The organism is Stenotrophomonas sp. YJH_SMC_123 (assembly GCF_059368215.1).
Window position 1 is genome coordinate 1 of sequence record NZ_JCAFRM010000008.1, and the last position, 56,131, is coordinate 56,131.

Consider the following 56,131-nt stretch of genomic DNA (forward strand, 5'->3'; position numbering starts at 1 on the left):
CCTTTCGGGACTGACTCGGGCGGCGCGTCAGCGCAGCTTGTTGAACAGCGACATCGACTGCATCTGCGAGAAGATCGTCTGCGCCGCCTGCAGCGCGGTGCTCTGCAGCTGGTACTGGCTCAGCGCATCGGCGTAATCCAGGTCGCGCATCTGCGACAGCGTGGTCTTCAGGGTCACGCCATTGGCCTCGCGCATGTCGGCGGCATTGTCCAGCGCCTTCAACTGCGCACCGCCTGCGGCACGCGAATCGATCATCCGCTCGGAAGCGCGCGCCACGTCGCGCAGTGCGCTCTGCAGCTGGTTCTGCTGCGCAGTCATCTGCGCGGTGGTACCGGTGTCGGCACCCAGCGCCGCCACCAGGTTGTCAATGGTGGAGAAGATGTCGCGGCTGCTGGCGGCCTGTACGCTGAAGCTGTCACCCGCCGCCGGTGCGCCGGTGATGCGCAGGCGCACACCGTTCACTTCCAGATCGTCGCCGGCCTTGTAGGTGCCGGTTCCGGTCACGTTGCCCGCACCATCCACCACCTCGTACTGGTTGCCAGTGGTGAAGCGCACGCTGAAGCCCTGGCCGTTCCAGCTGTCGCTGCCGTCGCGGGTGATGTTGGTGAGCACGCCGTTGCCGGTGTTGCCGGCCGCAGCGCTGCCGTCGACGAAGCCATCGCCGGTGGGAATGCGCATGAAGATCTCGCTGCCGGGCAGCGCGTCCTTCACGTAGGTATCCGGACCGACTTCGACCTGGCGCTGGGTCTGGTCGCCACGGTAGACCACTTTGCCGTTGATCTTGGCAAACGGCGGGTCGCCGTCGTTGGTGCCACCGAACACATAGCGGCCGGTGCCATCATCGGCGTTGGCCAGCGACAGCAGGCCGTCGCGGATCTGGTTGACCTCGGTGATCAGCGTCTTCTTGTCCGCCGCGCTCAGCGCCGGATTGCTGGCCTGGATGGTCAGATCGTTGACGCGTGCCATTAGGTCGTTGACCTGTGCCAGGGTGTTTTCCTGCACGCCCAGGCGGTTCTGCACGTTGCCGGCATTGAGCTTCATGCGGTCCAGTGCAGCCAGGCTGCGGTCAAGGCCGACCGCGGTGCCGGCGGCAACCGGATCGTCCTTGGCGCTGACGATCTTGCTGCCGGTGGCGATCTGCTGCTCCAGGTGGCTGAGCTTGGCCTGCTTGGCCATCATCAGCGACACCGACTGGTTGAACATCATGCTGGTGGAGATGCGGCTGCTCATCGGCGGACGGCTCCCAGGATGGTCTGGAACATGCTGTCGGCGGTCGAGATCAGCTGCGAGGCGGCCTGGTAGGCCTGCTGCAGGCGCAGCATGTCCGCCGCTTCCTCGTCCAGGTTCACGCCGGAGACTTCGTCGCGGGCTTCCTGCGCCTTGTCATTGATCACCAGCTGCGCGTCGAGCGAGTACTCGGCCGAGCGGGCGGCGGCGCCGACCTGGGTGGTCAGGCCACCCAGCGCGCCGTTCAGTGTCACCGTTCCGGCGTTGAACGCCTTCGCGCTTTCCACCTTGGCCAGCTTCGACGCGTTGCTGTTGTCCGACGAACCGGCCGGGGTCGGGGTGATGTTGAAGGTATCGCCCACCTTCGGTGCACCGTCCAGCACGAAGCTCCAGCCGTTGGCGCTGATGGTCTGGCCGGGCGTGTAGGTCTGCGGCGGCCCACCGTCGATGGTGTAGGTGGTGGCCGAGGCGAACACGATCGCCGACGGATTGCGCAGGTTGGCGTTGGTCGAATCGGTGACGGTGACACCGCTCAGCTTGCCGGTACCGGTGTTGGCGGTGGCGGCCGCGCCCTTCACCGCTGCAGCGGCGGCGATGCGCGACGGATCGGTGATTGCCACTTCCATGCTGCCGGCCACGCCCGCGGTCGGCTGCAGCAGGAAGCGGTCATTTGCAGCCGGCGTACCGCCGACGACCAGCTTGACGCCGTTGATCACCAGCGGATCGGCGGCGGTGCCGGTGCCGGTCAGCGGGATGCTGGCGCCGGTGTCGGCGCGGCTGGCCTTCCAGTTGGTGCCATCGAACTGCAGCACCACGTTCTGCGCGTCCAGCTTGCCCAGGTCGCCGTAGGTTGCGCTGAGGCTGGCGGTGCCGGTATTGCTGTTGTTGCCGGTGACGCGCGGGTTGCCGATGGTGAAGAAGTCCCCGCCCAGCTGGCCATACAGGTCCACGCCCTGGTGGTGCGCCTGGTTGAAGCTCTCGGCCAGGCCCACCGCCAGCTTGCCCAGTTCAGCCTGGGCAGGGGTCAGCACGGTGTCGCGGAATTCCAGCAGGCCACCGATCTGGCCGCCGACCGCCTTCGGGTCGAGGCGGATGGTGTTGCCCTGGGTCTCCAGCGCCAACTGCAGGCGCTCGGGCTGGTACGGGTCGGCCACGGTGGTGACCTTGGTCGCCGTGGTACCCACCACCAGCGCGTTGCCGCCGGCGGTGTAGACATTCATGATGCCGCCGTCCTGGATCACGGCCGTGCCACCGGTGTAGCCGATCAGCTGGGTGATCAGCTGGTCGCGGCGGTCGAGCAGATCGGGCGCCGCGGTGGCGACGTTGGTGCCGATGGCGCCGTTGATCTGCGCGATTTCCTGCGCCAGGCGGTTGACCTCGGTGGCACCGGCCAGCAGGCCGTTGTTGACCTCGCTGTTGAGGTTGTTCAAGTGCGTGTTGAGCTGCACGAAGCGGTTGGCCAACGCCTTGCCGCCGTCGAGCATGTTCTGGCGGTCGGCGGTGCCGGCCGCGTTGGACGACAGGCCACTGACCGAATCGAAGAAGTTCGACCAGACGCCGGCCACATTGGTGGCCGCATCGGAGAACAGCGCGTTGACCCGGTCGGCCATGCCCGAAAGCTGTTTCAGGCGCGCCAGTTCACCGCTGCTGTCGAGCAGGCGCGAGATCGCCAGCTGGTCGGCCGTGCGGCGGATGTCAGTGATCCGGGTGCCGTTGCCGACCGTGCCATAGCCGTAGTTCTGCGGGTCGGCGGTAGCGAAGTTGACCTTCTGCCGGCTGTAGCCGGGCGTATTGAGGTTGGCCACGTTGTGGCTGGTGGTCGCCAACGCACGCTGGAAGGCGAGCAGGGCACCGGTACCGGTGGAAAGTACGCTGGACATGGGGTTCCTCAACGACGGGTGATACCCAGCGCCGCGGTCGCGGTGCTGGCGAAGGTCTGGCCAAGGCGCGCGCCGGCGTCGGTCACGGCCGCTACGGCACGCTCGATGGTCGGGCCGCCGGCGATCGCGGCGATCTTGGCCGCATAGCGCGGGTCGGTGGCATAGCCGGCGCGCTGCAGGCCACGGGCGAAGCCCTGCACGTCGGTGCCGGCCTGCAGGGCCTGCTGGTAGCGCGGGCTGGTCTTCAGCAGGCGCACGTAGTCGGCGAAGCTTTCGGCCGGCGAGCTGTAGGCGCGGAAGCTGGCGGTTTCGTTGCGGCGTACGCCATCCACGTATTCGTGGGTGCCGGCTTCAACGCGCTGGCCGCTCCAGCCGGTGGCCTTGATGCCGAACAGATTGTGCGAGGTACTGCCGTCGGACTGGCGGATGTGGCGCTTGCCCCAGCCGGTTTCCAACGCGGCCTGGGCGACCAGCGCACGGGCATCCACGCCCAGTTCCCTGGCCGCGCTCTGCGCGTGCTGCCAGATGCTGGCGACGAAACCTTCCGGCGTGTGCGGCCCCAGCTGGGCCACGGCGGTGCGGGTAGCCATCGCATCGGCTTGGCTCATGGCCGTACCGCGGTTACTGGCCGTCGCCGACCACTGGTCGTTGTTGGTGGACCAGTCCTCGCCCTGCAGGTTGCCGATGTACGGATCCTCGGTGCCCAGCGAGCGGTGCAGGCTGCTGCTTTCGCGACCGGCGATCAGGTCCAGTGCCTGTTCCATCGGTGCCAGCGCGGCCTGCGCGCCGTGCTGTGCGCCGGCCGCCATCTGCTGCAGCATGCGCACGGCCTGGCTGCCATCTTCCAACGGCAGCGACGGTGCCGGCTTGTCCGGCGCGTTGAGCTGGTAGGCGCGGCTGGCCTTGGCCGGATCCACGCGGGTATCCAGCGCGGGGCCGTCGGCGGCCTGGCCGGACAGCTGGCGGCTGATCACGCCGGACAGGCCCAGCCCCTTGCCGCGGGTCATCGCCTCGGCGATCTTCTGGTCGTACATGTCGCGGAACATCTTGTTCTCGCCGGGAAACAGCGAGTCGCCGAAACTGGCATCACGCATGCTCTTGACCAGCATCTGTGCGAACTGGCCTTCCAGCTGGCGTGCGACCTTGTCGATCTTCGCCGGGTCGTTCTGCTGCGCCGGGTGCAGGTCGAATGCGGGATTGATGCGCATGTCAGATCACCTCGAGCTCGGCACTCAATGCGCCGGCCTGCTTCAGGGCTTCCAGGATCGCGATCAGGTCGCCCGGCGCCGCGCCCACGGCGTTCACCGCGTGCACGATCTCGTCCAGGGTGGTGCCGCCGCTGAACTTGAACATGCGGCTGCCGTCGTTGGTGGCGGTGATGGTCGACTGTGGGCTGGCCACGGTACGGCCACCGGACAGGGCATTGGGTTGGCTGACGTTGGTGTTCTCCTGGATCGTCACCGTCAGCGAACCATGCGAGATCGCGGCAGGGCCGACCCGCACCTGCTGGCCGATGACCACGGTGCCGGTGCGGGAATTGACCACGACCTTGGCCGGGGCGCTGCCCGGGGTCAGCTCCAGGTTCTCGATGCGGGCCAGCAGGCCGATGCGTGCGCCCGGATCGGTCGGCGCAGTCACGGCCACGGTCACGCCGTCGACCGCACGCGCGGCGCCTTCGCCGAACGCGTTGTTGAGTGCGGCGACCATGCGCGAAACGGTGGTGAAATCGTTTTTGTGCAGATTCAGCGTGATGTCGCCGCCATTGGCCAGCGGGTCGGGCAGGGCACGCTCGACCGTGGCGCCATTGGGAATGCGGCCCACGCTCGGTACGTTCACCGAAACCCGCGAACCATCCTTGCCCTGCGCACCAAAGCCGCCGACGATCAGGTTGCCCTGCGCGATCGCATAGATCTGGCCGTCGGCGCCGCGCAGCGGGGCCATCAGCAGCGAGCCGCCGCGCAGCGAGACGGCGTTGCCGATCGACGACACGGTGATGTCGATCGGCTGGCCCGGCTTGGCGAACGGCGGCAGCTCGGCATGGATCGCGACGGCCGCAACATTCTTCAGCTGCGGATTGACGTTGGCCGGTACGTTCACGCCCAGCTCGCCGAGCAGGTTCTTCAGGCTCTGGACGGTGAAGGGCGCCTGGCTGGTGCGGTCGCCGCTGCCATCCAGGCCGACCACCAGGCCGTAGCCCACCAGGGCGTTACCACGCACGCCGCCGACCTGGGCCAGGTCCTTGATGCGCTCGGCGCTGGCCGGGGCTGCCACGACCAGCAGCATCAGCGCGACGAACGACGCCACGCGGCGCTGCCAGGAAGAAGAGGGGAGGAGTTTCATGGCCATACTCAGAACGGCGTCAGGCCGGAATTGAAGAAGCGGCTCAGCCAGCCCATCGCGTTGGACTGCGCGACCGGGCCGCGGCCGCCGTAGACGATGCGGGCTTCGGCCACGCGGCTGGAAGGAATGGTGTTGTCCTGGCTGATGTCGCCCGGGCGCACGATGCCCTGCACCTGTACCAGTTCATCACCCTGGTTCAGCCGCAGGTTCTTCTGCCCCTGTACCACCAGGTTGCCATTGGGCAGGCGCTGGATCACCGTGACGGTGACACTGCCCTGCAGGCGGTTGCTCTGCGCGCTGTTGCCCTTGCCGGTGAAGTCACGCGCGCCCTTGGCCGTCGCACTGAGGATGTCCTTGCCGCCCAGGGTGACCGGCGCACCGAGGATGGACGGCGTGCCCAGGCTCAGGTTGGATTCCTTGTTGGTGGCCGTGTTGGCACTGGTCTGCGCGGTGGTGTTTTCCAGCAGGGTGATGGTCAGCAGGTCGCCGACATCGCGTGCGCGGCGGTCCGAGTACAGTTGCAGGGTCGGGCCGGCAGCGTAGATCGCACCGGCGGTCGGCGCGGCCTGCGGCGGCATGATCGGCTGGATCGGTGCCATCGCCGCGTAGGGGCGCACGTCGCCGGCGATCACGCAGCCACCGAGCAGGGCGACCACGGCGCAGGCGAGGGCAGTGCGGGTGAATCTGGAAATGGGCGACATGGCGGTTTCCCGGTTGGGCCGGTCAGAGCTTGTTGTTGAGATAGCCGAGCATCGAATCGGTGGTGGAGATTGCCTTGGCGTTCATTTCGTAGGCGCGCTGGGTTTCGATCATCGACACCAGCTCTTCGACCACATTGACGTTGCTGCCTTCCAGCGCGCCCTGCACCACGGTGCCGAGGCCGTTGAGCCCGGGATTGCCGTTCTGTGCCGGACCGGAAGCGGTGGTTTCCAGGAACAGGTTCTCGCCGCGCGCCTGCAGGCCGGCCGGATTGACGAAGTCGGTCAGGGTCAGCGCACCCACTTCCACTGACGCCGCGCCGTCGGCCATCTTCACGCTGATGGTGCCGTCGGTACCGATGGTCACCGACTGTGCGCCCTCGGGAATCTGGATGCCCGGCTGCACCGGGTAGCCGCTGTTGGTGACCAGCTCGCTGTCCTGGTTGATCTTGAACGAGCCATCACGGGTGTAGGCCGAGCTGCCGTCGGGCATCTGCACTTCGAAGAAGCCGCGGCCGTTGACCATCACGTCCAGCGCACGGCCGGTCTGCTGCTGGCCACCCTGCTCGAAATTCTTGGCGGTGGCGACTACGCGTACGCCGGTACCCAGCTGCAGGCCGGTCGGCAGCTGGGTCTGCGCCGACGAAGAGCCGCCGGGCTGGCGCACCTGCTGGTACAGCAGGTCCTCGAAGCTGGCACGGTCCTGCTTGAAGCCGGTGGTGTTGGTGTTGGCGAGGTTGTTGGAAACCACCGACATGCGCATCTGTTGCGCATCCAGTCCGGTTTTCGCGATCCACAATGCCTGGTTCATCTTCGGTGTCCTGTCTGGGTAAAGGCGGCCGCGCGATGCGGCCCCTGGTAACGGGTGTGCAAGCGGTGTGCCAGCGCCGCGCCCGGGCGGCGCCGGAATTCCGTCAGCTGCCCAGGCGCAGCAGGCTGTTGGCACTGCGCGCGTTGTCGTCGCCGTGCTTGATCACCTGCACCTGCATTTCGTACTGGCGCTGCAGCTGGATCATCTGCACCAGTGCACCGGCGGCATCGACGTTGCTGCCTTCCAGCTGGCCGCTGTGCACGGCCGTGCCCTGTGCCGGTGCGAACGGCTGCAGTGGGTCGGTGTTGCGGAACAGGCCATCCAGGCCACGCTCGAGGCGCTCGTCCGGCGCCTGTACCACCTTGATCCGGCCGATCTGCGCCATGGTCTGCGGGCCTTCGCCCTGCGGGATGATCGAGAGCGTGCCGTCGGCACCGATTTCCATCGCCTGGTAGGGCGGAATGGCGATCGGGTTGTTGTTGTCATCCAGTACCGGACGGCCGCTGGAGGTCACCAGCTGGCCGTTCGGGGTGACCGACAATGCAGCGCCGCGCGTGTACGCCTCACTGCCGTCGCTGGACTGCACGGCCAGCCAGGTGCCGGTCTGCAGGGACAGATCCAGCGGCTTGCCGGTGATGTGCTGCGAGCCGGGCGTACGGTTGAAGCCGGCGTCGACGTGCAGCGCATCCACCCGCGAGGCAAAGCCCGGGCCCTTGATCGGGAAGGCTTCGGTGTTGGCCAGCGCTTCCTTGAAGCCAGGGGTGTCCGAGTTGGCGAGGTTGTGGCTGAGCGTTCCCTGCGCCTGCAGGGAGGCGCGGGCACCGGTCATCGCCACGTAAAGAGCTTTATCCATGCGGGGAGTTCCGTGACAGGGTCAGCAGCTCATCAACGGATGTTGATGACGGTCTGGGTGATCTGGTCCTGCGTGGTGATCATCTGCGCGTTGGCCTGGAAGTTGCGCTGCGCGGTGATCATGTTGACCAGCTGCTCGGTGAGATCGACGGTGGACGCTTCCAGCGAGCCGGCCTGGATCTTGCCGAGGTTGGAGGTGTCCGGCATGCCGGTGCGCGGCGTGCCCGATTCGAAGGTCTCCACCCACAGGTTGTTGCCCTTCGATTCCAGGCCCTGCGTGTTGTTGAAGGTGGTCAGGGCGACCTGGCCCAGCGGCTTGTCGTCGCCGTTGGAATAGCGGGCGTAGACCACGCCGGATTCGGACACGGTCACTTCGTTGAGCTTGCCGGCGGCATAGCCGTCCTGCTGGGTATTGCGCAGGGCGAACTTCTCGCCGTACTGGGTGGAGCCGCTGATGTCCAGCGTCATGTTCAACTGGCCGGCACCGGTGGTCGGGGTGAAGGTGCCGAGGCTGACCTTGCCGTTGGCAGGTGCGACCAGCTTGCCGCTGTTGTCGAAGGTGACCGGGGTCGGTGCGCCGGCCGGCTGGCCATCGACGTAATTGCGCACGGTCCATTCGTTGGGGTTGGCGCCCTTGACGAAGTACGAGACCTGGATGTGGCTCACGCCCAGCGAGTCGTACACGGTGATGCCACCGCTGGAGTGGTTGTAGCTGTTCGAATCGGCCGGGTCGAAGGTCGCCACCGTCGGTTGCTTGGCGTTGGCCGGCAGGGTGAAGCCAACCTTCACTTCGCTGGTCTGCTTCGGCGGGCTGTCGGTGGTCAGCAGCTGCAGGTCGACCAGGCGGCCGGCATCGAAGTTGGTGCCATCGGCATTCGGCGCGAACACCTGCAGGCGCGCACCCTGCGGGTTGACCACGTAGCCGGCCGAGTCGGTCTGGAAGTTGCCGGCACGCGAGTACACGCGCGAACCATTCATGTTCATGGTGAAGAAGCCTTCACCGGAAATGGCCATGTCCAGGCTGCGCCCGGTCTGCTCGTTGTGGCCCTGGATGAACTGCTGGGCGACGTTGGAAACGCGCACGCCCGAGCCGGTCTGGTTCTTCGACAGGCCGTAGCTGGTCGAAGCGAACAGGTCGGCGAACTCCGCGCGCGACTGCTTGAAGCCGGTAGTGTTGACGTTGGCGACGTTGTTGGCGGTGACGCTCAGGTCGGTGTTGGCGGCGTTGATGCCGGACAGCGAGACATTGAAGCCCATGGGATGCTCCTGGTTGATGCGGAAGGTGCGGCTCAGCTGACGCGGAGCACGTAGTCGATCGGGGCCGTGCCCAGGCCCTTGAGGTTCAGGTACAGGCCGTCGGAACCAACGGTCACGCTCTCCACCGGCGCCTGTACGTAGGTGGACAGCTTGGTGCTCTTGCCGGCGGTGTCGACATGGTTGGCGACGATGGAGTACTTGCCCGGCTCCATGCGCTTGCCGTTGGCATCCTTGCCGTCCCACTGGAAGGCGGTTTCGCCGGCAGCCTTGGCTTCCACGCTCAGCGAGGTGACCTTGGCGCCGTTGGCGTCGGTGATGTCCACGGTGATGATGCCGGCCGACGGTGCAGCCACCGTGCCTTCGACATTGCCTTCCTTCTCCAGCACCAGCTTTTCCGACGGCACCAGCACCTGGTGGCCGACCAGCGCAGCGCCACGCAGCACCTGGTCGCTGGCCATCGACTCCTGGAAGCCCTTCACCGTCTTGTTCAGATCGGTGATGCCCTGCACGGTGGACATCTGCGCCATCTGCGCGACCATCTGCGTGTTGTCCATCGGCTTCAGCGGATCCTGGTGCTGCAGCTGCTCGGTCATCAGGCGCAGGAAGTCGGCCTGGTCCAGCGTGTTCTTCTTTTTCGTGGCGTTGCTGTTGGGGGCGTTCAGGCCCAGCGCGGAATAGACGTCCTGGTTGGTCTGGTTGTTGACGGCGGTGGTCATGGCGGTATCCGGTGCTGCGGGCCTCAGCGGCCCATGGTCAGGGTGGCCAGGGCCAGTTCCTTGGCGGTGGTCAACATCTCCACGCCGGCCTGGTAATTGCGCGAGGTCGAGATCAGGTTGACCATCTGCGCCACCGGATCGACATCGGGCTGGTAGATGTAGCCATCGGCGTCGGCCAGCGGGTGGCCCGGCTCGTAGCGCTTGATCGGCGCGGCCTCGCTCTGGGTGATCTCCTTCACCTTCACCGAGGTGATGTTGGGATCGTTCTTGCTGGTGACGGCCTGGAAGATCGGTTCCAGCGGCTTGTACACGGCGTCGGCGGAACCGGCGACGGTGTCGGCATTGGAGAGGTTGGAGGCGATGGTGCTCATGCGCACCGACTGCGCCTGCAGCGCGGAGCCGGCGATGTCGAAGATCGGCAGGTTGCTCATGGCTTATTGCCCCGTGATCGCGGTCAGCATGGAACGCACCTTGCTCTCGACGAAGCTGAGCGAGGCGCGGTATTCCAGTGCGGCGCGGCCATAGGCGGCACGCTCGGCATCGGGGTCGACGGTGTTGCCGTCCAGGCTGGGCTGCACGCCTTCGCGCGCGATCTGGAACGGGTTCAGGCCACTACTGATCTCGTAGTGCTGCTCATGGGTGGTGGCCATCAGGCCATTGGCATCCTGCCCCTGGGCGTGGCGCAGGGCGGCATCGAAGTCCAGGTCCTGGGCCTTGTAGCCGGGAGTGTCGGCATTGCCGAGGTTGCTGGCGATCAGCTTCATCCGCTGTTCGCGCAACGGCATGGCCTGGGCGTGGACGCCCAGGTAGTCGGTAATCAGGTTGCGCACGGTGCACTCCCACGGGAACGTTGCCCGGGAAGCTGCAAGGGGTGTGCCAAATGGAGAGGGGGTCAGATCCCCGCAGGGGCTCTGACCCCGTGGTTGACGCGTTGCGATGCGGGGTCGGAGCCCGTTCCGGGATCCGACCCCTCGGCGGGCCTTACGCCGCCAGCGCCACCTTGCGCAGGCGGTCCAGCACGAAGTCGGCCAGCTCGTGCGGCGAGTACTTGGCGACGAACGCATTGGCGCCGACGCGCTCGACCATGGCGTTGTTGAAGACGCCCGACAGTGAGGTGTGCAGCAGCACGTACAGGCCGGCCAGGCCCGGGTGGCGCCGGATTTCCGTCGTCAGCGTATAGCCATCCATGGCCGGCATCTCGATGTCCGAGATGACCATGGCATAGCGCTCGGTCGGATTTTCCCCCGAGGCGTGGACCTGCAGCAGGTGGTCCAGCGCCTGCTTGCCGTCGGAAAGCAGGGTGGCACCCACGCCCAGCTGGTCCAGCACGCTGCGGATCTGCTGGCGGGCCACGCGCGAGTCGTCCACCACCAGCACCTGCAGCTGCGGGCCGTCGGCGGGCATGGCCATTGCCGGGTCGAGTACCGCTTCTCCGCGCACCTGGGCGATATCGGCCAGCACGCTCTCAACGTCGATCACCTGGATCAGCTCGCCCTGGAAGCGGGTCACCGCGGTCAGGTAGCTCGACTCGGCGCCCAGCTCCGGTGGCGGGTGGATGTCTTCCACCGCGATGTTGACGATGCGTTCGACGCCACTGACCAGGAAGCCCTGGATCGAGCGGTTGAATTCGGTGACGACCAGGTAGCCGGGCGAGGTGTCCGCGTCCGGTTCGCGCTCGGGGTGGCCGATCGCCAGGCCCAGGTCCAGTACCGGCACCGAGCGGCCGCGCACGTCGGCCACGCCGGAGAACTGGCTGGGCAGGCCGGGCACCTGGAACAGCTCCGGGCGGCGCAGGACTTCCTGCACCTTGAAGACATTGACGCCAAAAAGCTGACGTCCGCCGAGGCGGAACAGCAGCAGCGCCAGGCGGTTGTGGCCGGCCAGTCGGGTCCGCTGGTCGATCCGGTTGAGCAGGTCATGGGACATGGCTGCTGTATCGGCGTGGTGGGGGCGGAACTTGAGGGCGCTCTGTCGTCCGCGCGCTCCACACCGCTTTTGTAGAGCGACTGTCAGTCGACTGCTCTTCGATCCGATCACGGGAAACCCCGCGCTTCGCGCGAAAGTCGACTGGCAGTCGACTCTACCCATCCGGTCGAATCCCCATCCCGGATCCGATCAACGGGACCCGGTCTCTGGCACACCCCTTGCACGCTGCTGGGCCAGATCCCATCGACAGGAGGCGCCATGCGCCGGATCACATCCCTACTGGCCCTTGCACTGGCCGCTGCTGCGCCGTGGGCGGCGGCTGCCGACTGGCAACCGGTGGCCAGCATCCGCGCGGCCGCATTGTCGACACTGCCGGCCGGCAGCGAAGGCGAGGCGCAGGTGGCCGATGCGCTGCGCCTGCCGAAATGTGGCAGCGCGTTGCAGGTGCAGCCCACCGCCAACACCACGGTGGAGGTGAGCTGTCCCGATGCGGGCGGCTGGCGCCTGTTCGTGCCGGTGAAGGTGCGGCGCAACCAGACCGTGCTGGTGCTCAACCGCGGAATCGGCACTGGAGAAACCCTCACGGCCGCCGATATCACCACTGCCCAGCGTGACGCTGCCCGGATTGCCGGCGCGGTGCTGTCCGATCCCAATGCAGCGATCGGCCGCATCGCCCGCCGTCCGTTGCAGGCCGGAGCCCTGCTGTCGAACAACGATCTGGTGGTCCAGCGTCTCATCAAGCGAGGAGACAATGTAGCCCTGGTGTCGCGTCGCGGTTCGGTCGAGGTGCGCATTGCCGGCCGTGCGATGGGTGATGCCGGTGAGAACGAGCGGGTCTCGGTCGAGAACCTGTCCTCGCGGCGGATCGTGCAGGGCACGGTCGACGCCGCAGGTGACGTAATCGTGGCGCGTTGATTTACCGCAAAATATCCCTAAAGATCACGGCCCTGCGGCCGTTATCCCTTGTGAACGGCAACTCCAGGACACCCCATGAGCCAGAAAATCGACGGCAACCTGCAGGTCCCCCAGGCACTGCGCAGCGTGACGACCCCGGCCAGCAAGCCCGGCGTCAGCACCGATGCGGCGGCGCGCCCGGTCGAGGCGGCCGACAGCCTGCGCCTGACCGGCGAGGCCACCAATCTGCAGGCCATCGAGCGTGAGCTGACCACCGCCCCGGCGATCGACGCCCAGCGCGTGGCGGCCGTGCGCGAGTCACTGCAGAACGGCACCTACAAGATCAATCCGGACGCGATCGCATCGCGCATGCTCGATCTGGACCAGCAGCTGCACGGATGACTGCGGCGATGAGCGAGCCGCTGCAGCGCCTCGCCCAGGCCCTGGACGTTGAGCGCCAGGCCCTGGTCGAGCACGACGTGCACGCCCTGATCCGGGCCACCGGCGCCAAGCTGGAAGCGCTGCGTGCGCTGGAAGGCGCGCCGCCGGTGGGCGAGGGCGAACAGCTGCAGGAACTGGCCGAGCGCAACCGCGCCAACGGCGTGCTGCTGTCGCGCCGTCGCCGCGAGGTGAACTGGGCGCTGCGCCAGCTCGGCCGTACCGAAGATGCCTCGGCCTACGATGCCAAGGGCCAGTCGCACACGGTCAGCATCGGCCGGCCACTCGCCGTCGCCTGACGCGACGGCGGTCGCACACCCCCTCCCGGTGGGCTGAAGCCCGCTGCATGACCGCGTATATTGGGCGCCTGTTCGAACGCTCCGAGTCGCCGTGTCCGCTGCCAACGCCCTGGTTACCGCCCCCCTTCCGCCGCAGCCGGTGCTGCAGGCCCTGCTTGAGCGCCTGCGCGAAGGCCTGCTGCTGTTCACTGAAGACGGGCAGGTGGCCCTGGCCAACCCGGCCGCGCAGAACCTGCTGGCCAGTGGCTCGGACGGCGGATTGCCGCCGCCGCAGCGGCTGCGCGAGCTGCTCCCCCCTGATGCACTGGAGCAGGCCCGCCAGCATGGCCACTGGAATGGCAGCCTGCCGCTGGGCGAGGGCGTGGTCATCGCCCACCTGTACCACCATGGTCCGGTCGGCGAAGGGCATTTCCTTGCGTTGTTCCGCCACATCGAAGGGCAGGAAGACTACGAGCGCGAACTGCAGCAGCGCCACGCCGAGCTGCGCCAGGCCTACCTGCGCCTCAATGGCACCCAGGAAAAGCTGCTGCAGTCGGAGAAGATGGCCTCGATCGGCCAGCTCGCCGCCGGCGTCGCGCACGAGATCAACAACCCGATCGGTTACGTGCACTCCAACCTGGGCAGCCTGCAGGAGTACCTGCGCAGCCTGTTCACCGTGATCGAAGCCTACGAGCGCGCCCTGCGCGCGCCGGACCCGAAGGCACTGATTCCGGAAATCGATGACATCCGTGACCGCCTGGACATCGACTTCATCAGCCGCGACCTGCCGCAGCTGATGGCGGAATCGCGCGAAGGCATCGAGCGCGTTACCCGCATCGTGCGCGACCTGAAGGACTTCTCGTATTCCGGTCGCGACGAATCGTGGAAGCTGGTCGACCTGCACGCGGGCCTGGAATCGACCATCAACATCATCTGGAACGAACTCAAGTACAAGGTCACCCTGGTACGCGAATTCGGCCAGTTGCCGCTGGTGGAGTGCCTGCCGTCGGAGTTGAACCAGGTCTACATGAACCTGCTGCTCAACGCTGGCCATGCCATCGCCGAGCGCGGCACGATCACCGTGCGCACTGGCGTTGATGGCGATCACGTGTGGGTTGAATTCGAAGACACCGGCGGCGGCATCTCGCCGGAACTGCGCCAGCGCATCTTCGATCCGTTCTTCACCACCAAGCCGGTCGGCAGTGGCACCGGTCTGGGCCTGTCGATCTCCTACAGCATCATCAACAAGCATCACGGCCGCATCGACCTGGACAGCACCCCGGGCGTGGGCTCGCGCTTCCGCGTGGTGCTGCCGGTGAAGCAGCCGCGCTGACCGCTTCCGAAGTGGAACCGGACACCCAGAGCAGCCGGCCAGCGGCCGGCTCTACCGGGGCCTATCGATGGTAGTGCCGGCCGCTGGCCGGCAACCTCATTGAAGCCGGGCACCCAAGGCAGCCGGCCAGCGGCCGGCTCTACCCGATCATCACCGCAGCGGCCGATCCTCGCCACCATCCCCGGTTTCCACCGGTGCCGGGCCGGCATTGCTACGGCGCTGTTCTTCGTACGTGCGGAATGCCTGGTGGATGTGCTTGCGCAGCTCGTCGTCGTTCCACGGCTTGGTCAGGAAGCGATAGATCGCGCCGCGGTTGATCGCATCGGTCACCGTGTTCAGATCGGTGTAGCCCGACAGCACCAGGCGGATCGTATCCGGATACAGCATCTTCACCCGGCCCAGGAACTCGGTGCCGCTCATGTCGCTCATGCGCTGGTCGGACAGGATCACCTGCACGTCGTTGATCGCCAGCAGATCAAAGGCGTCACGCACGTTGCCAGCGGCCAGGATGCGGTAGCCGTCGCGGCGGAACAGGCGCACCAGCGAGCGCAGCACGTTCTCCTCGTCATCCAGCAGCAGCAGCGTCCGGTCCGGGCGCGTTTCGGCGAAGGCTTCCGGGCGCAGGTAGCGGCGGCGCAGGGTCATGCCGGCGGCATCGGCCGACATCGGCTCGCCGAACAGGTAGCCCTGGAACACATCGCAGTCGTTGCGGCGCAGGAACCCCAGTTGGGCCTGCGATTCCACGCCGTTGGCAATCACGGTCATGCCCAGCTGGTGGCCCATGGCAATGATCGCGCGGGCAATGGCTGCTTCGCGATTTCCAGCCGGTGCGCTCTTGATGAAGCTGCGGTCGATCTTCAGCTTGTCCACCGGGTAGCGCACCAGCGCGCTGAGGCTGGAATCGCCGGTGCCGAAGTTGTCCAGGCTCAGGCTGATGCCTTCGTTGCGCAGGTTGGCCAGCGTTTCATGGACGAAATTGACGTTGTTGGTCAGCGCGCTCTCGTTGATCTCCAGCGTCAGCATGTGCGCCGGCACGCCCGCGGCCTGCAGCAGGGACATCACCTCGGCGAAGAAGTTCGGCCGCAGCAGCTGCAGGGTGGACACGTTCACCGCGATGGTGAAGTCATCAAAGCCCTGGTCGCGCCACAACCGCGCCTGCTTCAATGCGCCTTCCAGCACCCAGGTGCCGATCTGCACGATGATGCCCAGGCGCTCGGCGGTGCGCATGAAGCGCTCCGGCACCAGCATGCCCAGGGTCGGCGACTGCCAGCGCAGCAGCGCTTCCATGCCGACCACGTGGCCGTCGCGGGCGCTCACCAGCGGCTGGTAACGCAGCTTCAGCTCGCCATTGGGAATGGCATCGACGATCTGGCGCGCGATGATGCTCTCGCTGTGCGCGCTCGGCGGGGTATCCACGGCATGGATGCGCACGGCATTGCCGCCTTCGCGGGCGGCCTGGTACAGCGCATCTTCGGCATGGTCGAGCAGGCGCGAGGCGCTGCTGGCATGTTCCGGGCACAGGCTCACGCCCAGCTTGCCGGTCATGAACAGCGTGTATGGAAGCACCGACAGCGGCAGTTCCATCTGCTGGCGGATCTCTTCAGCGAAGTCCTCCGGCAGCGGCAGGTCCGCGGTGCGGGGCACCGCGATCAGGAACTCGTCGCTGCCATGCCGCCACAGCTTGCCACGCCCGCGCAGGTAGGACTGCAGGCGCTGCGCCACCAGTACCAGCGCCTGATCGCCCACTTCGGCACTCATGTTCTCGTTGACCGATGCGAAGTGGTCGATGTCCACGTGCATCAGCATCAGCGCGATGCCGCCGGAGGCCGCCTCGGCAACCATCGCCTGCAGCTCGGGGTTGCCGGCGCCAAGGCGGTCGGGGGCATCATCGATGCTGACCGGGGGCAGGTTGGGATTCCACATAGGCTCAGTATTCCGGTGAATCGACGGCGGCCATGCTGGTCGCCTGGTAGGGGAGGTGGACGTCGATCAGGGTGCCTTCGCCATGCGCGGATTCGATCCGCACGTGGCCACCGACGCTCTGCGCGCGCTCGCGCATCACGATCAGGCCGAGGCCACGTGGGCCGTCCGGATCGAAGCCTTCACCATCATCGCGGATCTGCAGGTGCAGGCCACGCTGGCTGACGTCGCGCAGCTGCAGCAGGACCTGGCTGGCGCGCGCATGGCGCAGCGCATTGGTCAGGCTTTCCTGTGCGATGCGGAAGCAGGCTTGTTCGATGCTGTTGTCGGGGCGGTGCGGCAGCGGCTCGATCTCGGCCAGCAGCTCCACCGGCGAAGAGCGGAACAGCACCCGCGCCTGCCAGCTCAGCGCCGCCTCCAGGCCCAGTGCATCCAGCTGCGGCGGGCGCAGCAGGGTGGAGATGTCGCGCAGCTTGGCCACGGTGGTGTCGGCCAGGCTGACGATCTGCGCCAGGTCCTCGCCACGACGCTTCGGATCGTCCTCATCCTGCGCCGCATGCGCCGACAGCTTGATCGCGGTAATGGCCTGGCCGATGTCATCGTGCAGGTCGCGCGAGATCGCGCGACGCTCGTCCTCCTGCAGCGAGAACAGCCGCCCGGCCATCGCCTGCAGCTCGCGATTGCTGGTTTCCAGCGCCCTGCGGGTGCGTTCGGAATCGCTCAGGTCGCGTACGATCAGCAGCTTGCAGTCACGACCGCCGTAGCGCACTTCGCCCACCGCCAGGCCGGCATGGAAGCTGCGGCCGTCCGCACGCTGCATGGCCACCACGCTGCTGTGGCCCGGCCCCAGGTGGGGCTGGCCGGCGCGCAGCTGGCTGCGCACCCGTGGCAGGTCGGCGGCAGCGACCAGTGCCGACAGCGGCTCGCCCAGCAGGGTGTGGCTGCCGTAGCCGAACAGGCCGGCGGCCCAGGCGTTGGCGTACAGCACGTGCTCGTCGGAGAGGATCACCACGCCGTCGGGCAGTACCCGCACCAGCTCGCGGAACTGTTCCTCGCGCTCGCGCAGCAGGCGCCGCGACTGCTCGCGCTCGGTCACGTCCTGCAGCGTCCCCAGCACGCGGCTGCGGCCGGCTTCGTCGATACCGCTGGCCGCCCGCAGGTGCACCATCAATGCACGGCCGTCCATCGACAGCAGCGGCAGCAGCACGTCCACCTGTACCGGCTCGCCGGAGCACAGTTCGGCCAGCAGCTGTTCGGTCTGGGTGGCGGTGGCCGGGTCGGCCGGCACCAGCAGCTCATCGAAGCGGTGCCAGCGCCGGGCCTCGGGCGGGCGGCGGCCGAGCAGGCGATAGACCTGGTTGGAATAGCGGCCCAGCCCGGTGGACGGGTCCAGTTCCCAGGCGCCGATGCGGGCCAGCTCATGGGCTTCCTCCACCCGGGCCAACGCCTGGTCGCGGCGCAGCTGGGCCAGATCCTCGGCGGTGCGGTCGATGGCGATCAGCAGGCGGGCGTTGTGGCCGTCGTAGCTGATGGCGTTGGAGCGCAGCTCCATCTGCCGCAGCGCGCCATCGCGCAGCTGCAGCTGAGCGCGCAGGATGCACAGCTCCTCGGGCGCCTCGCGGATCGCCTCCAGCTTGGTCTGCAGGGCCTGGTCCTGGCCCGGCGGCCACAAGGCGTCGATGGTCTGTTCCAGCAGCTCGTCGCGGTCCCAGCCGAAGGCGCTGCAGGCGGCGGGGTTGGCATCGAGGATCGCCAGCGTGTCCAGGTCGTAGACGAGGATCGGCCCGGGGTTGCCCTCGAACATCTGCCGCAGGCGCAGCTCGGAGGCCTGCTGGCGCGCATGGGTATGCAGCACGTGTTCGGCCAGCGGGCGCAGCAGCAGATAGAGCAGGCCCGCGCTGGCCAGCGCGAAGAACGAGCCCTTCAGGCCCTGCCACAGGGCCGCCTGCTGCGGATCGGGCACCAGCGCCTGCACCACGCTGTCGGTGGAGATCATCCAGGCCAGCGCCATCACCAGGTAGCTCAGCACCACCCGGCGCCGGTCACGGCTCAGCGCCTGCGCCATCCGCGGGTCGGGAACTGGGGCGTTGCCGGTCGGTTCTGCGGGCATGGACGGGGCGGGTGACAGGGGCGCCGGTCATCTTACCCCGCAGCGTGCCGTGACCACTCAATTATCCGCCGCAGGCGCCGTTAACCACTGCGTGCCCCGCTGACGGGCGTGTCATCCGGAGCAAGATCGCGTGGACCAAGGGATCATCGCCAGCCTGCTGCAGCACCCGCTTGCGTCGGCGCTGGTCATCGTCGACCGTGCCGGGCGCCCGCTGGCGGCCAATCCGGCCGCGCGCGAGCATGGCCTGCCGGCCACCGTGGCGGCCTATGCGCCGATGCTGGAAGATCTGCGCCTGATGGCCGCCGATGGTGGCATCGTTGCCTGCACGCTGCCGGGCGGCCCGCGGGGGCACTACGACGGTCACCTGCGTGCGGTGCACGACGGTGCCGGCAACCTGCTGGCGTTCACCCTGAGCATTCCCGAGCCGGTGCCGGTCGATGCGGGCGGGCGCTGGGAGCTGGCACTGGACAGCGCCGGCCACAGCCTGTGGGACTGGGACATCCCCAGTGACCGGGTGGCGCGCACGCCGGCGCTGGGCGACGAGACCGCCACTGAATTGCTGTCTCGCGTGCACGGCGAGGACATCGCCCAGGTGCGCGCCGCGCTCGACGAGCACCTGCGCGGGCACAGCGAGCAGTACAGCGCACAGTTCCGTTTCCGCCAGGCCGATGGCCAGTGGCGTTGGGTGCTCGATCGCGGCCGCGTGGTCGCTCGCACCGCCGATGGCCAGCCCCTGCGCATGGTCGGCACGCATACCGATATCGAGCAGCAGAAGCAGCTCGAATCGCTGCTGCAGGAACAGCAGCTGCACCTGAGCGAGGCCCAGCGCATCGCCAGCATGGGCAGCTGGTCGTTTGATCCCAACAGCGGGCATTTCTGGTGGTCGCCGGAACTGCGTTCGCTGCTGGCACTGGAGCAGGGCGCCGTTCCGGGCCAGCGGCGGTGGCTGAAGCAGCTGCATCCACGCTCCCGCGGCGCGCTGCGCGCGGCATGGCGGCGGTTGTGGCGCGATGGCCGCGCTGCCAACCTCGAGCTGGAGCTGACCCGCGGCCATGAGCCTTCGCAGCACCTGCGGCTATGGATGCAGCCGCTGCTGGACATGGACGGGCAACCCAAGCGCCTGCTCGGCCAGGTACAGAACATCACCGAACAGCACCAGACCGATGCGTTGATCCGCTGGCGCACCGAACTGCTGAACCGGGTCTCCGCGCTGGGCCGCATCGGCGGCTGCGAGATCGAAGTGCAGACCCGCAGCATGCAATGGACCGAGGAGTGCTACCGCATCCATGGCCTGCGCAAGGAACCGATCACCCTCGACCAGGCGCTGGCGCTGTACACGGAGGACTCGCGCAACGCGTTCGAGGCGGCGCTCGCCCGTATCGCCAACGGCGGCCTACCCGAGCAGCTGGACCTGTGCTTCTACCGCCAGTCCGGCCTGCGCGTCTGGGTGCAGGTGCTGATCGAACTGGACCGCCGTGACGGCCTGCCGCCGCGGTTCGTTGTCCTGTTCCGTGACATCACCCGCGAGCGCGAAGCCAACGAACGCATCGAACTGCTGGCCCACTACGACCTGCTGACCGGCCTGCCCAATCGCGTACTGCTCGGCGAACAGACCGCCGAAGCCATCGAGGAAGCACGCGACCGCGGTACCTCGCTGGCCATGCTGTTCATCGACCTGGACGGCTTCAAGACCATCAACGACAGCTTCGGCCACGCCACCGGCGATGCGCTGCTGAAGGCCGCAGCCACCCGCCTGCACCAGAACCTGCGCAGCAACGACCTGTTCGGCCGCTTCAGTGGCGATGAGTTCATCGTGGTGCTGCGCGACCTGGCCGAGCCGGAAGATGCCGGTCATGTCGCCCGCAAGCTGATTGCCTCGCTGGCTGAGCCGCTGCGCCGTGGCGAGACCACGTTGAAAGTCGGCGCCAGCGTCGGCATCGCGATGCTGGGCGATGCGCAGACCGATTTCGACTCACTGCTGCGCGCGGCCGACGCCGCGATGTATGCGGCCAAGGAAGCCGGGCGCAACACCTACCAGTACTACAGCCAGGACGCCCTGGCCCGCATCCAGCGCCGGCTGGACGTCGAGCATGCCCTGCATGGGGCGATCGAGCGCGACGAGTTCAGCCTGGCCTACCAGCCGCTGCTGCACGCCCACCACGGCGAGCCACCGGCGATCGAGGCACTGTTGCGCTGGCACCGCCCCGGCATCGGCTACTGCAGCCCGGCCGAGTTCATTCCCATTGCCGAAAAGTGCGGCGAGATCGTGCGCATCGGCGACTGGGTGCTGAACGAGGCCTGCCGCCAGGCGACCGCCTGGGACCGTGCCGGACTGCACTTTGATCGCATCGCGGTCAACGTGTCGGCGGTGCAGCTGCGTGATCGCGGCTTCGCCGAGCGCGTGATCGAGATCTGCCATGCCCATGGCTGGCCGCCGCAACGGCTGGAACTGGAGCTGACCGAGTCGGCGCTGATCCGTGATACCGACATCCTGCGCCATTGCTTCGACGTGCTGGAACGGCATGGCGTGCCGCTGGCGGTGGATGACTTCGGCACCGGCTTCTCCAACCTCAATTACCTCAATCGCTTCCCGGTGGGGCGCCTGAAGATCGACCGCAGTTTCGTGCAGGGCATGCTGCATGATTCGGGCACGGCCGAAGTCACCCAGGCCATCGTCCACCTGGGCCACGCGCTGGGCATGAAGGTGGTGGCCGAAGGCGTGGAAACCCACCAGGAAGAAGACATGCTGCGCCGCCAGGGCTGCGACGAGATCCAGGGCTACCTGTACTCGCGCCCGCTCAGCCCGCGTGATCTGGCGCAGTGGCTGCGCCAGCAGCGCCCGGCGCCAATGCGCACCGACGCCAGCGGCGAAGCGGTGCTGGTGCGCTGAGGGTCTGCGCTGGCGGATGCCGGCGCGGTGTGGCCTGACTCTGGTGCGCCCAGCTCTGGTGGGTGCCGACCGTTGGCCGGCACGGATGCCCTGGCGCTCGCGATCATCCACGCATGGCGTGGAACTACCTGGGAAACTCCGCCTTCAACTGCATGCGCAGGGCCTCGACGATGGCCGCATAGCGCCGCTTCTGGACCAGATAGCTGGCCAGGAACAGCGGCAGCACCAGCAGCATCGGTGCCACCATCGGGCGCATCGCCACCAGTGGCAACAGCAGCAGCGACAGGATTGCCACGAACCAGCTGCACAGGCCGATCACCCGCACCTCGTGCCGTCGCGCGTTGAGAACGATTCGTCCACGCATCACCGGGAAGTAGCGCAGGCCGAAGCTCGGTGCGAAGCTCTCGCGGAACGCCATGCTGCCATCGGGCAGCGCATGGAAGGCCAGTTGCAGCCATCTGTCCTGCGGCAGGTCACGTTCCAGGCTGCCCAGCGAAAGCCGGGCCTGCATGGCCGGTGACGCCGCGATGCGTTCGTTGAACAGGGTGATGACCCAGCTGAAATAGCCGGCCACCCAGGCCATCAGAAGGACGGCTTCGAACAGGAGCACTGCGATCAGGGCGATGGCCATCGGTCTTCCATGAACGGGACCGGGCAATCATGCCATGGGCAGCCGTGGCCGGCCCCGCGAGGGGGGCGAGTCCGTGCAGCAGGTCGTGCGTTTCTCGGGGGCGACTTGGGTCAACCTTCTTCGGCGAGATCGCTTAGGTCCAGGATCTGCGGATCAACGCTGCTGGCTACGATGCTTCTGATCAGCCCCGGGCGGCGGCGAAGCGAGTAGGCGTGAATCGCATGGATGGGACTGAATTCACACAGGGGGTAGCGTGAGTGCCCAATGATGACGGGCCTGTTGAAGTGGATGTCCTTAGGGTCATCAAGTGGCAGGGCCCACTTCCCACCGTGCACCAGCCTGACGGTCTCCCCTAGATATCGGGCGAACACGACCCTCAGAGAGTCCCGCTCGTCCTCAGACAGCGTGGCTGCCATCAAGTCATGGAGGCGTTCCAGCCTGTCGAGGCTTTCGGGGCTGCCATCCAGTTCAATGCCATGCGTTTGAGCCTGCGCGACCAGCCATTCTATCTGGCCGTCCATCAGCATAAGGAATTGCTCAAAAGCCTCGCGGGCTTCTTCCAGATTGAACGTCATGCGGAGGCCAGAGAGACAGGGGGAGTGGGCAGTGTGTCCTCGTCCCCTTCCTCAGGCTATGCAACAAATCCTAAAAGGCGACAGCCAAAGCAGAGGTGCAGATATCACGACGGCCCATCCACGCAGGACGTGGATCTACTTCAGGGCTTCGCCATCCAGGCCCAGGTCCCATGCCAGGCCCAGCAGTTCATCGTCGGCTCGGGAGGGGGTGGGGCGCGCATCGGCCAGCTGCTGCAGTTCGAGCAGTTCCTCGCGGGCCACGTCTTCCAGCCGCTGCAGCTGCTCACGCACGCTCGCGTTGCGCGGGCGCTCGGTGTCGGTGAGGGCGGGCAGGGCGCGGATCAGGGTCATGGTGCGCGTACAGGATGCATCCAATGGCAGGTTACAGGCAAAGGCCCCGGACGAACCGGGGCCTTGCGGGCTGCCGGCGAGGGCAGCGGACATCAGGATCAGAACAGCTCGACGGTGCCGGCGCCCATGCTCTGCTGGGCGACGGGCTTGTGCGGCGGGCGTTCCCATTCGCTGCGCAGCTCGCGCAGGCGATTGCCGGTGCGCTGCAGGGCGCTGGCGATCTCTTCGTCGAACACGCCGCCATTGCGGTGCAGCAGTTCCTGCAGGGCCACCGCTTCGCGGTTGATCGCGGTCAGGCGGTCCAGGTGGGTGTGCACACCGCCCAGCGCCTGGGTGGCGATGTCTTCGAACTGCAGGGCACGCACGGCTTCGGCCACGCTGCCATCGATCGCACGGGCGCACTCGGACACTTCGCGCATGCCGTCGCCCAGCGAGGCGTTGATCTGCGCGACGTTGTCGAGCATCGCTGCTGCTTCCTGGCGGGCTTCGCGGGAGCGGTCCATATCGCGCGAGGCCATGTGCGAAACCGTCTCGCGCACCTTGGCGATGGCGTCCTTGGAGCTGTGCGCCAGCTTGCGGATCTGCTCGTTGAAGGTGGTCGAGCGCTCGGACAGGTTGCGCACTTCGTCGGCGACCACGGCGAAGCCACGACCGGCTTCACCGGCGCGCGCCGCTTCGATGGCCGCGTTCAGCGCCAGAAGGTTGGTCTGGTCGGCGATCGACTTGACGTCTTCCAGCAGCGCGAAGATGCCATCCAGGTGCTGCGCCATCTGGTCGATGTGCTGCACGGTGGTGCTGCTCTGGCCGCTCACCTGTTCCAGCGCTTCCACCAGCTGTTCCATGCGATGGCTGGCGTGCTGGGCGAAACGGGCGACGTCGAGGCCGGCATTGCCTTCATCACCGGCGCGGTCGACGATGCGCGACAGGGCCTGGCTCTGCTGGCGCGACTTGCGGTTCATGGCATCGAAGCTGCCGCCCAGGCTGGAGACGGCCTGGCGGATCAGGTCACGGGCGCGTTCCACTTCGCCACGCGAACCGTCGATCTCGTTGCCGACGAAGTTGCGCAGCTCGGTCAGCAGCTGGTCCTGTTCGCGCAGGACACGGGCGTGCTCGGGGGAACGATGTGCCTGTGCGCGGGTGGTCCACCACGCAAAGCCGAGCCAGCTCAGCGTCATCGTGGTCAGGATCGCCCAGCGCAGGGCGGCCGGCCATTCGAAACCGATGGCGAAGGGGAGCAGCAGGGTCAGAGCCAGGGGGGCGGCCAGACGGATGAAAATGCGTGAGTACATGGACGTTCTCGGGAGGTGCACGGAGGATGTATCGGCCGTACCCCCTTTCTCTTTAACGTCGATGTGCCTCGAAGTGCATTCTGAATGCGCCGGTTTTCCGGCACCTTGGCGGCCTCGGGGTCAGAGCCCTTTCCGTGCCGGAAAGGGATCCGACCCCTTGGGCAGGCGCAACGGGGTCGGATCCCTTTTCCATGGAAAAGGGCTCTGACCCCACACCCTCAGGCCAGCAGGCGGTCCACGGCCTCGATCATCGCCTTGCGGCTGAACAGGAAGTCCCAGTAGCTGCCGCCCAGCTGGCGCCACAACACCGCCGAACGCACCGCGGCCAGCAGCAGGGCACGGATCTCCGCCACCACGCCGGCCTGGCCCAGGTAGTGCGGGTTGCCCTGCACCATCACCCGCGGTTTCAGGTGGCTGATGGTGTCGGCATACAGGCCGCCGAGGTTGGCCAGTACGTCCGGGTGGCCACTGTCGCCCAGTTCGGTGGCCTGGCGCTGGGCGCGCTCGATGCCCGAGGCGACCTTGTTCACGGTCGCCCCATCCTGCACGAAGCGGCGCTCCAGCTGCAGCACCGACAGGGCCAGCTTGGGCAGCATCGGGTCCTGGCCCTGGCTGCGGAAGTAGTTGTGCAGCAGGCGCAGGCCGGACTTCAGTGCATGACGGTCACCGAACACCGCCTGCGGCGAGGACGCATCCACGCGGAACACGCTGTCCACGGCGGTGCGCACGGCGGCGGCGTCGGAATGGCCGGTATCGGCGATGCGGCGCACCTGCTGCAGGGCCTGGGCAATGCCGGCCAAGGCCAGGACGCGGTCGTCGACAGTGAAACTCATGCAGCGATTACCTCAAAAGGGGAGGGGGTGGTGCGCAGGCGTTGTTCCAGCGGCGCATCGGTGGCGGCGATCACCGCGCCGCCCAGGCACACATCACCGTCATACAGCACCAGCGATTGACCGGGGGTAACGGCACGCTGCGGGCGCGCAAAGGTGACCAGCACGCTGCCATCGTCCAGCACCTGGACCGTACACGGCTCGTCGGGCTGGCGGTAGCGGGTCTGGGCGGTGCATTCGAAGCGCCGTGCCGGCGGTGAGCCGGCGATCCAGTGCGCGGTTTCCGAACGCAGGCGGTCGGACAGCATCCACTTGCTGTCGCGGTCCTGGTCCACGTACAGCACGTTGCTGGCCACATCCTTGCCAACCACGTACCACGGCGCGGCCGGGCGGCCACGCACGCCGCCGATGTTCAGACCCTCGCGCTGGCCCAGGGTGAAATAAAACACGCCCGGGTGTTCGGCAATCACGCTGCCGTCGGCCGGGTCGAGGATCTGGCCGGGCTTGGCCGGCAGGTAGCGGCCGAGGAATTCGCGGAAGTCGCGCTCGCCGATGAAACAGATGCCGGTGGAGTCCTTCTTGGCGTGGGTCGGCAGGCCGACGTCGCGCGCGATCCGGCGCAGGTCGCTCTTTTCCAGGTCGCCGATCGGGAACAGGGTGGCTGCCAGCTGTTCCTGGCCCAGTTGATGCAGGAAGTAGCTCTGGTCCTTGGATCGATCGGCGCCGCGCAGCAGCAGCCACTGGTGGCCGCGCTGGGCCACCCGTGCGTAATGGCCGGTGGCGATGCGCTCGGCGCCCAGCTCGCGGGCGGCGTCCAGGAAATGCTTGAACTTCACTTCACGGTTGCACAGCACGTCCGGGTTCGGGGTGCGGCCGGCCGCGTACTCGGCCAGGAAGTGCTCGAACACGCCCTGCCAGTACTCGCTGGAGAAGTCCCGGAAGTGGAACGGGATGCCCAGCAGGCCGCACACGGCCACCGCGTCGCGACGGTCATCCTCGGCACGGCAATCACCGCTGCCATCGTCGGCCCAGTTCTGCATGAACAGGCCGGCCACGGCCTCGCCCTGCTGTACCAGGCGCCAGGCGGCGACCGAGGAATCGACGCCGCCGGAGACGCCCACCATCACACGCGGAGTGCTCATGCGACCTCCCGGACCAGCGAAAGCGGGTGGCGCTGGCCACCCAGGTAATCCGCCACCACCTGCCACACCAGCGGGCTGCGCTGGCGCTCGCCGGCGGCCTGCAGCTCGGCCGGGGTCAGCCACAGCGCGCGGTCGATGCCGGTGTCCAGCGGCTGCGCCGGATCGTGCGAAACCGGGCGCGCCGCGTAGCAGAAGCGCAGGAAGGCCGTGCCGTCGCCGGCAGTCCACTGGTAGCAGCCAATGAAGTGGGTCAGCTGCACCGTCCAGCCGGTTTCCTCGCGGGTCTCGCGCAGGGCGGCCTCGGCCAGGCTTTCGCCCGGCTCGAGGTGGCCGGCCGGCTGGTTCAGCACCTGGCGGCCGTCAATGGTCTCCTCGACCAGCAGCACGCGGCCGCCGTCGATCACCACGGTGGCAACGGTGGCGTGCGGTGCCCAGCGCGGGTCCGGCGTGGCGTTCAACTCAGAACTCGTCCTTCTTGGTCAGTTCCAGCTCCATCGCGTCGGCGGTGCGGATGGCCGCATCGATGGCGTCGCTGAGCTGGTCGGCGGTGGCATCGGCGTCGATCTTCACCACGAACATGGCAGTGGTGTCCTGCTTTACCCAGCCGCCCATCTTGGCGTCCTGCGAATCTTCCAGCAGGCGGTTGGCCACGGCCACCGGGAACTGCTTGGTCTTGGCGCTGTAGGCCGGCGACCAGATCTCGCGGATGTTGTGGCTGCCGAAGTCTTCCACCGCCGAGCGCACGTAGACCATCTGGGTGCGGTCACCCTCGACGTCGAAGACCATGCGGTAGTCGCCATCCTCGTCGACCTCGTAGGTGTAACCCAGCTTGTCCAGGTGGCGGGCCACGGACTTGTCGGCCTGGGGCGCGGCGGTGGCAGCACCGGCAGCGGCCAGGGTGATCAGCAGGGCGGGCAGAAGGGTCCTTTTCATGAAGATCCTGTGAAGCAGTGTTGAAAGAAGCTGCAATTGTGACGTTGGGCGTGCGTGCCGTCCAATCTGCGGCGGGCCGACGCAGGCGCGGTGCAACCTCTATAATGGATGGATGCCCCATGAGTCCTCCCCCGATTCCCATCACGAGCACGGCGTTGCCGTGGAGCCCGCGCGCCCGGAAGTGGCGCCGCCGCCGTTCTACCAGGTGATGCTGCTCAACGACGACTACACCCCGATGGATTTCGTGGTGGATGTACTGCAGCAGTTCTTCAGCATGGACCTGGACAAGGCCACGCAGGTGATGCTGCACGTCCATACCCGCGGCCGCGGGGTCTGCGGCGTGTTCACCCGCGAGGTCGCCGAGACCAAGGTTGCCCAGGTCAACGAGTATTCGCGGATGAACCAGCACCCGCTGCTGTGCACGATGGAAAAGGCCTGACCGGCTGCCGATCCTCGTCCGGGTACATCGACTCCGGACACGGCGTGCCCACCAAGGTGGGCACCTACCAAGGCAGAAACCTGTAGAGCCGAGCCCATGCTCGGCTGCTTTTCGTCCCGGCGCAATGATCCCGGATGGAGTGCGCCCACCACGCGCGGAGGTCACGCCTCCGCCAACGCCTCCAGCGCCATCCGCGCCACCGCTTCGTCGATGTCGGCGGGGTCGCCATCGTCCCGGAACCACACGGCCGACAGTGCCGCGCTGGCGGCGATCCAGCGCAGCAGGCGCGCCCGTTCCAGCCCAGCCAGCGCGCTGACCTGTTCCAGCCGGGCGGCAAACCGCTCGGGCCGGGTGGCCACATGGATGCCCGGGCCACAGAGGTCCGGGTTGCTGAACATTGTCGTGTAGTCGAACGCGCGGTCGCCCAGCAGCCGCTTCGGGTCGATCGCCAGCCAGCCACGCGCGCCGAAATCCAGCACGTTGTCGTGGTGCAGGTCGCCGTGCAGCGGCCGGATCTCGTGTTCTTCCCGCAACACCCGCTCCGCCAGTGATCTGCACTGTTCCAGCAGTGGCGGCAGCGTGGCCCTTGGCTGCAGCAGGTCGGCGAACCATGTACGCAGGCAGACCAGTTCCGCTGGCGGCGCGCTCCGTGGCCGGTGCAGCTGCCGCAGGACCTGGCACAGGATCGTGGTACAGGCATCATCGTCGCCCCCGATCGAACGTTGCCGCAGCGAATCGCCGTCTGCACGCTCGATCAGGATCGCCGGCCCCTCGTGGGCCAGCAGGCGGGCGGCACCATCGCCGTCCCACCAGCGCAGCAGGCGATGGCCGTTCTGCTCCTCGGTTTCGCTGCTGACCTTCAGCATCGCCGGTTCGCCGTCGGCGGTCAGCACCGGCCAGAGCTGGGCGTGGGGCGTCTCGATGGCCGCGCCATCACGCCGCAATCGCCAGCGGCTCAGGTAGGGTTCGCTCATGCTGGGTGGGCTGTCCTGGAGTGAATGAAGATCAAGCGATCTGCACTGCTAACGCCATCTGAACGCAGCAATCCGCTAGGGTGATGGAAATCGCGTAGTCAGGCCGCATATTGTCCCCATCTGCCGCCGGAGTAATCCATGTTCAGCAAAGACCTCGAACACACCATCGGCCAGTGCTACAAGCGCGCCCGTGAGGCCCGGCATGAATTCATGACGGTCGAACACCTGCTGTTGGCACTGCTCGACAACCCGTCCGCCCAGGCCGTACTGAAGGCCTGTGGTGCCGACGCCGAACGCCTGCGCCAGGAGCTGGAGCAGGCCATCGAGGCTTCCGTGTCCCGCCTGGCCGAAGATGACGGCCGTGATACCCAGCCGACCCTGGGCTTCCAGCGCGTGCTGCAGCGGGCCGTGTACCACGTGCAGTCCTCGGGCAAGAAGGAGGTCACCGGCGCCAACGTGCTGGTCGCCATCTTCGGCGAAAAGGACTCCCATGCCGTCTATTACCTCAACCAGCAGGACGTGACCCGTCTGGACGTGGTCAATTACCTGTCCCATGGCATCGCCAAGCTGGGCGAGGAAGGCGAGCAGCCGTCCTCCTCCTCCGATGGCGAAGGCCGCATCGAAGGCGGGGAGGGCGAGCCGAAGGGTGATGCCCTGACCGAGTTCGCCAGCAACCTCAACGAACAGGCGCGGTCCGGCCGCATCGATCCGCTGGTCGGCCGTGCCGACGAGATCGAGCGCACCATCCAGGTCCTGTGCCGCCGCCGCAAGAACAACCCGCTGTACGTGGGCGAGGCCGGCGTGGGCAAGACCGCGATTGCCGAGGGCCTGGCCCGCCGCATCGTCGAGGGCTCGGTGCCCGACGTGCTGGCCGACGCGGTGATCTACTCGCTCGACCTGGGCGCGCTGGTGGCTGGCACCAAGTACCGCGGCGACTTCGAGAAGCGCCTGAAGAGCGTGCTGACCGCACTGAAGAAGGTCCCCAATGCGGTGCTCTTCATCGACGAGATCCATACCATCATCGGTGCCGGTTCGGCCTCGGGTGGCACCATGGATGCGTCCAACCTGATCAAGCCGGCGCTGGCCTCCGGCGAGCTGCGCTGCATCGGCTCGACCACCTTCCAGGAGTACCGCGGCATCTTCGAGAAGGACCGGGCGCTGGCCCGCCGCTTCCAGAAGATCGACATCGTCGAGCCGACCGTGGGCGAGACCTACGAGATCCTGCAGGGCCTGAAGTCCAAGTACGAGCTGCACCACGGCGTGACCTATTCGGACGAAGCGCTGCAGGCGGCGGTGGATCTGTCGGTGAAGCACATCGGCGACCGCCTGCTTCCGGACAAGGCCATCGACGTGATCGACGAGGCCGGTGCCCGCCAGCGGCTGCTGCCGGAAGGCCAGCGCAAGGAGCTGATCGACGTCGAGGAAGTGGAGGCGATCGTGGCCAAGATGGCGCGCATCCCGACCAAGCAGGTCAGTGCCACCGACAAGGATGTGCTGCAGCACCTGGAGCGCAACCTGAAGATGGTGATCTTCGGCCAGGACCCGGCCATCGAGACGCTGTCCTCGGCGATCAAGCTGGCCCGCTCGGGCCTGGGCAATCCGGAAAAGCCGATCGGCAACTTCCTGTTCGCCGGCCCGACCGGTGTCGGCAAGACCGAGGTGACCAAGCAGCTGGCGCTGCAGCTGGGCATCGAGCTGGTCCGCTTCGACATGTCCGAGTACATGGAGCCGCATTCGATCAGCCGCCTGATCGGTGCCCCTCCGGGCTATGTCGGCTTCGACCAGGGCGGCCTGCTGACCGAAAAGATCGTCAAGACGCCGCACTGCGTGCTGCTGCTGGACGAAATCGAAAAGGCGCACCCGGATATCTTCAACATCCTGTTGCAGGTGATGGACCGCGGCGTGCTGACCGATACCAACGGTCGCGAGGCCAACTTCAAGAACGTGGTGCTGGTGATGACCACCAATGCCGGCGCGGCGCAGGCCTCGCGGCGCTCGATCGGCTTCACCAAGCAGGACCATGCCACCGACGCGATGGAGACCATCCGCCGCAGCTTTACCCCGGAATTCCGCAACCGACTCGATGCGGTGGTGCAGTTCCAGGCGTTGGGCTTCGAGCACATCCTGCGCGTGGTCGACAAGTTCCTGATCGAGCTGGAGATGCTGCTGCAGGACAAGCACGTCAGCCTGTCGGCCACGCCGACCGCGCGCGACTGGCTGGCCCACCACGGCTTCGACCCGCTGATGGGTGCGCGCCCGATGGCCCGCGTGATCCAGGACAAGATCAAGCGTCCTCTGGCCGACGAGCTGCTGTTCGGCAAACTGGTCAACGGCGGCAAGGTGAACATCGATGTCCGCGACGACGAGCTGGTCGTCGAGACCCAGGCCGAGCCGGAGCGCCTGCTGCCGGTCACGGTGGAGTGAACTGACGCCGGGCGTGGCCCGGCGGACCTGAAATGACAAGGGCGGCTTCGGCCGCCCTTGTCATATGCGCCATCAACGGCCGCGCTGGCGGGCCTTCTTCTGGAAGGTGGCTTCGTCGATCGGTTCGATCTGCGCCACCCGGCAGTGGTCGGCATCGGTGCGCAGCTGGCTGCGGCCGGCGCTGCACAGCAGGCCCTGCTGGCCTTCGGTGATGAAGCTCAGTTTCCGCGAGTAGCCGGCAGTGGAGCAGTCGTTCTGGAAGTGCACGACATAGTGGTCCTGGCCATTGCGCAGCAGGATGTTCCGCGAAACGCCGGCGCGCACGATCTGCTGGTCGCTGCCCAGCTGGATGCAGTCACTGGCCGTGGAGGGGGGCTCGGCGGCGCGCACAGGCGATGCGCTGGCGGACGCGGCAACGGCGACGAGCAGGGCGGTCAACGTGAGCATGTTCATGGCGGGGCAGGGGAATGGCGATCCGGACTGGATCGGGCCCCACGATGCGGCCACGGATGAAGATGCGAATCTGCCGCAAGCAGGGCTGACCGACGCCACGGTGCGTTCGGTCACGATGACCTCCGGCAGGGCCGGATTGCAGGCATGACAAAAGGCCAGCAACCAGGGCTGGCCTTGTCGCAGTGGCGCAACGCGCCGACCGCTTACTTCATGCGGTAGGTGATACGACCCTTGGTCAGGTCGTACGGGGTCATTTCAACCTTGACCCGGTCACCGGTGAGGATGCGGATGTAGTTCTTGCGCATGCGGCCGGAAATGTGGGCGATGATTTCGTGCCCATTTTCCAGGCGAACGCGGAAAGTGGTGTTCGGCAGCGTCTCGCTGACGGTGCCCTCGAACTCGATGGAATCGTCTTTCGACATGTAGTCCTGTGCGGTTCAGAAAACGGCCACGCTGGGCCTAAGGCGCAGTATTTTACGCGTGACCGGCCCAGCTTGCAAAGTTTGTGTTAACCCCCGGCCAAACGCTGTGCCGGCAGGCGTCCGACCGCCTGCGTCCACGGGCCTTCACGGCCGTCGTGGCGCACCGCGTGGCGGACGTGCTGCAGGAACGCCGCGCGCGGCAGGTGCTCGGCGCCCATCCGCAGCAGGTGCGGATTCTCCACCTGGGCATCGATCAGCGCCCAGCCCCAGCCGTGAAGCGTGGATGCCAGCGCGGCCAGGGCGATCTTGGAGCCGCCGCTGGCGCCACTGAACATGCTCTCGCCGAAGAACATCGTCCCGATGGCCACCCCGTAGATGCCGCCGACCAGCGTCTGCCGGTCCCAGACCTCGAAGGAGTGGGCAAAGCCGAGGTCATGCAGCTGGCTGTAGGCCTCGACCATGTCGGGGCTGATCCAGGTGCCGTCCTGGCCGGGCCGCGGTGCCGCCGCACAGGCGCGCATCACCCGGCTGAAGGCGGTGTCGGCGGTGACCTCCCATGTGCTGCCGCGCAACTGGCGGCGGAAGCGGCTGGACAGATGCACGCCATCGGTACGGAACACCATGCGCGGGTCGGGCGACCACCACAGGATCGGCTCGCCCTCGCTGAACCATGGAAAGATGCCGCCCGCATACGCGTTGAGCAGGCGCGCCGGGTGCAGGTCGCCGCCCACGGCGAGCAGGCCGTCGGGCTGGCGCAGGGCGGTCTCGGCCGGCGGGAAGGGGGCGTCCGGCGCGTCGGCCAGGCGCCAGGGCAGCTGGCGGGTCATGCCGGCATTGTATTCGTCGCGGTGACGCGTGATGTCTGCCGCCATGACTGTCCACCGACGACCGGCCCCGCATGAGCGCGTGGCTCACCTGTCGGCTTCGCTTCTTTTTGGGATTTGTTGCATTCCCCTGAACGGTAGTGCCAGTCACCCTGTGGGCTCATCTTTCAAGCGCGGACTACCGTGAGAACTACTGACACCGTGCAAGAACTGCTTGAGATGGCCGGAATGTCGGCTGGCTCAGATAAAGCCATGGTTGCGATGCTGGATCTCTATGAGGGTGATCCTGCCGCCGTCTCGACACTGCTCATCTTGGCGATGAAGGCCCCTGTGGAGAGGAGCGGGATGCTTACGGCTGCGGCTGAGTTGCTGCCGGATGACAGTGTCGCAGAGGTGTGCCGATTTGCCTGGGGCGAGTTCAAGAGCGGTAGCCGCCATTGGCTGGCGGCCAGGATCGCGGCGCAGGCGGCCTATCGTCTCCCCAGATTGCTTCATGATGACTGGGATGCCGTCCTTCGCCTGTCGGCACACGAGCCAATAGAAGGCCCGTTCTGGCGGGAGCTGCCGATTGAGGTCGGTCGGAGATGGATTCAGGAGGCAAGAGGGCCGTCGTCGTCTGATGCTGGTTTGCCGGGATTACCCCTGGAGATGAGTGGGGTCGTGGAGTTCCAGGACGCCGCGCGTGACCTATCCGGTTCACGGGATGAGCCATGGGCGGCAGTTGGAAGGGAGGGATTGTCTGGTCTTGAGCTGGGCTCGGGACGCGCGCTGCATGGAGGGCGTGGTCTCCATCTGCGTTTCAGTGCGCAGCACCAGCGCTTGCAGCTGGCAGAATCCACAAGGGTCGAGCGCCGCCTCCAGCGGCTGCATCCCACCTGGAAGGACGGGAATGCGCAGGCAACGGGGCATATGGGCGGTCGCCTGGAAGGGCGATGTGGAATATGCAACTCCCCGTTGCAGCGCTTGCTGGAACTGGAGCTGGCGTTGATCGGCCCGTGCACCCTCTCGAAGGTGACGCTCGGCATATGTCTGGACTGCCCCGACAACGGAGAGTCTGGTTGGTGCCACGGAGATCCCGTGTATTTCCGCCACGATACACAGGGCCTTCCCAGCGCCCATGAATCGCAGGTATTCGATCCGCGGGCATGTCCGGAAACGTCAACCAACCTGATCGAGGCGGAGGTCGATCTGGTCGAGCTTCCGGGTCGGTTCTGGCAGCCGCCGAGCTATGTGGGTGGCTGGCAGAACTACAGCCGGGTGGGCGGACTGCCATCCTGGATCCAGAGCGGGCTCTATCTGTCCTGTCCCGATTGTTGCCGCACGATGTTCTTTGTCATGCAGCTTGATTCCCACATTCCATTGGACGATGGCTCCCTGATGCAGTGGATGAACGGAGGCATGCTCTACACGTTCTGGTGCGACCAGTGCAGGATCAGCGGGCACTACAGCCAGTACAGCTGAACCAGTCGAGCCAGCTCGGTACTACGATTCTACGCGGAACGGCCCATGCCCCTGCAGCTCCTGCTGGTAGCGCCGCACATCGCGCCGTTCCTGCCGGCACCAGTCCTGCAGCGCTTCTGCGAACTCCGCATCAGCCACCCAATGCCGGCTGCGCACCAGCGTCGGCAGGAAGCCCCGCGCGAGCTTGTGCTCGCCCTGTGCGCCCGGTTCGAAACGGGTCAGCCCTTCGCGCAGGCAGTATTCGATGCCCTGGTAGTAGCAGGCTTCGAAGTGCAGGCCGGGCAGGGTGGCGCCGCCCCAGTAGCGGCCGTACAGCGTGTCACCGCCGCGCAGGCAGAGCGCGCCGGCAATCGGCTGGCCTTCCTGCTCGGCCAGGAACAGTACCAGCCCGCGCCCCAATGAAATGGCCAGATGGCGCAGGAAGGCCTCGGTCAGGGCCGGGGCATTGCCGTACTCAAGGAAGGTCTGCAGGTAGAAGCGGTACATCGCCTGCAGGTCGGCGCGGCTGGCGTCGTCGCCATGCACCACGCGGAAGGTGATGCCCTGGCGGGCGACCTTGGCCCGTTCCTGGCGGATGTTCTTGCGGTGCTTGTGGTTCATCGCGCCGAGGAACTGGTCGAAGGTCGCCCAGTCACCCGGGTTCTGCCACTGGAACTGCACGTCCTCACGCAGCAGCCAGTCATCGCCGAACAGCGCCTCGTCCGCTGCGGCGTGGAAGTTGATATGGGCCGATGACACGGCCAGTGCCGGCAGTGCATCGCGCAACGCCGACAGCAGCGTGGTGCGCTCTGAATCCTGACGGGCCAGCAGGCGCGGCCCGGTGACCGGCGAGTACGGAACCGCGCCCAGCCACTTCGGGTAGTAGTCGCGGCCATGGCGGGCATAGGCGTTGGCCCAGGCATGGTCAAACACGAATTCACCGTGGGAGTTGGTCTTCAGGTAGCCCGGAATTGCGCCGATCAGGCGCTCGCCCTCCCACAGCGTGAAGTGCCGGGGCTGCCAGCCCCAGTCCTCGCGCAGGCAGCCGTGCTGTTCCAGGCCGGAGAGGAAGGCGTGGCTGACGAACGGGTTCTGGCCGTCGTGCAGGGCATCCCAATCGGTGGCGGGAATGGACTGCAGGGAGTCGAGGAAGCGGGCGGAGGGCATGGTTGGCAAGGATAGGCCAGGTGGATCACGAACGGTGTTGGCGAGGCTGGGTTGGTTTGTTCCGGTTGGGGGTGAGGAAAGTTTGAACTCTCCATCCGTGTGCGCTTGGTTGCGGAATGCCTGAATGCACAGGGGCAGAGTGAGCTGCGCCGCTGGAGCGGTGCATTCGCTCTTTGCATGGAGTAGCCAAAATGAACCAGGAATTTCGCCTTGGATCCCTTTCTGTCCTGCTGTCTCTTCTGGGTGGCGGACTGTTGATAAGCCCCGCGCAGGCCGTTGACGCTCCTCCTGCGGTGGAGCAGGACACTGGGCTCGACATCCTCTTGACCCAGAAGGCGCGCGACATTCTGGAGCGCGTTCGTCTCGTGGATGGCCAGGCACGTAGTCGCCGGGTTGAGGTATCAGCAGATATCGCCAACGGTGTAGTGACCGTGGCGCTGGATCGTGACTTCGTTCCTGCCGATTACGGACCGTCGTTCGAGGATCAGCGAAGCGAGATCAGTTTTGGACTACTGCATTGGGCCGAGCAGGTGGCGCCGTTCAGTCGTGTCGTTTTTCTGTATGACGGGAAAGAGATCGAATACTACTTTCCTGAGATAAAGGCTGCGGACGATGCGGCGCGGAAAGCGGGGGATGCGCTGAGGCGGATGCGTGGAACGCCTGGGTCCGGGATGGCATTTGTCGCAGCCGGCCATGGGTATTTCTACAGCTACAAGGACAACCGGTGGGTGACCTCAAGGGATGAATGGAATGGCGTCTCCGAGGGATTGTTGACTCCGTCGTACGCTGCGGAGCTGAAGGCGATGATCGAGCAAAGGAACCAAATGCCTGTCGTCCGTCCGCGCGTTCAGATCACGGGAACGACTCATCCTCCGAGTGGTGAGGAGTGGTGGACCATAGCTGCGCGCCACGCGATTGCCGAGCAGTATCCGGCCGAGACAAAGATATGGAACACGTACGCAGGCAGTACGCTTTGGGATCGGGAGGAGCGTGAAGACATCAACAGTCGGCCGCTTCTCGCAAACCACCACGGAGCTGAGGTAGCGATTCATCTGCACAGCAATGGAGAACCCTCGGGGGCCGCGCGCGGTACTCGTGTGATCGTGCAACCTGGTAGGCCGATGGATGCTGCTCTTGCAGAGAGTGTCCTGTGCTCGATGAAGGAGCTGATTCACTCGCTACCTGAGTATGCGGCATTCACCGTGGCTCCCGCTCCGCACGCGCTGAACAAGGGGGAGAACCGAGAGGCGCACATGCCATCGATCATCGTAGAGACGGCGTTTCACACGAATCCGGATGATGCCAAGGCGCTGCAGGACCCCGTCTTCCGCTCGGCGTCGATGAAAGGGGTGGAGAAGGGCTATCGCCTGTGGGCAACAGGAAAGACGTGTGAGCCGCTGTCCGGGCAGCCGATCGCAGATGTCGACGTTCCATCCGGCGACTCGCGCGAGGTGGACGTGGCGTTTGCGGGCCATCCGCAATTCCCGATCAGCCTGATCACCCGCAATACGCTGTGCCCATCAGGGTGGAACTGCAGCGGACGGACGGTGGTCATCGATTCGCCTGACCAGCCCAGCAGGATGCAACTCAGCTGCGGTCGCGACAGCGTGGGGACGCTCGGCTGGGAGACGCATGTGTTGGATGCGGATGGGGTCAAGTCGCAGCCCGTGCCTCACACCGTTCGTTGTGTTCCCGATGCGGCCGGCCCTGATCGAAATGGCTTGCCTGAGAATACGGCTGCCGCAGGGATGTAACGAGAAAGGCCGACGCTTTCGCGTCGGCCTTTCTCCTGAGTCGAGCATGGCTCGACTCTACAGAGCATAATCAGCGCTTCAGCTGGCCTTGCCCTGCGCGTCCAGGTAGCGCTCGGCGTCCAGTGCGGCCATGCAGCCGAAGCCGGCCGAGGTGATCGCCTGGCGGTAGTGTTGATCGGCCACGTCGCCGGCGGCGAACACGCCTTCCACCGAGGTCTGGGTAGCGTTGCCGCCCAGGCCCGAACGGATTTCCAGGTAGCCGTTGTTCATCGCCAGCTGGCCGTCGAACAGGGTGGTGTTCGGGTGGTGGCCGATGGCCACGAAGAAGCCGTGGGCATCGATGTCGCGGGTGCCGCCGTCCAGGGTGGACTTCACGCGCACGCCGGTCACGCCGGCGTCGTTGCCCAGCACTTCCTCCACCTGGTGGTGCCAGACGGTCTCGATCTTGCCTTCGGCCACCTTCCTGAACAGCTTGTCCTGCATGATCTTCTCCGCCTTCAGGGTGTCGCGGCGGTGGACCAGGTAGACCTTGCGGGCGATGTTGGACAGGTACAGGGCCTCTTCCACGGCGGTGTTGCCGCCGCCGACCACGACCACGTCCTGGTCGCGGTAGAAGAAGCCGTCACAGGTGGCACAGGCGGACACGCCGCGGCCCTTGAACTCGTCTTCGGTCGGGATGCCCAGGTACTTGGCGGTGGCGCCGGTGGCGATGATCAGCGCGTCGCAGGTGTACTCGTGGCTGTCGCCGATCAGCTTGAACGGGCGCTGCGACAGGTCGGCGGTGTGGATGTGGTCGAAGATGACCTCGGTCTCGAAGCGCTCGGCGTGGGCCTGCATGCGCGCCATCAGGTCCGGGCCCATCAGGCCGTGGGCGTCACCCGGCCAGTTGTCCACCTCGGTGGTGGTCATCAGCTGGCCGCCCTGCTGCAGGCCAGTGATGACGACCGGCTTCAGGTTGGCACGGGCGGCGTAGACGGCGGCGGTCCAGCCGGCCGGTCCGGAACCGAGGATGACGAGGCGCTGGTGGCGGGAGGGCAGGCTGGTGCTCATGTAGACTCGCGAAAAGGTAGATGGGACAAGGCGCTGGCGATGTTTGCGCAGCATCCGTGGCTGGTCATAGAGTGGCGGCTGGGGCAGGGCGATTCAAGCCGATGAACAGAACGCCGTCATCCAGCGGTGGTTTCGGCCCTGTCCGGGCCCGGTCAGAAGTCGCATAACTGAAAACTGACGCCGTCTCATTTATTATCAATCACTAACAGCGCATTCCAAAGGTATGGTCTAAGGTGGCGAAGCAGGTCCCTGAACGCTCCAAGTCGGACGACAGCAAGGCGTCACGTCGCACGGCCGCGGCGGCGACGACCGACAATCCACGCCGCCAGCGCCTCTGGCGCGACCTGGGCCTGATCGCGATCGCGCCGGCCCTGCTCTATCTGGCGGCGAGTCTTTTCACCTATTCAGCGACGGATCCGGGCTGGTCGCACACCGGCAGCGTGGTCGCGCCGGTGCACAACCTCGGTGGTCGCGCGGGCGCCTGGATCGCCGACGTGCTGCTGCAGTTGTTCGGCTACATCGCCTTCCTGCTGCCGGTGGTGCTCGGTGCGCTGTCGTGGATTGCCATGTTCGGCCTCAAGCGCGAGAGCAAGGGCGAGAACGACCTGGACCCGGCGCTGCGCCTGGTCGGCCTGGTCGGTTTCCTGATTGCTGGCACCGGCTTCCTGCATGTACGCCTGTTCAGTGGCGATGTCTCCAGCGCCGGCGGCATTCTCGGCAAGCTGGTTGGCAATTCGCTCACGGTGGGCTTCGGTGCGCTGGGCGCGAACCTGTTCGTGCTGGTGCTGCTGCTGGCCTCGATCACCCTGGCCACCGGGCTGTCCTGGTTCACGGTGATGGAAAAGATCGGCCGCGGCGTGATGTCGCTGGCACCGTTGCTGGCGCGCAAGAAGGAAGAAGTCACCGAGTGGCAGCAGACCCGGGTGATGCGCGAGGAGCGCCAGGAGGTGCGCAAGGCCGATGCCGAGGTCCGCGCCAAGCGCGAGCCGGTGAAGATCGAGCCGCGCCCGGAACCGGTGATCGAGAAGAGTGACCGGGCCAAGCGCGACACGCAGATCCCGATGTTCCGTGGCGTAAACGGCGACGGCTCGGACCTGCCGCCGTTGGCCCTGCTGGACGACCCCAAGCCGCAGCCGGTGGGCTACGACAAGGAAACCCTGGACGCGCTGTCACGGCAGATCGAGTTCAAGCTGAAGGATTTCCGCATCGACGCCCAGGTGGTCGGCGCCAACCCCGGGCCGGTCATCACCCGCTTCGAGATCGAGCCCGCGCCGGGCATCAAGGTCAGCCAGATCAGTTCGCTGGACAAGGACATCGCGCGCGGCCTGTCGGTGAAGTCGGTGCGCGTGGTCGACGTGATTCCGGGCAAGTCGGTGATCGGCCTGGAAATCCCCAACGTCACCCGCGAGATGATCTACCTGTCCGAGCTGTTGCGCTCGAAGGAATACGACAAGTCGGCCAGCGTGCTGACCCTGGCGCTGGGCAAGGACATTGCCGGGCGCTCGACCGTGGCCGATCTGGCGCGCATGCCGCACCTGCTGGTGGCCGGTACCACCGGTTCGGGCAAGTCGGTGGCGGTCAACGCGATGGTGCTGAGCCTGCTGTTCAAGGCCTCGCCGAAAGACCTGCGGATGCTGATGATCGACCCGAAGATGCTCGAGCTGAGCGTCTACCAGGGCATCCCGCACCTGCTGGCGCCGGTGGTCACCGACATGAAGGAGGCTGCCAACGGCCTGCGCTGGTGCGTGGCCGAGATGGAGCGCCGCTACAAGCTGATGAGCGCGGTGGGCGTGCGCAACCTGGCCGGCTTCAACAAGAAGGTGAAGGAAGCGCAGGATGCCGGCCAGCCGCTGATGGACCCGCTGTTCAAGCCGAACCCGGAGCTGGGCGAGGCGCCGCGTCCATTGGAGACGCTGCCGTTCATCGTCATCTTCATCGACGAATTCGCCGACATGATGATGATCGTCGGCAAGAAAGTGGAAGAGCTGATCGCGCGCCTGGCACAGAAAGCGCGTGCGGCGGGCATCCACCTGATCCTGGCCACGCAGCGCCCGTCGGTGGACGTGATCACCGGCCTGATCAAGGCCAACATCCCGACCCGTATCGCGTTCCAGGTCAGCTCCAAGATCGACTCGCGCACCATCCTCGACCAGTCCGGCGCGGAGACCCTGCTGGGCCACGGCGACATGCTGTACCTGCCGCCGGGCACCGCGCTGCCCGAGCGCGTGCATGGTGCGTTCGTGTCCGATGACGAAGTGCACCGCGTGGTCGAGCACCTCAAGGCGATGGGCCCGGCCGACTATATCGACGGGGTGCTGGACGAGGTGCAGACGATGGGCGACGGCGTGGTCGTCGGTGCCACCGGCCTGCCCGAGACCAGTGCGGCCGGCGACGAGTCCGACCCGCTGTATGACGAAGCGCTGCGGGTGGTCACCGAGACCCGCCGCGCCTCGATTTCCGGCGTGCAGCGCCGGCTGAAGATCGGCTACAACCGTGCAGCGCGACTGATCGAGGCCATGGAAGCGGCCGGCGTGGTCAGCCCGCCCGAGCACAACGGCGACCGCACGGTGCTGGCACCGCCGCCGCCGAAGTAAGGCCCGACGTATCCCCCACGACGTCCAAGGAACCGACGCATGCTTCACCCCGTACCAAGCGCGCTGGCGCTGGCGCTGGCAGCCTTCCTGGCTGCCGGCCCGGCACTGGCAGAAACCGCCACCTCCGCGCCCGCCACGGCGCCGCCTTCCACCAGCGGCGATACCGAAGCCAGCAATAATTTCAGCATTGTCCGTTACCGCGCCGACTACCAGGTGCGGCCGGATGCGGGCAATGTGCAGACCGAAACCTACGAAGTCCTGCTCAAGACCAAGGCCTCGGTCGAGCAGTTCAGCCAGGTGCGGCTGAGCTACAGCGAAAAGATGGAGACGCTGGAAGTGCTCGGTGCCTACACCATCACCGCCGATGGCCAGCGGCGCGACGTGCCGGCCGATCGCATCTACACCCAGGAGAGTTACTCCAGCGCCTCGGCGGCGATGTATGCCGACCGCAAGGTGCGGGTGATCGTGTTCCCGAACCTGGCCCCGGGCACGCGCCTGTACTACCAGGTGCGCCGCACCCAGGCCACGCCGTACTTCCCGGGCTATTTCGGCCTGTGGGAGACCTTCAACGTCTTCACCGAGTACGAAGACGCCGAGGTCACCCTGACTGCGCCGGCCAACCTGCCGATGTTCGTCGACAGCCGCGGCGTGCAGGGCAGCGATCGCCCGACGGTGAAGAACGGCCAGGCGCAGTGGCGCTGGCGCTACCAGCGGCGCGAAGCCATGCCGGCACAGAACTGGTCGGCGGCGGGCTGGGAGTTCGGCCCGAACATCATGGCCAGCACCTATCGTGACTGGTCGCAGATGGGACGCGCCTACCAACTCAAGGCCGGCCCGGCGGCCGACGTGACCCCGGCGCTGCAGGCGCTGGCTGATGAAATCACCGCTGGCATCAGCGACCGGCGCGAGCAGGCCGATGCGCTGTACCGCTGGGTGGCGCAGAACATCCGCTATGTGGCGGTGTACCTGGGCAATGGCGGCCTGGAGCCGAACAGCGCGCAGAGCATCCTCGACAACCACTATGGTGACTGCAAGGACCATGTGACGATCCTTGAGGCACTGCTGGCAGCCAAGGGCATCGCCAGCTCGCCGGTGCTGATCGGTGCCGGCGGTGGCCCGACGCTGCCGAAGATTCCGGTGCTGGGCCGCTTCAACCACGCCATCACCTACATCCCGGAATTCGATCTGTACCTTGATTCGACCACCGCGTGGGCCCGCTTCGGGCAGCTGCCGGAAGGCGACCTCGGCGCACCGGTGATGCGTACCCGCGACGCCTCGTTGGCGCGCACCCCGGCCAACACGCCAGAGCGCAACGCCACCTCGATGGAGGTGCGTTTCACCTTCGACTCCAACGGCAACCTGCGCGGCGAGACCATTCCGAAGCTTGGCGAGAACGCCGAGATCGGCATGCGCGCCCAGTTCTCCCAGCTCAACGCGCAGAACCGTGCGCGCGCCGAGGAGCAGATCATGGCCGCGTCCGGTTTCGACGGGCGAGGGCAGCTGCAGATCCAGGGCGTGCCGGTCGACCTGACCCGGCCGTTCGGCTATCGCATGGCCTTCCAGGCCGAGGACTACGCCGACTTCAGCGTGGCCGGCGGCATGGCCGTGCCGGATCCGCCGGGCGGCGAGTCGGTGCGTGGCCTGTACGCCACCGCTTCTGCGCCGGCCAACGAGACGCCGTTCTACTGCAATGCCAGCCTGCGCGAGGAAACCTATCGCCTGCAGTTCCCGGCCAATGCGCCGATCATCGCCATCCCGGCCAACCAGCGTTTCACCAACGCCGCTGGCGAGTACCGCGTGGACTGGAGCCGCGAGGGGCAGGACGTGATCGTGCGCCATCGCTTGCAGCAGAACGCGGTGCGTGGCCCGGAGGCGCTGTGCCAGCCGCAGGACTACACCGCGTTCCGCGCGTTGTATCGCGAAGTGCGGCGTGGCTTCCGTGGCCAGGTGCTGTACGGCAAGCTGCCGGGCTCGGGCGGCTGAATCGCCGATGGACGTTCAGGGCGGCATAATGTCGCCCTGATCGCCCATTCATCTTTCCCCGGGCACACTGGCAACCACCTTTCCTGGCGCCCGCGCCTACAGGATTCCCGCATGAACTTCCGCTTCCGTCGTTTCCTTGCCACCACCACCCTGGCCGTGGCCTGCGCCGCCGCCGGCAGCGCCTGGGCAGGCGCCCGCGATGACCTGAAGACCTTCACCAGTGGCCTGAAGGGCCTGGATGGCCAGTTCAGCCAGCAGGTGTTCGACAGCCGCGGCAAGGTGAAGGAATCGACCAGTGGCCGCGTGGCCCTGTCGGCGCCGCGCCTGTTCCGCTGGGAATACGTGCGCCCGCACGAGCAGTTGATCGTGGCCGACGGCAAGAAGGTCTGGATGTACGAACCGGACCTGGAGCAGGCCACCGTGCGTGAGCAGGGCAAGGAAGAGCAGAACAGCCCGCTGACCGCGCTGATCAACCCGGCACTGCTGGAACAGCAGTACGACGTCAGTGAAGAGGCTGCGCAGCGCGACGGCCTGCAGTGGCTGTCGCTGTCGCCGAAGCGCGAGACCGAAGCCAGCTTCCAGTATGCCGCGCTGGGCTTCAATGCCCAGGGCCTGGCCAAGATGGAAATCACCGACGCCGTCGGCCAGCGCACCGTGATCAGCTTCAGTGGCTGGAAGCGCAACCCGGGCTTCGCGGCCGGCACCTTCAGCTTCACCCCGCCGAAGGGTACCGACGTCATCGGTAATTGACCTGTGGGCGGAGGCGCTTTGGTGGGTGTCAACCTTGGTTGACACGCTTTTGATCTGCCGGCCAGCGGCCGGCACTACCGATCCTGTGGCCTGATCTGCCGGGCAGGGTTCGGTGCTGTCTGCTCTGGCGGGTGTCAACCGGCACCGTCATGGTGGGTGTCAACCTTGGTTGACACGCTCTTGATCTGCCGGCCAGCGGCCGGCACTACCACCCGTGCGGCCTGATCGCCGGCATGGCCCGGCGCTTTCTGCTCTGGTGGGTTTCAACCGGGACCGCCTTGGTGGGTGTCAACCGTTGGTTGGCACGCTTGGGATCTGCCGGCCAGCGGCCGGCACTACCAGACATCGCGTCCCGCCGCCGGGCACGGCCCGGCGCTACCGTTGGGCGGCGCGGTACAATGACCGGGTGGCAAGACATCGTTCAACTTCCTTCCCTGGTCCCGATCTGCTGAGCGTCGATCGGGAACACCTGCGCCCGCTGGCCGAGCGCATGCGTCCGCGCACTCTCGACGAAATGGTTGGGCAGAAGCGCCTGCTGGCGCCGGACAGCGCGCTGCGTCGCGCGGTCGAGTCCGGTCGCGTGCATTCAATGATCCTGTGGGGGCCGCCAGGGTGTGGCAAGACCACGCTGGCGCTGTTGCTGGCCGAATACTCCGACGCAGAATTCCGTGCCATCTCCGCCGTGCTCTCCGGCCTGCCGGAGGTGCGCCAGGTGTTGGCCGAGGCCGCGCAGCGTTTCGCCGAAGGCCGCCGCACCGTGCTGTTCGTGGATGAGGTGCATCGCTTCAACAAGGCGCAGCAGGACGCCTTCCTGCCGCACATCGAGCGCGGCACGATCCTGTTCGTCGGTGCCACCACCGAGAATCCGTCGTTCGAGTTGAATTCCGCATTGCTGTCGCGTTGCCGCGTGCATGTCCTGGAAGGCGTTTCGCCCACCGACATCGTCGAGGCGCTGGAACGTGCGCTGGGTGATCGCGAGCGCGGACTGGGCGAGGAGGGCATCGAGGTCGCCCCCGAACTGCTTCTGGAAATCGCCACCGCTGCCGATGGTGATGTGCGCCGTGCGCTGACCCTGTTGGAAATCGCCGCGGAACTGGCGGGCGGGGAGGGAGGGCGCATCACGCCGCAGACCCTGACCCAGGTGCTGGCCGATCGCACCCGTCGCTTCGACAAGGGCGGCGAGCAGTTCTACGACCAGATCTCGGCGCTGCACAAGTCGGTACGCAGCTCCAACCCGGATGCCGCGCTGTACTGGCTGACCCGCATGCTCGATGGTGGCTGCGACCCGTCCTACCTGGCGCGCCGGTTGACCCGCATGGCCATCGAGGATATCGGCCTGGCCGATCCGCGCGCGCAGAGCATGGCGCTGGAAGCCTGGGACATCTACGAGCGGCTGGGCAGCCCGGAAGGCGAGCTGGCGTTCGCCCAGCTGGTGCTCTACCTGGCCAGCACCGCCAAGTCGAACGCCGGCTATGCCGCCTTCAACCAGGCCAAGGCCGACGTGCGCGAGAGTGGTACCGAAGAAGTGCCGCTGCACCTGCGCAATGCACCGACCAAGCTGATGAAGGAGCTCGGCTACGGCGCCGAGTACCAGTACGACCATGACGCCGAGGGTGGCATCGCGCTGGACCAGACGGGTTTCCCGGATGCGATGGGCGAACGGGTGTACTACAACCCGGTGCCGCGTGGCCTGGAAATCAAGCTGAAGGAAAAGCTGGACCGGCTGCGTGCCGAGCGCGAAGCGGCGAGGGCGGCAAAGGGTCGCTGACCCGGCTTATGTAGCGTCGAGCCGCGCTCGACTCCGCTCTGGACCGGGCCAGCAGCGCCTGCGGCAACGGCAGCCGAGCATGGGCTCGGCTCTACAGGGCCAATGGCAGCCGAGCATGGCTCGGCTCCACATTGTTCCCGGCGCCGGTCTTTGGCACACTGCGCGGCCACTTTTTCAAGGATTGATGCCGTGCAGGAAATGATTCTGCCGTTGAAGCGCTACGCCCAGTTCGAGGGGCGTGCCAACCGTCGTGAGTACTGGATGTTCCAGCTGTTCATGCTGATCGTCTCCGCCGTCCTGATGGTGCCGCTCGTTGCCGGGCTGGTGATGCAGTCCGACGTCCTGGGCATCGCGTCGATCATCCTGTTTGTCGTGTTCTGGCTGGCCACGTTCGTGCCGGTCATCGCCGTCACCGTGCGCCGCCTGCACGACTGCAACCAGTCGGGCTGGATGTACCTGCTGGCCTTCGTTCCGTTCGGCGGCCTGGTGATCTTCGTATTCGCGCTGCTGCCGGGCACGCCGCAGGAAAATGCTTATGGTCCGGTGCCTTCGGGGCCGTGACATTCCGCGAGTCGGGCATGGCTCGACTCCACAAGAGGCAAAGAAAAGAAGCCGGCATTTCGCCGGCTTCGTCTTTACTTGATGGTGCAGTCGCCGAAGGACAGGTAGTCCGTGCCGGAACTGAACTGCAGCGTGCAGCTGGCGGTGAACGTCGCGCCTTCTTCCAGTGCGCCCAGCTTGGCCGCCTGCTGTTCGTCGTCGCTGGTCAGCCGGGCCAGGACATTGCCCTGGTCGTCGCCGGCCTCGATCAGCGGCTCGCCCGCCAGGTTGCTGGAAACGCTCAGGGCTACGGCAGTGAATGTCACCGTCTGGTTGAGTTGGTCCATGCCCAGTGACGAATTGCCGGCTTCTTCAAAGGCCTGGTAGAGCGTTGGCAGGTCCTGTGCGGCATGGGCGGCCAGCGGCGCAAGCAGGCCGAGGGAGAGGGCGATCAGGGTGGTGTGCTTCAAGGGGGTCTCACAATCATGGGATCCAATCCCATGGCGGTTGTGTGCAGATGAACGCGACCCGGATGGCGGCAAGTGCCCGCCATCCATGGCTGCGCTGGAAGCGGGGCGATCCAATGCCCCGATGGGCGGCAAAATAGGGGAATTGCTGCCCCTTGCGCAACCCGGGCATGCGCGCGCGTGATACACAGCGTGACGTTTGATCGATGTGATAATCATTCGCGTTTAAGGTAGACTGCGGTCCCTTGTGAACCGGCGGCCCTGGGCCGCTTCTGCCGCCGCTGATGAAGCACTTTGTTCCGCCTTCGCGCCGTGGTCCGCTGGCCCGCGGCTTGGCCGCCTTGATGATGGGTCTGCTCCTGGTCACCCCATATGCCCATGCACAGCAGCGCAACCCGCTGCAGAAGATCGGCCGCACCGTGCTCGACGAGCCGGCGGCCAGCTATCGCTTCGAGCATTTCGTGGTGGACAGCCCGGACCAGCAGCGCCGTTGGCGGGTGAACCTGGCGATCCCGGCCAAGGCCGGCAAGGTGCCCTCTCCGGTGCTGTACGCGCTGGACGGCAACGCCGTCGCGATGGTCCTGGATCAGCCGTTGCTGGCCGAGCTGGCCGCGCGCAAGGCGCCGCCGGTGCTGGTGCTGATCGGCTACGACAACGACCTGCGCATCGATTCCAAGGCGCGCACCCGCGACTACACCGCGTGGATCGACCGCGCCGACGATGAGAGCGGTACGACCCAGGCGGTCGGCGGTGGGGCTGCCGCGTTCCTGGATGTGATCGAGCGCCGCATCAAGCCGGAAGTGGAGCGTCGCGCACGCATCGACACGCAGCAGCAAGCGCTGTGGGGCCACTCACTGGGTGGATTGTTCGTGCTCAATGCGCTGTACACGCGTCCGGCCGCCTTCCAGTCCTATCTGGCCGCCAGCCCGTCGCTGTGGTGGAGCCAGGGTGCGGCGCTGGGGGATCCGGAACAACAGTTCGTGCAGAACGTGCACGGCCAACCGGCAAGGCTCTGGCTGATGCTGGGCGGTGCCGAGCGTGTCGGTGATCGCGGCAAGCGCGACATGAACAATCCGCGCGTGGTCGCGCACCTGCGCCGCATCGGTGGCGCCACCCCGGATGCGGCGATGCAGCTGTCCGAGCGCTTGGGCAAAGTGCCGGGCCTGAGCGTGCAGTACCGCGAGTTCCCCGGCCTTGGCCACGGCCCGATGCTGCCGGCGTCCTTCCATGCGGCGCTGCATGAGCTGTACGGCGTGACCGATCGCAGCGCCGGCGATGGCGCGCCCAATGGCGGTGACAACGCCGCCGAATGAATCCCTTCGCACGCGCTGCCGTGCGACCCCACTACCCAGGCGAGGCTGCCGACGTGCAGCGGCCCAGGCAACCGATGACCCCCGCGCCACGTGGCGCGGCCTACGTGTGCAAGGAGCCTGCCATGTCGTTCCGTCCGTCTCTCCGTCTTACCTCTCTCGCTGCCGGCCTGCTGCTGGCAGTGACCGCCACCGCGCAGCCAGTGTTCGACCAGCCGGCCAACGCCACCTTCAAGGGTGAGGTCGTCTCACGCGGTGAGAACGTGGTTCCCGGCAGCACCGCCGACGTGGTCGGCCGTGGTTTCGTGCCGGGCCAGAAGGTCAGCCTGCTGCGTGGCGACAGCGTGCTCAACGCACAGCCGGTGGTGGTCGATGCCGATGGCAACTTCAAGACCCAGCTGAGCATTCCGGCCGACGCGGTGCCGGGCACCCACCCGGTGGTGGTGCGCGCCAGCCAGCCGGCTGCGGCCACGGTGCTGAAGCTGCGCGTGTCGCCGCAGTTGCCGCTGTCCGGCCAGGCGCAGTTCGCCACCCGGTCCAGCAAGCTGGTGCCGGGCCTGTACCAGTCCGCCTACAGTGCCGCCAGCAACGCAGTGTTCGTGACCTCGGCGGTGGGTCGCCCGCCGGTGACCCAGTCGCAGCTGCTGAAGCTGGACCCGACGTCGCTGAAGGTGACCAGGGCGATCACCCCGGCGCAGGTGCCGGGCAGCACCAATGGTGCGGTGTACGCGGTCTACGGCGTGGGCGTGGATGACACCAACGGCAATGTCTGGGTGACCAACACCCGCCAGAACTCGATCGCGGTCTACCGGCAGAAGGACCTGTCGCTGGTCCACCAGTTCCCGGCCGACACTGTGCCGCACGCGCGCGACGTGGTGGTCGATGGCACCCGCGGCAAGGTGTTCGCCTCGGCAACGGGCGAGGACCACCTGTCGGTGTTCGACGCCAGGACCTTCAAGGAGCTGCCGGCAGTGACGCTGGAATCCGGCGTGGACGACGGCACGTTCACCCCGATGAGCCTGGTGCTGGACGAGAAGGGCGGCAAGCTGTTCACCGTCAGCATCGGCACCCCGGAAGCGGCGGTGATCGATGTGGCCAGCGGCAAGGTCGAGAAGGTCATCGATCTGGGTAATTCGATCAGTGCCTCGGGCGTGGCCTTCGATGCGGCACGCAACCGCCTGTACGTCGCCTCGCAGGGCACCGACAACCTGCTGATCGTCGACGTGGTTGCCGGCAAGGTGCTGCATGACGTGCCGGTCGGCGCCGGTGCGCTGAACGTCGCCTTCGATGATGCCTCCGGGCTGGCCTATGTCAGCAACCGTGGCGCTGGCACGGTCACCGTAGTGAATGGTGACGGCAAGGTGGTCGCCAATCTTGATGGCGGCACGCTGCCGAACCACGTCCGCGCCGATGGCAAGGGCAACGTGTTCGCGGTGAACAAGTCGCGCGGCGCTGAGGACCCGAAGGGTGACCGCATCACCCGCATCACCCCGAAGCAGTAAGTCACACGGTGGGGCGGCGTGCGCGCCGCCCTGCCAGCAAGGAGAACGAGCATGAACATCGCGTCCCGTCTGCGCCTGTGTGCGCTTCCGTTGGCTGTTTCGCTGGTACTGGCCGCCTGTGGCGGCGCGTCGACACCGCCTGATGGCCAGAAGGCCGCCGAGCCGCCCGCCGCACCAGCCGCTGCCGAAACCGCGTTGCCGGCAGGCTGGCAGCGCGTGGCCGGTGCCGAGCTGCCGGCCGTGCATGACCAGAAGGCGATGCTGCCGGCCAAGGTGCATTCCGATGACGGCGCCGATATCGAGGTGACCGATACCAGCCGGATCATTGCCGGTGGCGACGACGTCATCGCGGTGATCGAAGCACTGGGGCTGGGCACGCAGGTATTCGCCGCGCCGACCAACACCACCACCCAGGCCGGCCTGGCCGCGCCGCACCAGTTCCTGTTCAACCGCACCACCGGCGTGGAGGGCGTGCTGAGCCTGCAGGGCTCGCTGTTCCTCGGCAACAGCCTGCGCCGCCACACCGAGCTGGCCAAAAAGCTGCGCGAAGTCGGTGAGCCGGCGGTGGTCATCGATGATCTGCAGCCGGCCCCGGACAAGGTGCGCAAGGTCGCCGCCGCACTAGGGCTGGCCGAAGCGGGGCAAACATTGGCCACGCAGGTGCAGCGCCAGCTCGACGAGGCTGCAGCGATTGGCAAGGGCCTGGGCCATGCGCCACGACTGATCCACGTATCGGCCACCGGCGCTGGCGGCTCGCCCACTGTTGCCGGTGCCGACAGCGCGTCAGCGCAGCTGATCGCGCTGGCCGGCGGCATCAACATCGGCACCGAGGCCGGGGTGAAGAACTACTCGCAGCTGAGCAACGAGGGGGTGGTCGCCGCGGCACCGGAGGTGATCCTGGTGACCGAGCATGACCTGCGGCTGTTCGGCGGTGCCGAAGGCCTGTGGAAGGCGTACCCGACGCTGAAGCAGACGCCGGCCGGGCAGGCCAATCGGGTCTGGGTGATGCCGGATGTGCAGCTGAAGTACACCAGCGTGGGTTCTGGTGCGGGCGCGCTGGCGCTGGCCAAGGCCCTGGCAGCCTTGCCGAAGGCATGAGTCCGGCGGATCGGCGCCGCCGTCGCGGGCGGACGATGTTGATGGTGGCGTTGCTGGCGCTGCTGGGAGCAGTGCTGGCGTCGTTCGCCGTGGGTCCGTTGCGGTTGCCGCCGCTGGAGGTGATGCAGGCGCTTGCGGTGAAGCTGGGCCTGCTTGACCCAGGGGCAGTCAGCAGCCGTGATCTGGCCGTGGTCTGGCAGCTGCGCATTCCGCGCGCCCTGTTGGGCGCGATGGTCGGTGCGTCGCTGGCGATGGCCGGTGCCAGCCTGCAGGGCCTGTTTGGCAATCCGCTGGCCGACCCCGGCATCGTCGGTGTCAGCCAGGGTGCTGCGCTGGGTGCGGTGGCTGCCATTGTTCTCGGCGCTGCCGGTGCGGCCGGCTGGCTGGTGCCGGTGGCAGCCTTCGTCGGCGGCGCGCTGGCGATCGGCCTGACCTATGCGCTGGCCCGGCCCGGCAAAGGCAGTGGGAATGCCACGCTGCTGCTGGTCGGCATCGCGATGGCCGCGTTCTGCTCGGCGCTGATTGGGTTCCTTACTTACATCGCCAGCGAAAGCGAGCTGCAGTCGCTGGTGTTCTGGCAGATGGGCTCGCTGGCGCGCGCCAACTGGGCCGACGTGGCCGCGGTGGTGCCGCTGTTTGCGCTCGGCGTGTTTGCGCTGCAGCGACTGGCCACGCCGCTGGACATGCTGGCGCTGGGTGAGCGCCAGGCGCAGCACCTGGGGCTGGACGTGACCCGTACGCGGCGTCGCCTGGTCGCGTTCAGTGCGCTGCTGGTGGGCGCGGCGGTGGCGTTCGCGGGCTCGATCAGCTTCGTCGGCCTGGTGGTGCCGCACGTGGCGCGACTGCTGGTCGGCCCGGGTCATCGCTGGCTGCTGCCGTTGTCCGGGCTGCTCGGTGCGCTGCTGATCGTGGTGGCCGACACCGCCGCACGCACGCTCGATCCACCTGCGGAGATTCCGCTGGGCCTGTTCTCGGCCGCGCTGGGTGCTCCGTTCTTCCTCTGGCTGGTGCTGCAGCAGCGCCGCAAGGCGGCGCCATGAGCGTGCTGCTGAAACTGCACCAGGTGGTGGTGCGCCGCCAGCAGCGCGAGATCCTGCATGGCATCTCGCTGGCGTTCGAGCCGGGCACGGTGACCGCGCTGGTTGGCCCGAACGGCGCGGGCAAGTCTACGTTGCTGGCGGTGGCGGCCGGTGACCTGCGCGCCGATGCGGGGGAGGTGAGCCTGCTGGGCAAGCCGTTGGCCAGTTACAAGGCGGGGCCGCTGGCACGCGAGCGCGCGGTGATGCCGCAGGAACATGGCGTGCGCTTCGCCTTCAGCGTGGAAGAAGTGGTGGCGATGGGACGGTTGCCGCATCCGCCGGATCCGCGTGTGGACGATGCACGGGTGGAAGCTGCCATCGATGCCGCCGAACTGCAGGCGCTACGCCTGCGCGAAGTGCAGCAGCTGTCCGGTGGCGAGTCCGCCCGGACCACGTTCGCGCGCGTGCTGGCGCAGGACACGCCGCTGCTGTTGCTTGATGAACCGACCGCGGCGCTGGATCTGCGCCACCAGGAGCGTACGTTGCGCAGTGTGCGTGCCTGTGCCGAAGCCGGTGCGTGCGTGATCGTGGTGCTGCACGATCTGAACCTGGCCGCCGGCTATGCCGACCGCATCGTGTTGCTGGAACAGGGCAGGGTGGCCGCCGATGGCACGCCGCTGCAGGTGCTCACCGAAGACAACCTGCAGCGGGTCTATCAGCAGGATGTGGTGGTGCTGGAGCATCCGCGGCGCGGGGTGCCGTTGGTGGTGGTGACGTAGTCCGGATCTGCTGCCGTCGCCGCGTATCATGTCTGACCGGTATTCCCTCAATGGACTGATGCAATGATCTGTAGCATTTCGCGCGGCACGCTGCTGGCCGTGTTGGTTGGCTTCGCAGGCGCTGCGACTGCGGCTTCCACCTCTCCGGTTTCGCTGACCGATGCGGCGGAGAATGCCTCGCTGATCGAGATACGGCATTCCGCTGGCGCGGGTTCTCCTGTTGCGTCCATCCGGACGCAGTACTTCGCCAGCGAGGAAATTTCCGTGAGTTGGGATGACCAGCAGGTGCTGGTGCTTTGCAAGGAGGCGGCATACCTGCAGATTCCCCCTGCCAAGCTCAAGGCCGGTGCGTTGAGCACCGAGCAGCGGCAGATGATCGTCTACCAGGCGCTGATGTCCGGCCTGGGTGCTGTCGCGGGCGTGGTCGGGCCGGCGGGCGAGATGGTGGCTGTGGCGGATGACGGAAGCGAGACCCGCAGCATTGGTGAAAGCCATTGGGCGTACGGTATCGAGCGCTACGACGTCACCACCCAGCGCATGCCGGGCGGCGCGCTGCGTGTGCATTCCCGCAAGACCGAGACCGTGAACACGACGCCCCCGGCGAGCCCGGACGACACGTTCAGCACCGAGGATGACCAGGCGGCACGCCTGTCCGAACTGGCGCCGGTGGGGAGCTGGACCGAGGTGCTGATCCATGGTGGCCCGCGGCTGCCGCACATTGACCCGGCGACGTCGCTGAAGGGTTGGGTTTCGATGGGGGATGACCAGGCGGCGACCGTGGCCGAGGCGCGCACGCTGCACGGCTGCAAGTAAGGGCTGAGAGGAGGCAGATCCCTTTGCCCAGGGGCAAAGGGATCTGACCCCGATCATTGTCGGCCTCATCGTTCCATTTATGTTTGCAATATTCACTTGCGCGCCAGATTGGCAGGTCTAGAATGCGCCCCATGAACCGGATGCCGCTCCTGAAGTTTTTCACCCTGACCCGCGCCAACGCGGAACGGGCGTGTCTGCCTGGAGCCCCACGAGGCCGTTGAAGCGGCCATCGCTGGACCTTCGACAGAGCGCCCCCCGGGGCGCTCTTTTTGTTTTTGTTAGTCGACTAACAGTCGACTCTACCCAGTCGACGCTACCCAGCCGACGCTACCCAGCCGACGCTACCCAGCACCGCAAAGGAGAACGTGCCATGCACCAGATCGCCGAGACCGAACGCTAGCCGCGCACCCTGTCGCCAACCGGGGTGCGCGGCCCCTGAAGTTGGCCTTGCAGGAACCTCTTTATGAACACCCAGACCCTTTCCCGTCGTCGCAACCTTGGCATCATTGCCCACATCGACGCCGGCAAGACCACGCTGACCGAACGCCTGCTGTGGAAAAGCGGCGAGATCCACCGCGTCGGTGAAGTGCACGACGGCAACGCGACCACCGATTTCTCGGCGATCGAACGCGAACGCGGCATCACCATCGGCGCTGCCGCCGTGCAGGCGCAGTGGGCGCCGCGCGACCTGCCGCCGCATCGGCTGACCCTGATCGACACCCCTGGCCACATCGACTTCGCCATCGAGGTCGAGCGTTCACTGCGCGTGCTCGACGGCGCCGTGGCCGTGTTCTCGGCCGTGGATGGCGTGCAGCCGCAGTCCGAAACCGTGTGGCGCCAGGCGCGTCGCCACCGCGTGCCGCTGATCGCTTTCGTCAACAAGATGGACCGCGTCGGCGCTTCGTTCGAGCGCGTGCTGGAGCAGCTGCAGGACAAACTGCGGGCGCGGCCGTGGGCGCTGGGCGTGCCGTTGGGCAGCGAAAGTGGCTTCAACGGCTGGGTCGATCTGGTCGATGAGCGCGTGCTGCAGTGGCAGGATGGTGCCGCAACCACGGTGACCCCGTGGGACCAAGCGGCGCGGGCCCAGTGGCAAGCCCAACGCGATGCGCTGGTCGAGGCCGTGGCCGATCACGATGAGCAACTGGCCGATGCCTGGCTGGAAGGTCGCGTGATCGATGCCGGGCAGCTGCGCGCGGCGATCCGCCGGGCGACGCTGGCGGGTGCGGGCGTGCCCGTGCTGGCCGGTGCTGCGTTCAAGGACAAGGGTATCGAGACGCTGCTGGACGCCGTGGTCGATTACCTGCCGTCGCCGCTGGATCGCCCTGCCGTCAGCGCCGAAAGCGATGAGGGCGAGGTCGTGCTGCCGCCGGACCCGGACGGTCCGCTGGCCGGCCTGCTGTTCAAGATCACCCACCAGCAGCACGGCGCGTTGAGCTTCGTGCGGCTGTACTCGGGCACCTTGAAGGTGGGTGATGCGGTGGCCAGTTCGCAGCATCCGCAGGGGCGGCGTGTCAGTCGCCTGGTGCGGGTGCAGGCCGACCAGACCCACGACATCGAACAGGCCGTGGCCGGTGACATCGTTGCAGTGCTGGGCTGGAAGGATGCGGTCAGTGGTGAAACGCTGAGCGGTCGTGCGCAGCCGCTGCGCCTGGAGAACATCCAGGCACAGGCACCGGTGCTGGCGTGGCGGTTGGAGCCGGCGCGTGCGGGCGACCTGATCCGGATGGCACAGGGTTTGGCCAGTCTGGCCCAGGAAGATCCCTCGTTCCGCGTCGAAACCGATCGCGACACGGCGGAGACCCTGGTCTGGGGCATGGGCGAACTGCACCTGGAGGTGATGGTCGAGCGCCTGCGCAGCGAATGGAAGGTCGACGTAGGCGTAGGTGCGCCGCGCGTGGCCTACCAGGAGACGCCGATGCGTGCGATGACCGGCGTCGTCGGGCGGCTGGTCAAGCAGACCGGCGGCCAGGGCCAGTTCGCGCACGTGGTGCTGGATGTATCGCCGCGCGAGGACGACCAGGTCGTATTCAACGACCGCATCGTCGGTGGCGTGGTGCCGCGCAGCTTCATCGCGGCGGTGGAGAAAGGTGTGCGTGCTGCGCTGTCGGAAGGCCCCCAGGGCCATCCGGTGGTCGGCATCGAGGTCAGTCTTGTCGATGGCCAGACCCATGCCAAGGACTCCTCGGAGATGGCGTTCCATCGCGCAGGCGCCGAGGCGATCAAGGCGGCGCTGGCCGAAGGCGGCACGCAGCTGCTGGAGCCGGTGATGGCGGTGACGGTGCATTCGCCGTCAGCGTCGGTGGGTGATGTGGTCGGCGACCTCAACCGCCGCCATGGTCGCATTGCCCGCATCGACGATCAGGATGGTCGCGCCGAGGTCAGTGGCTTCGCACCGCTGGCGCAGCTGGTGGGCTATACCACCTCGCTGCGTTCGCTCAGCCAGGGGCGGGCCAGCAGCGAGGCGCACCTGCATGGCTACGAGCCGGTGCGCGCTGCATGAAGAAGGTGAGGGGAGCCCGTTCGCGGGCTCCCTTTTTTGTGGGTTCGGGTTTCCGCATCCATGCATGGCGTGGATCTACCGGGTGATCGGGTCGCGAGCTCTGCACTAGATCCACGCCATGCGTGGATGGGGCCCTCGCGATGCGTTTTTTTGCATTGCGATGCAACAGAACTGCAGAAAAAGCTGGATTAAAGTGATGCCTCACGATAAATTGCGCACCCCCCGTTGCTCGCCGCCGCCCGCACCCCTCTCATGCGTGATGACAAAGACCCCGGAACCCTGGAGCTGACCCTGCCGCGCAAGCGCGGTCGTCCGCCCAAGTTCGGGTATGCGATGAGCGATGCGCAGCGGGCCGCACGCTATCGTGCGCGCCGGGCAGGGCAGGCCAACCACGCCGATGTGCGCTCCTGCAGCGACATGGTGCTGCTGGACAAGATCCGTGCAGCGGTGAGCGCGCGCGACACCGAACTGGCCGGATTCCTGGTCCACGTGCTCTGGCAGCGCTACCCCCTGCAGCTGAAATAGTTCGCTGGCGGGGTGGCCGTTGTCATCGAGCTTGTTGATAATGCGGGATTCAGGTTGTTCCCGCTGGCGTGCCCGGGATGGCAGGCGCGCATGATCGAACGGTTCCCAAGATGACCACCACCAGCGACACCACCACCGAAGCGGCGCCGAGCGGCGCTCCCCTGTTCTATACCCGTCCGGTGCCGCTGCAGGCCGATGTGCACGCCGATCTGCGC

At 66.7% G+C, this 56,131-nt stretch carries 53 protein-coding genes (1 of these 53 cut by a window edge); 24 read left to right on the top strand and 29 right to left on the bottom strand.

Translation table 11 applies throughout. The features are described from left to right. Positions 1-27: 27 nt before the first annotated feature. The 12 genes from flgL to AC5P5W_RS16665 form a co-directional block, all read right to left on the bottom strand. On the bottom strand, positions 28-1,230 hold the full coding sequence (flgL, locus tag AC5P5W_RS16610) for a flagellar hook-associated protein FlgL (RefSeq protein WP_111206877.1): 1,203 nt from the start codon (positions 1,228-1,230) through the stop codon (positions 28-30). Next, on the bottom strand, positions 1,227-3,107 hold the full coding sequence (flgK, locus tag AC5P5W_RS16615) for a flagellar hook-associated protein FlgK (RefSeq protein WP_197575288.1): 1,881 nt from the start codon (positions 3,105-3,107) through the stop codon (positions 1,227-1,229). Before flgK ends, flgL begins: the two co-directional genes overlap by 4 nt. Positions 3,108-3,115: 8 nt before the next feature. After that, positions 3,116-4,315 (bottom strand): flagellar assembly peptidoglycan hydrolase FlgJ, encoded by a 1,200-nt coding sequence (flgJ, locus tag AC5P5W_RS16620; RefSeq protein WP_197575289.1) that lies wholly within the window; start codon positions 4,313-4,315, stop codon positions 3,116-3,118. 1 nt (position 4,316) lies between these two features. Next, positions 4,317-5,453: a flagellar basal body P-ring protein FlgI gene (locus AC5P5W_RS16625; RefSeq protein ID WP_197575290.1), complete on the bottom strand. Its 1,137-nt coding sequence runs from the start codon at positions 5,451-5,453 to the stop codon at positions 4,317-4,319. Positions 5,454-5,455: 2 nt separating this feature from the next. Further along, a complete protein-coding gene (flgH, locus tag AC5P5W_RS16630) occupies positions 5,456-6,148 on the bottom strand; it encodes a flagellar basal body L-ring protein FlgH (protein WP_014647061.1) in 693 nt (230 codons plus the stop codon). Positions 6,149-6,170: 22 nt separating this feature from the next. Further along, positions 6,171-6,956, bottom strand: coding sequence for a flagellar basal-body rod protein FlgG (gene flgG / locus AC5P5W_RS16635; protein WP_005409571.1), 786 nt, complete (start codon positions 6,954-6,956; stop codon positions 6,171-6,173). A gap of 103 nt (positions 6,957-7,059) precedes the next feature. Continuing rightward, complete coding sequence (locus AC5P5W_RS16640) at positions 7,060-7,809, bottom strand: flagellar basal body rod protein FlgF (protein ID WP_032961905.1); 750 nt, start codon at positions 7,807-7,809, stop codon at positions 7,060-7,062. A 32-nt stretch (positions 7,810-7,841) separates the two neighbouring features. Further along, positions 7,842-9,065 (bottom strand): flagellar hook protein FlgE, encoded by a 1,224-nt coding sequence (gene flgE, locus AC5P5W_RS16645; RefSeq protein ID WP_014647063.1) that lies wholly within the window; start codon positions 9,063-9,065, stop codon positions 7,842-7,844. A gap of 32 nt (positions 9,066-9,097) precedes the next feature. Further along, positions 9,098-9,781 carry a flagellar hook assembly protein FlgD gene (locus AC5P5W_RS16650; protein WP_495221289.1) on the bottom strand — a complete coding sequence of 228 codons (684 nt, stop codon included), beginning with the start codon at positions 9,779-9,781 and terminating at the stop codon, positions 9,098-9,100. A gap of 23 nt (positions 9,782-9,804) precedes the next feature. Then, positions 9,805-10,212, bottom strand: coding sequence for a flagellar basal body rod protein FlgC (flgC, locus tag AC5P5W_RS16655; RefSeq protein WP_005416461.1), 408 nt, complete (start codon positions 10,210-10,212; stop codon positions 9,805-9,807). Between the two features lie 3 nt (positions 10,213-10,215). Further along, positions 10,216-10,611, bottom strand: coding sequence for a flagellar basal body rod protein FlgB (flgB, locus tag AC5P5W_RS16660; protein WP_005409576.1), 396 nt, complete (start codon positions 10,609-10,611; stop codon positions 10,216-10,218). Between the two features lie 151 nt (positions 10,612-10,762). After that, a complete protein-coding gene (locus tag AC5P5W_RS16665) occupies positions 10,763-11,707 on the bottom strand; it encodes a chemotaxis protein (RefSeq protein WP_049439361.1) in 945 nt (314 codons plus the stop codon). A gap of 258 nt (positions 11,708-11,965) precedes the next feature. On the opposite strand from AC5P5W_RS16665, the gene flgA reads away from it, so the two are divergent. From flgA to AC5P5W_RS16685, 4 genes are all read left to right on the top strand, one after another. After that, complete coding sequence (gene flgA, locus AC5P5W_RS16670; RefSeq protein WP_140222812.1) at positions 11,966-12,622, top strand: flagellar basal body P-ring formation chaperone FlgA; 657 nt, start codon at positions 11,966-11,968, stop codon at positions 12,620-12,622. Between the two features lie 75 nt (positions 12,623-12,697). Continuing rightward, positions 12,698-13,003, top strand: coding sequence for a flagellar biosynthesis anti-sigma factor FlgM (flgM, locus tag AC5P5W_RS16675; RefSeq protein ID WP_014647067.1), 306 nt, complete (start codon positions 12,698-12,700; stop codon positions 13,001-13,003). Beyond that, the gene (locus AC5P5W_RS16680) at positions 13,000-13,338 is read left to right on the top strand and encodes a FlgN family protein (RefSeq protein WP_014037132.1); all 339 of its coding nucleotides are present in this window, start codon (positions 13,000-13,002) and stop codon (positions 13,336-13,338) included. Before flgM ends, AC5P5W_RS16680 begins: the two co-directional genes overlap by 4 nt. Positions 13,339-13,429: 91 nt before the next feature. Beyond that, positions 13,430-14,650, top strand: coding sequence for an ATP-binding protein (locus tag AC5P5W_RS16685; protein WP_014647069.1), 1,221 nt, complete (start codon positions 13,430-13,432; stop codon positions 14,648-14,650). A gap of 150 nt (positions 14,651-14,800) precedes the next feature. Here AC5P5W_RS16685 and AC5P5W_RS16690 read toward each other — a convergent pair whose 3' ends face one another. Both AC5P5W_RS16690 and AC5P5W_RS16695 read right to left on the bottom strand, forming a co-directional pair. Then, complete coding sequence (locus tag AC5P5W_RS16690; protein WP_014647070.1) at positions 14,801-16,573, bottom strand: EAL domain-containing protein; 1,773 nt, start codon at positions 16,571-16,573, stop codon at positions 14,801-14,803. Between the two features lie 4 nt (positions 16,574-16,577). Continuing rightward, positions 16,578-18,680: a sensor histidine kinase gene (locus AC5P5W_RS16695; protein WP_032961901.1), complete on the bottom strand. Its 2,103-nt coding sequence runs from the start codon at positions 18,678-18,680 to the stop codon at positions 16,578-16,580. Between the two features lie 130 nt (positions 18,681-18,810). On the opposite strand from AC5P5W_RS16695, the gene AC5P5W_RS16700 reads away from it, so the two are divergent. Continuing rightward, positions 18,811-21,570, top strand: coding sequence for a bifunctional diguanylate cyclase/phosphodiesterase (locus AC5P5W_RS16700; RefSeq protein ID WP_495221291.1), 2,760 nt, complete (start codon positions 18,811-18,813; stop codon positions 21,568-21,570). A 124-nt stretch (positions 21,571-21,694) separates the two neighbouring features. On the opposite strand, the gene AC5P5W_RS16705 is transcribed toward AC5P5W_RS16700, so the two are convergent. The 8 genes from AC5P5W_RS16705 to AC5P5W_RS16740 all read right to left on the bottom strand — a co-directional run bounded on the left by AC5P5W_RS16705 (position 21,695) and on the right by AC5P5W_RS16740 (position 27,321). Further along, complete coding sequence (locus AC5P5W_RS16705) at positions 21,695-22,201, bottom strand: hypothetical protein (protein ID WP_197574277.1); 507 nt, start codon at positions 22,199-22,201, stop codon at positions 21,695-21,697. Positions 22,202-22,311: 110 nt separating this feature from the next. Beyond that, positions 22,312-22,776, bottom strand: a complete 465-nt coding sequence (locus tag AC5P5W_RS16710; protein WP_164110737.1) for a hypothetical protein — start codon at positions 22,774-22,776, stop codon at positions 22,312-22,314. A gap of 135 nt (positions 22,777-22,911) precedes the next feature. After that, complete coding sequence (locus AC5P5W_RS16715) at positions 22,912-23,127, bottom strand: hypothetical protein (protein WP_014647074.1); 216 nt, start codon at positions 23,125-23,127, stop codon at positions 22,912-22,914. A gap of 98 nt (positions 23,128-23,225) precedes the next feature. Continuing rightward, on the bottom strand, positions 23,226-24,416 hold the full coding sequence (locus AC5P5W_RS16720; protein WP_014647075.1) for a methyl-accepting chemotaxis protein: 1,191 nt from the start codon (positions 24,414-24,416) through the stop codon (positions 23,226-23,228). 218 nt (positions 24,417-24,634) lie between these two features. Then, a complete protein-coding gene (gene hflD / locus AC5P5W_RS16725; protein WP_049439883.1) occupies positions 24,635-25,249 on the bottom strand; it encodes a high frequency lysogenization protein HflD in 615 nt (204 codons plus the stop codon). Continuing rightward, the gene (mnmA, locus tag AC5P5W_RS16730; protein WP_032961890.1) at positions 25,246-26,388 is read right to left on the bottom strand and encodes a tRNA 2-thiouridine(34) synthase MnmA; all 1,143 of its coding nucleotides are present in this window, start codon (positions 26,386-26,388) and stop codon (positions 25,246-25,248) included. Before mnmA ends, hflD begins: the two co-directional genes overlap by 4 nt. After that, positions 26,385-26,846 (bottom strand): NUDIX hydrolase, encoded by a 462-nt coding sequence (locus tag AC5P5W_RS16735; protein ID WP_014647078.1) that lies wholly within the window; start codon positions 26,844-26,846, stop codon positions 26,385-26,387. The genes mnmA and AC5P5W_RS16735 overlap by 4 nt, the downstream gene beginning before the upstream one ends. A 1-nt stretch (position 26,847) precedes the next feature. Further along, positions 26,848-27,321, bottom strand: coding sequence for a hypothetical protein (locus tag AC5P5W_RS16740; protein WP_014647079.1), 474 nt, complete (start codon positions 27,319-27,321; stop codon positions 26,848-26,850). A 112-nt stretch (positions 27,322-27,433) separates the two neighbouring features. Here AC5P5W_RS16740 and clpS point away from each other — a divergent pair, with 112 nt between their 5' ends. Continuing rightward, entirely contained in the window at positions 27,434-27,760 is a 327-nt protein-coding gene (gene clpS, locus AC5P5W_RS16745) for an ATP-dependent Clp protease adapter ClpS (RefSeq protein ID WP_006444529.1), read from the top strand. Between the two features lie 161 nt (positions 27,761-27,921). Here the strand turns inward: clpS and AC5P5W_RS16750 are convergent, their stop codons facing one another. After that, a complete protein-coding gene (locus AC5P5W_RS16750) occupies positions 27,922-28,734 on the bottom strand; it encodes an APH(6) family putative aminoglycoside O-phosphotransferase (protein ID WP_197574276.1) in 813 nt (270 codons plus the stop codon). Positions 28,735-28,872: 138 nt separating this feature from the next. Here AC5P5W_RS16750 and clpA point away from each other — a divergent pair, with 138 nt between their 5' ends. Next, positions 28,873-31,158, top strand: a complete 2,286-nt coding sequence (clpA, locus tag AC5P5W_RS16755; RefSeq protein WP_014647082.1) for an ATP-dependent Clp protease ATP-binding subunit ClpA — start codon at positions 28,873-28,875, stop codon at positions 31,156-31,158. Between the two features lie 72 nt (positions 31,159-31,230). Here clpA and AC5P5W_RS16760 read toward each other — a convergent pair whose 3' ends face one another. Further along, positions 31,231-31,605 (bottom strand): hypothetical protein, encoded by a 375-nt coding sequence (locus tag AC5P5W_RS16760; RefSeq protein ID WP_229767389.1) that lies wholly within the window; start codon positions 31,603-31,605, stop codon positions 31,231-31,233. Between AC5P5W_RS16760 and AC5P5W_RS16765 the strand changes: the two genes are divergently transcribed. Continuing rightward, positions 31,598-31,759, top strand: a complete 162-nt coding sequence (locus AC5P5W_RS16765; protein WP_160314155.1) for a hypothetical protein — start codon at positions 31,598-31,600, stop codon at positions 31,757-31,759. The two genes, AC5P5W_RS16760 and AC5P5W_RS16765, sit on opposite strands and share 8 nt — an antisense overlap. A 55-nt stretch (positions 31,760-31,814) precedes the next feature. Here AC5P5W_RS16765 and infA read toward each other — a convergent pair whose 3' ends face one another. Further along, the gene (gene infA / locus AC5P5W_RS16770) at positions 31,815-32,033 is read right to left on the bottom strand and encodes a translation initiation factor IF-1 (protein ID WP_005409596.1); all 219 of its coding nucleotides are present in this window, start codon (positions 32,031-32,033) and stop codon (positions 31,815-31,817) included. An 86-nt stretch (positions 32,034-32,119) separates the two neighbouring features. Continuing rightward, on the bottom strand, positions 32,120-32,860 hold the full coding sequence (gene aat / locus AC5P5W_RS16775) for a leucyl/phenylalanyl-tRNA--protein transferase (protein ID WP_014647084.1): 741 nt from the start codon (positions 32,858-32,860) through the stop codon (positions 32,120-32,122). A 198-nt stretch (positions 32,861-33,058) separates the two neighbouring features. Here aat and AC5P5W_RS16780 point away from each other — a divergent pair, with 198 nt between their 5' ends. Continuing rightward, a complete protein-coding gene (locus tag AC5P5W_RS16780) occupies positions 33,059-34,318 on the top strand; it encodes a hypothetical protein (protein ID WP_481444841.1) in 1,260 nt (419 codons plus the stop codon). A 21-nt stretch (positions 34,319-34,339) separates the two neighbouring features. On the opposite strand, the gene AC5P5W_RS16785 is transcribed toward AC5P5W_RS16780, so the two are convergent. Next, the gene (locus AC5P5W_RS16785) at positions 34,340-35,464 is read right to left on the bottom strand and encodes a GNAT family N-acetyltransferase (RefSeq protein WP_197574275.1); all 1,125 of its coding nucleotides are present in this window, start codon (positions 35,462-35,464) and stop codon (positions 34,340-34,342) included. Positions 35,465-35,655: 191 nt separating this feature from the next. Between AC5P5W_RS16785 and AC5P5W_RS16790 the strand changes: the two genes are divergently transcribed. Next, positions 35,656-37,218 carry an N-acetylmuramoyl-L-alanine amidase gene (locus AC5P5W_RS16790; RefSeq protein ID WP_197574274.1) on the top strand — a complete coding sequence of 521 codons (1,563 nt, stop codon included), beginning with the start codon at positions 35,656-35,658 and terminating at the stop codon, positions 37,216-37,218. 78 nt (positions 37,219-37,296) lie between these two features. Here AC5P5W_RS16790 and trxB read toward each other — a convergent pair whose 3' ends face one another. Further along, positions 37,297-38,268 (bottom strand): thioredoxin-disulfide reductase, encoded by a 972-nt coding sequence (gene trxB, locus AC5P5W_RS16795; RefSeq protein WP_014647087.1) that lies wholly within the window; start codon positions 38,266-38,268, stop codon positions 37,297-37,299. A gap of 233 nt (positions 38,269-38,501) precedes the next feature. Between trxB and AC5P5W_RS16800 the strand changes: the two genes are divergently transcribed. The 5 genes from AC5P5W_RS16800 (at position 38,502) to AC5P5W_RS16820 (ending at position 45,924) form a co-directional block, all read left to right on the top strand. Continuing rightward, on the top strand, positions 38,502-40,862 hold the full coding sequence (locus AC5P5W_RS16800) for a DNA translocase FtsK (protein WP_014647088.1): 2,361 nt from the start codon (positions 38,502-38,504) through the stop codon (positions 40,860-40,862). 39 nt (positions 40,863-40,901) lie between these two features. After that, complete coding sequence (locus tag AC5P5W_RS16805; protein ID WP_197574273.1) at positions 40,902-42,845, top strand: DUF3857 domain-containing protein; 1,944 nt, start codon at positions 40,902-40,904, stop codon at positions 42,843-42,845. A 111-nt stretch (positions 42,846-42,956) separates the two neighbouring features. Continuing rightward, positions 42,957-43,595, top strand: a complete 639-nt coding sequence (gene lolA, locus AC5P5W_RS16810; RefSeq protein ID WP_005413289.1) for an outer membrane lipoprotein periplasmic chaperone LolA — start codon at positions 42,957-42,959, stop codon at positions 43,593-43,595. A 490-nt stretch (positions 43,596-44,085) separates the two neighbouring features. After that, positions 44,086-45,363, top strand: a complete 1,278-nt coding sequence (locus tag AC5P5W_RS16815) for a replication-associated recombination protein A (RefSeq protein WP_014037159.1) — start codon at positions 44,086-44,088, stop codon at positions 45,361-45,363. 189 nt (positions 45,364-45,552) lie between these two features. Continuing rightward, positions 45,553-45,924, top strand: coding sequence for a DUF805 domain-containing protein (locus AC5P5W_RS16820; protein ID WP_014647091.1), 372 nt, complete (start codon positions 45,553-45,555; stop codon positions 45,922-45,924). A 74-nt stretch (positions 45,925-45,998) separates the two neighbouring features. Here the strand turns inward: AC5P5W_RS16820 and AC5P5W_RS16825 are convergent, their stop codons facing one another. Next, positions 45,999-46,373 carry a hypothetical protein gene (locus AC5P5W_RS16825; RefSeq protein WP_014647092.1) on the bottom strand — a complete coding sequence of 125 codons (375 nt, stop codon included), beginning with the start codon at positions 46,371-46,373 and terminating at the stop codon, positions 45,999-46,001. Positions 46,374-46,654: 281 nt separating this feature from the next. Here AC5P5W_RS16825 and AC5P5W_RS16830 point away from each other — a divergent pair, with 281 nt between their 5' ends. From AC5P5W_RS16830 to AC5P5W_RS16870, 9 genes are all read left to right on the top strand, one after another. Then, positions 46,655-47,683: an alpha/beta hydrolase gene (locus AC5P5W_RS16830; protein WP_032961047.1), complete on the top strand. Its 1,029-nt coding sequence runs from the start codon at positions 46,655-46,657 to the stop codon at positions 47,681-47,683. Between the two features lie 122 nt (positions 47,684-47,805). Next, a complete protein-coding gene (locus AC5P5W_RS16835) occupies positions 47,806-49,182 on the top strand; it encodes a YncE family protein (RefSeq protein WP_197574272.1) in 1,377 nt (458 codons plus the stop codon). A 51-nt stretch (positions 49,183-49,233) separates the two neighbouring features. Beyond that, positions 49,234-50,280: a heme/hemin ABC transporter substrate-binding protein gene (locus AC5P5W_RS16840; RefSeq protein ID WP_032961051.1), complete on the top strand. Its 1,047-nt coding sequence runs from the start codon at positions 49,234-49,236 to the stop codon at positions 50,278-50,280. Then, on the top strand, positions 50,277-51,320 hold the full coding sequence (locus AC5P5W_RS16845) for a FecCD family ABC transporter permease (protein ID WP_046430486.1): 1,044 nt from the start codon (positions 50,277-50,279) through the stop codon (positions 51,318-51,320). Before AC5P5W_RS16840 ends, AC5P5W_RS16845 begins: the two co-directional genes overlap by 4 nt. After that, on the top strand, positions 51,317-52,078 hold the full coding sequence (locus tag AC5P5W_RS16850) for a heme ABC transporter ATP-binding protein (protein ID WP_164109207.1): 762 nt from the start codon (positions 51,317-51,319) through the stop codon (positions 52,076-52,078). The genes AC5P5W_RS16845 and AC5P5W_RS16850 overlap by 4 nt, the downstream gene beginning before the upstream one ends. A gap of 63 nt (positions 52,079-52,141) precedes the next feature. Next, the gene (locus AC5P5W_RS16855; protein WP_197574271.1) at positions 52,142-52,891 is read left to right on the top strand and encodes a hypothetical protein; all 750 of its coding nucleotides are present in this window, start codon (positions 52,142-52,144) and stop codon (positions 52,889-52,891) included. Between the two features lie 463 nt (positions 52,892-53,354). Beyond that, on the top strand, positions 53,355-55,391 hold the full coding sequence (gene fusA, locus AC5P5W_RS16860; RefSeq protein WP_111206862.1) for an elongation factor G: 2,037 nt from the start codon (positions 53,355-53,357) through the stop codon (positions 55,389-55,391). 252 nt (positions 55,392-55,643) lie between these two features. Beyond that, entirely contained in the window at positions 55,644-55,916 is a 273-nt protein-coding gene (locus tag AC5P5W_RS16865; protein ID WP_005409616.1) for a hypothetical protein, read from the top strand. A 110-nt stretch (positions 55,917-56,026) separates the two neighbouring features. Next, positions 56,027-56,131: the 5' end (the start) of a SapC family protein gene (locus AC5P5W_RS16870; RefSeq protein WP_032961063.1), read on the top strand. 651 nt of this gene lie beyond the right edge of the window; 105 of the gene's 756 nt are visible here — the first part of the coding sequence; it begins with the start codon at positions 56,027-56,029; its stop codon lies off the right edge, out of view.

Coding starts and splice junctions, on each gene's coding strand:
- AC5P5W_RS16640 (WP_032961905.1), bottom strand. CDS start 7,809: ATGGATAAAGCTCTTTACGTGGCGATGACCGGTGCCCGCGCCTCCCTG.
- aat (WP_014647084.1), bottom strand. CDS start 32,860: ATGACCCGCCAGCTGCCCTGGCGCCTGGCCGACGCGCCGGACGCCCCC.
- AC5P5W_RS16680 (WP_014037132.1), top strand. CDS start 13,000: ATGACTGCGGCGATGAGCGAGCCGCTGCAGCGCCTCGCCCAGGCCCTG.
- lolA (WP_005413289.1), top strand. CDS start 42,957: ATGAACTTCCGCTTCCGTCGTTTCCTTGCCACCACCACCCTGGCCGTG.
- infA (WP_005409596.1), bottom strand. CDS start 32,033: ATGTCGAAAGACGATTCCATCGAGTTCGAGGGCACCGTCAGCGAGACG.
- trxB (WP_014647087.1), bottom strand. CDS start 38,268: ATGAGCACCAGCCTGCCCTCCCGCCACCAGCGCCTCGTCATCCTCGGT.
- hflD (WP_049439883.1), bottom strand. CDS start 25,249: ATGAGTTTCACTGTCGACGACCGCGTCCTGGCCTTGGCCGGCATTGCC.
- AC5P5W_RS16790 (WP_197574274.1), top strand. CDS start 35,656: ATGAACCAGGAATTTCGCCTTGGATCCCTTTCTGTCCTGCTGTCTCTT.
- AC5P5W_RS16830 (WP_032961047.1), top strand. CDS start 46,655: ATGAAGCACTTTGTTCCGCCTTCGCGCCGTGGTCCGCTGGCCCGCGGC.
- clpS (WP_006444529.1), top strand. CDS start 27,434: ATGCCCCATGAGTCCTCCCCCGATTCCCATCACGAGCACGGCGTTGCC.
- AC5P5W_RS16850 (WP_164109207.1), top strand. CDS start 51,317: ATGAGCGTGCTGCTGAAACTGCACCAGGTGGTGGTGCGCCGCCAGCAG.
- AC5P5W_RS16705 (WP_197574277.1), bottom strand. CDS start 22,201: ATGGCCATCGCCCTGATCGCAGTGCTCCTGTTCGAAGCCGTCCTTCTG.
- flgC (WP_005416461.1), bottom strand. CDS start 10,212: ATGAGCAACCTGCCGATCTTCGACATCGCCGGCTCCGCGCTGCAGGCG.
- clpA (WP_014647082.1), top strand. CDS start 28,873: ATGTTCAGCAAAGACCTCGAACACACCATCGGCCAGTGCTACAAGCGC.
- AC5P5W_RS16715 (WP_014647074.1), bottom strand. CDS start 23,127: ATGACCCTGATCCGCGCCCTGCCCGCCCTCACCGACACCGAGCGCCCG.
- AC5P5W_RS16625 (WP_197575290.1), bottom strand. CDS start 5,453: ATGGCCATGAAACTCCTCCCCTCTTCTTCCTGGCAGCGCCGCGTGGCG.
- AC5P5W_RS16785 (WP_197574275.1), bottom strand. CDS start 35,464: ATGCCCTCCGCCCGCTTCCTCGACTCCCTGCAGTCCATTCCCGCCACC.
- AC5P5W_RS16665 (WP_049439361.1), bottom strand. CDS start 11,707: ATGTCCCATGACCTGCTCAACCGGATCGACCAGCGGACCCGACTGGCC.
- mnmA (WP_032961890.1), bottom strand. CDS start 26,388: ATGAGCACTCCGCGTGTGATGGTGGGCGTCTCCGGCGGCGTCGATTCC.
- flgK (WP_197575288.1), bottom strand. CDS start 3,107: ATGTCCAGCGTACTTTCCACCGGTACCGGTGCCCTGCTCGCCTTCCAG.
- AC5P5W_RS16740 (WP_014647079.1), bottom strand. CDS start 27,321: ATGAAAAGGACCCTTCTGCCCGCCCTGCTGATCACCCTGGCCGCTGCC.
- AC5P5W_RS16815 (WP_014037159.1), top strand. CDS start 44,086: ATGCGTCCGCGCACTCTCGACGAAATGGTTGGGCAGAAGCGCCTGCTG.
- AC5P5W_RS16695 (WP_032961901.1), bottom strand. CDS start 18,680: ATGCCCGCAGAACCGACCGGCAACGCCCCAGTTCCCGACCCGCGGATG.
- flgE (WP_014647063.1), bottom strand. CDS start 9,065: ATGGGCTTCAATGTCTCGCTGTCCGGCATCAACGCCGCCAACACCGAC.
- AC5P5W_RS16805 (WP_197574273.1), top strand. CDS start 40,902: ATGCTTCACCCCGTACCAAGCGCGCTGGCGCTGGCGCTGGCAGCCTTC.
- AC5P5W_RS16865 (WP_005409616.1), top strand. CDS start 55,644: ATGCGTGATGACAAAGACCCCGGAACCCTGGAGCTGACCCTGCCGCGC.
- AC5P5W_RS16760 (WP_229767389.1), bottom strand. CDS start 31,605: ATGCTCACGTTGACCGCCCTGCTCGTCGCCGTTGCCGCGTCCGCCAGC.
- fusA (WP_111206862.1), top strand. CDS start 53,355: ATGAACACCCAGACCCTTTCCCGTCGTCGCAACCTTGGCATCATTGCC.
- AC5P5W_RS16750 (WP_197574276.1), bottom strand. CDS start 28,734: ATGAGCGAACCCTACCTGAGCCGCTGGCGATTGCGGCGTGATGGCGCG.
- flgH (WP_014647061.1), bottom strand. CDS start 6,148: ATGTCGCCCATTTCCAGATTCACCCGCACTGCCCTCGCCTGCGCCGTG.
- AC5P5W_RS16690 (WP_014647070.1), bottom strand. CDS start 16,573: ATGTGGAATCCCAACCTGCCCCCGGTCAGCATCGATGATGCCCCCGAC.
- AC5P5W_RS16845 (WP_046430486.1), top strand. CDS start 50,277: ATGAGTCCGGCGGATCGGCGCCGCCGTCGCGGGCGGACGATGTTGATG.
- flgG (WP_005409571.1), bottom strand. CDS start 6,956: ATGAACCAGGCATTGTGGATCGCGAAAACCGGACTGGATGCGCAACAG.
- AC5P5W_RS16840 (WP_032961051.1), top strand. CDS start 49,234: ATGAACATCGCGTCCCGTCTGCGCCTGTGTGCGCTTCCGTTGGCTGTT.
- flgJ (WP_197575289.1), bottom strand. CDS start 4,315: ATGCGCATCAATCCCGCATTCGACCTGCACCCGGCGCAGCAGAACGAC.
- flgM (WP_014647067.1), top strand. CDS start 12,698: ATGAGCCAGAAAATCGACGGCAACCTGCAGGTCCCCCAGGCACTGCGC.
- AC5P5W_RS16720 (WP_014647075.1), bottom strand. CDS start 24,416: ATGTACTCACGCATTTTCATCCGTCTGGCCGCCCCCCTGGCTCTGACC.
- AC5P5W_RS16650 (WP_495221289.1), bottom strand. CDS start 9,781: ATGACCACCGCCGTCAACAACCAGACCAACCAGGACGTCTATTCCGCG.
- flgA (WP_140222812.1), top strand. CDS start 11,966: ATGCGCCGGATCACATCCCTACTGGCCCTTGCACTGGCCGCTGCTGCG.
- AC5P5W_RS16710 (WP_164110737.1), bottom strand. CDS start 22,776: ATGACGTTCAATCTGGAAGAAGCCCGCGAGGCTTTTGAGCAATTCCTT.
- flgL (WP_111206877.1), bottom strand. CDS start 1,230: ATGAGCAGCCGCATCTCCACCAGCATGATGTTCAACCAGTCGGTGTCG.
- AC5P5W_RS16835 (WP_197574272.1), top strand. CDS start 47,806: ATGTCGTTCCGTCCGTCTCTCCGTCTTACCTCTCTCGCTGCCGGCCTG.
- AC5P5W_RS16855 (WP_197574271.1), top strand. CDS start 52,142: ATGATCTGTAGCATTTCGCGCGGCACGCTGCTGGCCGTGTTGGTTGGC.